The sequence below is a fragment of the Bartonella vaga genome (genome assembly GCF_037070895.1).
GTDB lineage: Bacteria > Pseudomonadota > Alphaproteobacteria > Rhizobiales > Rhizobiaceae > Bartonella.
On record NZ_JAYMZK010000001.1, the window covers coordinates 115,343 to 173,013 of the forward strand.

The 57,671-nt window shown below is 37.1% G+C and carries 36 protein-coding genes and 1 pseudogene (2 of these 37 running past the window's edge); 23 read left to right on the top strand and 14 right to left on the bottom strand.

Annotation, left to right across the window (positions count from 1 at the left end; all coding sequences use genetic code 11):
- Together WCP76_RS00475 and WCP76_RS00480 are read right to left on the bottom strand one after the other, a co-directional pair.
- Positions 1-104: pseudogene (locus tag WCP76_RS00475) on the bottom strand (M48 family metallopeptidase) (it extends 644 nt beyond the left edge of the window).
- A gap of 33 nt (positions 105-137) precedes the next feature.
- Complete coding sequence (locus tag WCP76_RS00480) at positions 138-917, bottom strand: alpha/beta hydrolase (protein WP_336293728.1); 780 nt, start codon at positions 915-917, stop codon at positions 138-140.
- A 195-nt stretch (positions 918-1,112) separates the two neighbouring features.
- On the opposite strand from WCP76_RS00480, the gene infC reads away from it, so the two are divergent.
- The gene (infC, locus tag WCP76_RS00485) at positions 1,113-1,631 is read left to right on the top strand and encodes a translation initiation factor IF-3 (RefSeq protein WP_336293729.1); all 519 of its coding nucleotides are present in this window, start codon (positions 1,113-1,115) and stop codon (positions 1,629-1,631) included.
- Positions 1,632-1,848: 217 nt separating this feature from the next.
- Positions 1,849-3,624 carry an ABC transporter ATP-binding protein gene (locus WCP76_RS00490; RefSeq protein ID WP_336293730.1) on the top strand — a complete coding sequence of 592 codons (1,776 nt, stop codon included), beginning with the start codon at positions 1,849-1,851 and terminating at the stop codon, positions 3,622-3,624.
- A 459-nt stretch (positions 3,625-4,083) separates the two neighbouring features.
- Here the strand turns inward: WCP76_RS00490 and WCP76_RS00495 are convergent, their stop codons facing one another.
- Together WCP76_RS00495 and WCP76_RS00500 are read right to left on the bottom strand one after the other, a co-directional pair.
- Positions 4,084-8,718, bottom strand: a complete 4,635-nt coding sequence (locus tag WCP76_RS00495; RefSeq protein ID WP_336293731.1) for a translocation/assembly module TamB domain-containing protein — start codon at positions 8,716-8,718, stop codon at positions 4,084-4,086.
- Positions 8,718-10,682 carry an autotransporter assembly complex protein TamA gene (locus WCP76_RS00500; RefSeq protein WP_336293732.1) on the bottom strand — a complete coding sequence of 655 codons (1,965 nt, stop codon included), beginning with the start codon at positions 10,680-10,682 and terminating at the stop codon, positions 8,718-8,720. Before WCP76_RS00500 ends, WCP76_RS00495 begins: the two co-directional genes overlap by 1 nt.
- 411 nt (positions 10,683-11,093) lie before the next feature.
- On the opposite strand from WCP76_RS00500, the gene WCP76_RS00505 reads away from it, so the two are divergent.
- Positions 11,094-12,626: a YifB family Mg chelatase-like AAA ATPase gene (locus WCP76_RS00505; RefSeq protein WP_336293733.1), complete on the top strand. Its 1,533-nt coding sequence runs from the start codon at positions 11,094-11,096 to the stop codon at positions 12,624-12,626.
- Between the two features lie 12 nt (positions 12,627-12,638).
- Here WCP76_RS00505 and WCP76_RS00510 read toward each other — a convergent pair whose 3' ends face one another.
- Entirely contained in the window at positions 12,639-13,508 is an 870-nt protein-coding gene (locus WCP76_RS00510; RefSeq protein ID WP_336293734.1) for a transporter substrate-binding domain-containing protein, read from the bottom strand.
- Positions 13,509-14,265: 757 nt separating this feature from the next.
- Between WCP76_RS00510 and gyrB the strand changes: the two genes are divergently transcribed.
- From gyrB to trxA, 13 genes are all read left to right on the top strand, one after another.
- Positions 14,266-16,698: a DNA topoisomerase (ATP-hydrolyzing) subunit B gene (gene gyrB / locus WCP76_RS00515; RefSeq protein WP_336293735.1), complete on the top strand. Its 2,433-nt coding sequence runs from the start codon at positions 14,266-14,268 to the stop codon at positions 16,696-16,698.
- A gap of 118 nt (positions 16,699-16,816) precedes the next feature.
- Positions 16,817-17,599: a bifunctional demethylmenaquinone methyltransferase/2-methoxy-6-polyprenyl-1,4-benzoquinol methylase UbiE gene (gene ubiE, locus WCP76_RS00520; protein ID WP_336293736.1), complete on the top strand. Its 783-nt coding sequence runs from the start codon at positions 16,817-16,819 to the stop codon at positions 17,597-17,599.
- Between the two features lie 2 nt (positions 17,600-17,601).
- Positions 17,602-19,188 carry a 2-polyprenylphenol 6-hydroxylase gene (gene ubiB / locus WCP76_RS00525; RefSeq protein ID WP_336293737.1) on the top strand — a complete coding sequence of 529 codons (1,587 nt, stop codon included), beginning with the start codon at positions 17,602-17,604 and terminating at the stop codon, positions 19,186-19,188.
- A gap of 68 nt (positions 19,189-19,256) precedes the next feature.
- Positions 19,257-20,654, top strand: coding sequence for a bifunctional phosphopantothenoylcysteine decarboxylase/phosphopantothenate--cysteine ligase CoaBC (gene coaBC, locus WCP76_RS00530; RefSeq protein WP_336293738.1), 1,398 nt, complete (start codon positions 19,257-19,259; stop codon positions 20,652-20,654).
- 1,375 nt (positions 20,655-22,029) lie between these two features.
- Positions 22,030-22,950: an acetyl-CoA carboxylase, carboxyltransferase subunit beta gene (gene accD / locus WCP76_RS00540; protein WP_336293739.1), complete on the top strand. Its 921-nt coding sequence runs from the start codon at positions 22,030-22,032 to the stop codon at positions 22,948-22,950.
- A 3-nt stretch (positions 22,951-22,953) separates the two neighbouring features.
- Complete coding sequence (locus tag WCP76_RS00545; protein WP_336293740.1) at positions 22,954-24,276, top strand: bifunctional folylpolyglutamate synthase/dihydrofolate synthase; 1,323 nt, start codon at positions 22,954-22,956, stop codon at positions 24,274-24,276.
- A gap of 43 nt (positions 24,277-24,319) precedes the next feature.
- On the top strand, positions 24,320-25,318 hold the full coding sequence (locus tag WCP76_RS00550; RefSeq protein ID WP_336293741.1) for a complex I NDUFA9 subunit family protein: 999 nt from the start codon (positions 24,320-24,322) through the stop codon (positions 25,316-25,318).
- Positions 25,319-25,590: 272 nt separating this feature from the next.
- Positions 25,591-26,988 (top strand): adenosylhomocysteinase, encoded by a 1,398-nt coding sequence (gene ahcY, locus WCP76_RS00555; protein WP_336293742.1) that lies wholly within the window; start codon positions 25,591-25,593, stop codon positions 26,986-26,988.
- Between the two features lie 38 nt (positions 26,989-27,026).
- Positions 27,027-29,489 carry a sensor histidine kinase gene (locus WCP76_RS00560; protein ID WP_336293743.1) on the top strand — a complete coding sequence of 821 codons (2,463 nt, stop codon included), beginning with the start codon at positions 27,027-27,029 and terminating at the stop codon, positions 29,487-29,489.
- A 54-nt stretch (positions 29,490-29,543) separates the two neighbouring features.
- Positions 29,544-30,026, top strand: a complete 483-nt coding sequence (gene tsaE / locus WCP76_RS00565; protein WP_336293744.1) for a tRNA (adenosine(37)-N6)-threonylcarbamoyltransferase complex ATPase subunit type 1 TsaE — start codon at positions 29,544-29,546, stop codon at positions 30,024-30,026.
- A gap of 1,011 nt (positions 30,027-31,037) precedes the next feature.
- Positions 31,038-34,160, top strand: coding sequence for a double-strand break repair protein AddB (gene addB / locus WCP76_RS00570; protein ID WP_336293745.1), 3,123 nt, complete (start codon positions 31,038-31,040; stop codon positions 34,158-34,160).
- Positions 34,157-37,642: a double-strand break repair helicase AddA gene (gene addA, locus WCP76_RS00575; RefSeq protein WP_336293746.1), complete on the top strand. Its 3,486-nt coding sequence runs from the start codon at positions 34,157-34,159 to the stop codon at positions 37,640-37,642. Before addB ends, addA begins: the two co-directional genes overlap by 4 nt.
- Positions 37,643-37,748: 106 nt before the next feature.
- Positions 37,749-38,072, top strand: coding sequence for a thioredoxin (gene trxA / locus WCP76_RS00580; RefSeq protein ID WP_336293747.1), 324 nt, complete (start codon positions 37,749-37,751; stop codon positions 38,070-38,072).
- Positions 38,073-38,158: 86 nt separating this feature from the next.
- On the opposite strand, the gene WCP76_RS00585 is transcribed toward trxA, so the two are convergent.
- The 8 genes from WCP76_RS00585 to WCP76_RS00620 form a co-directional block, all read right to left on the bottom strand.
- Entirely contained in the window at positions 38,159-39,736 is a 1,578-nt protein-coding gene (locus WCP76_RS00585; RefSeq protein WP_336293748.1) for a peptide chain release factor 3, read from the bottom strand.
- Positions 39,736-41,397, bottom strand: coding sequence for a lysine--tRNA ligase (locus WCP76_RS00590; RefSeq protein ID WP_336293749.1), 1,662 nt, complete (start codon positions 41,395-41,397; stop codon positions 39,736-39,738). Before WCP76_RS00590 ends, WCP76_RS00585 begins: the two co-directional genes overlap by 1 nt.
- A gap of 1,483 nt (positions 41,398-42,880) precedes the next feature.
- Complete coding sequence (gene rlmN / locus WCP76_RS00595; protein ID WP_336293750.1) at positions 42,881-44,110, bottom strand: dual-specificity RNA methyltransferase RlmN; 1,230 nt, start codon at positions 44,108-44,110, stop codon at positions 42,881-42,883.
- A 41-nt stretch (positions 44,111-44,151) separates the two neighbouring features.
- A complete protein-coding gene (locus WCP76_RS00600) occupies positions 44,152-44,652 on the bottom strand; it encodes an invasion associated locus B family protein (protein WP_336294003.1) in 501 nt (166 codons plus the stop codon).
- A 1,117-nt stretch (positions 44,653-45,769) separates the two neighbouring features.
- Positions 45,770-46,234: a PTS IIA-like nitrogen regulatory protein PtsN gene (ptsN, locus tag WCP76_RS00605; RefSeq protein ID WP_336293751.1), complete on the bottom strand. Its 465-nt coding sequence runs from the start codon at positions 46,232-46,234 to the stop codon at positions 45,770-45,772.
- Positions 46,235-47,358: 1,124 nt separating this feature from the next.
- Entirely contained in the window at positions 47,359-48,153 is a 795-nt protein-coding gene (gene lptB / locus WCP76_RS00610; RefSeq protein WP_336293752.1) for an LPS export ABC transporter ATP-binding protein, read from the bottom strand.
- 21 nt (positions 48,154-48,174) lie between these two features.
- Positions 48,175-48,768 carry an LptA/OstA family protein gene (locus WCP76_RS00615; protein ID WP_336293753.1) on the bottom strand — a complete coding sequence of 198 codons (594 nt, stop codon included), beginning with the start codon at positions 48,766-48,768 and terminating at the stop codon, positions 48,175-48,177.
- An 83-nt stretch (positions 48,769-48,851) separates the two neighbouring features.
- Entirely contained in the window at positions 48,852-49,496 is a 645-nt protein-coding gene (locus tag WCP76_RS00620) for an LPS export ABC transporter periplasmic protein LptC (protein ID WP_336293754.1), read from the bottom strand.
- A gap of 188 nt (positions 49,497-49,684) precedes the next feature.
- Here WCP76_RS00620 and ihfB point away from each other — a divergent pair, with 188 nt between their 5' ends.
- The 7 genes from ihfB (at position 49,685) to WCP76_RS00655 (ending at position 54,912) form a co-directional block, all read left to right on the top strand.
- The gene (gene ihfB / locus WCP76_RS00625; protein WP_142416588.1) at positions 49,685-49,963 is read left to right on the top strand and encodes an integration host factor subunit beta; all 279 of its coding nucleotides are present in this window, start codon (positions 49,685-49,687) and stop codon (positions 49,961-49,963) included.
- Between the two features lie 8 nt (positions 49,964-49,971).
- Positions 49,972-50,274: a lipopolysaccharide assembly protein LapA domain-containing protein gene (locus WCP76_RS00630; protein WP_336293755.1), complete on the top strand. Its 303-nt coding sequence runs from the start codon at positions 49,972-49,974 to the stop codon at positions 50,272-50,274.
- Positions 50,275-50,445: 171 nt separating this feature from the next.
- On the top strand, positions 50,446-51,378 hold the full coding sequence (locus WCP76_RS00635; RefSeq protein WP_336293756.1) for an RsmD family RNA methyltransferase: 933 nt from the start codon (positions 50,446-50,448) through the stop codon (positions 51,376-51,378).
- A gap of 2 nt (positions 51,379-51,380) precedes the next feature.
- Entirely contained in the window at positions 51,381-52,211 is an 831-nt protein-coding gene (locus WCP76_RS00640; RefSeq protein ID WP_336293757.1) for a TrmH family RNA methyltransferase, read from the top strand.
- A 7-nt stretch (positions 52,212-52,218) separates the two neighbouring features.
- Positions 52,219-52,722, top strand: coding sequence for a signal peptidase II (lspA, locus tag WCP76_RS00645; RefSeq protein ID WP_336293758.1), 504 nt, complete (start codon positions 52,219-52,221; stop codon positions 52,720-52,722).
- A gap of 428 nt (positions 52,723-53,150) precedes the next feature.
- Positions 53,151-53,924, top strand: coding sequence for a Bax inhibitor-1/YccA family protein (locus tag WCP76_RS00650; protein WP_336293759.1), 774 nt, complete (start codon positions 53,151-53,153; stop codon positions 53,922-53,924).
- A 109-nt stretch (positions 53,925-54,033) separates the two neighbouring features.
- Positions 54,034-54,912, top strand: a complete 879-nt coding sequence (locus WCP76_RS00655; RefSeq protein WP_336293760.1) for an endonuclease/exonuclease/phosphatase family protein — start codon at positions 54,034-54,036, stop codon at positions 54,910-54,912.
- On the opposite strand, the gene polA is transcribed toward WCP76_RS00655, so the two are convergent.
- Positions 54,909-57,671, bottom strand: partial view of a DNA polymerase I gene (gene polA / locus WCP76_RS00660; RefSeq protein ID WP_336293761.1) — the 3' portion only. Its footprint extends 144 nt past the window's final position; 2,763 of the gene's 2,907 nt are visible here — the last part of the coding sequence; its start codon lies off the right edge, out of view; its stop codon occupies positions 54,909-54,911. The two genes, WCP76_RS00655 and polA, sit on opposite strands and share 4 nt — an antisense overlap.

The following is a 57,671-nucleotide window of genomic DNA, read 5'->3' on the forward strand; positions in this document are numbered from 1 at the left end:
TCGCATCAATACGTAACGTAAGACGGCGTGCACGCTTATGTTTGCGTACCCGTAAAGGCACAACGCAATCAGATAAAATAAAAATGCTGTTCATAAACGGTCATACATTATGTTCTCATCATCAATGGACTTAACCCTTATCCTGCATTAACTCGGCTCACCAATGACCTCAAAATTGTTTCAAGACAATCTAAATCTTGTGGACGCGAAAACCGATGATCTGCATCCCGAACAAGGGTTAATGTTACATCATGTAAAGGCAAATGATTAAGTAAAGTCAATGTGTGCTGATAAGGTATTTCCTCATCTTTCATCCCTTGTAGAATATGAACCGGGCACCCAATGTCAATGCATCCCTTCATAACACAGTTATCTCGTCCATCTTCAATCAACATTTTTGTAAAGGGTATTGGCTTCTTATCACCAACTGCAGGTCGTTCAATATACCCCTCTTCATTCAAAATTTTCCATTCCTCTGAGCCTAAAGCTGGTTCCACCAATGTTTGTGTAAAATCAGGAGCTGGTGCAACCAACACCATACCTGCAAGCATTGTATTTTTTTGCGCCAGAATCATAGCAAGCTTTAGAGCAATCCATCCCCCCATAGAAGAACCAATCAAAATTTGTGGTCCTTTACAGTAGGTTTCAAAAATCGCTAAACTCTCCCTAACCCAACGTGAAATAGTTCCTTGAAAAAAATCACCCTCAGATTCTCCATGGCCAGAGTAATCAAAACGAACACAAGACAAATCATTCTTCTTGGCAAAATTATCAATCAACATCGCCTTATTCCCCAACATATCAGACTGATAGCCGGAAAGCCAAACTAAACCTGGAGAGGAACTGCCTTGACGGTGGCGTACTGCGAGAGCTATATCCTCAAACGAAAAAAATTGACAAGAAATATTCTGATCCATTATCTTTTTCCTCTATAAAATATTTTTATTAATATAAAGAACCATTTCTATCCTCAAAACGCCCCTTCTAAAAGCAGTAAATCAAATAATGCAAAAGGCACTAATTCTAGTTGTTTTTCTGTGTATAATTGTATATTGAATGACACTATAGATGAATCAAATTAAGGAGCATAAATCATTCGCAGACCGTTTAAAATGACACCTACCCAGAAAGATGGGCCACGTTCAAATCAGGATATTCGAGTACCTCGCGTTCAGCTTATCAATGATAAAGGACAACATCAGGGGATTGTTGCAATACAAGAAGCGCTTGCTATAGCCGCAGATGCGGGGCTTGATTTGGTTGAAATTGTACCAAATGCAGAACCACCTGTGTGTAAAATTATTGATTTAGGAAAATTGAAATATCAAACCCAAAAGAAAGCGGCTGAAACACGTAAAAAACAAAAAATCATTGAAATCAAAGAAATTAAGGTGCGTCCAAATGTTGATGTTCATGATTATGGAGTCAAGCTTAGGGCTATTCATCGCTTTATTGGTAACGGTGATAAAGTAAAGGTTACTTTGCGTTTTCGTGGTCGTGAAATGGCTCACCAAGATCTCGGATTGAAACTTCTTCAGCGGGTTAAAGAAGATACAAGTGAGATTGCTAAAATTGAAGCTGAACCCAAGCTAGAAGGCCGTCAAATGATGATGGTAATAGCACCTAAGTAATTTTATTGGGATCAATGTCAAGTGAACCCACCCAAAATTGAGTGTGGGGATATGATTTAAAAGCATTGCAAGTAATTGTTGTGATGCTTTTGAAAGATTAGTTGTTATGCGCTAACCTATTTACTAAGAGGATACTCTTTTTATTAAGAATGACTAAATGTCTTCAACAAGAGTGCTTCAATCTCGTATAAACAACGATAAAATATAAAAGCACTTCATGGTAAAAAAACAAATTTCTGCTTTTGATAAACATCTTATTATTCGCCTGTTACGAGAAAATTTTCGTAAACATGTGCATTGGTATAGTGCAGCTATTTTTTCAATGATCATTATTTCCTGCACCACTGCAGCAAGTGCATGGATTATACGTGACGTTGTTAATTATATTATTGATGCACAAAATTTTAGCATGATCTTCTTGATTTCTAGCATCATTGCTTTCATTTTTATTCTCAAAGGAATTGCAACTTTTGCTCAAACTTATTTTTTGAGCAAAGCAGGTAACAGTATTGTTGCTGAACAACAACGCAAAATTTACGCACGCCTTATGGAACAAGGCGTCTCTTTTTATCATAATAACACTTCATCTGATCTTCTTGTACGCGTAACCCATAACGCTACAGAAGCGCGTAATATCATTGATATAATTATCTCAACTTTTGTGCGTGATTTGCTTTCTATTAGTGGTCTGTTGTTTGTTATGTTCATTCAAAATTTTATGTTAATCGCCATTACTTTAATAGTAGGACCGCTGGCTTTTTTAGGAATTCGAACTGCTTTAAGGCGTGTTCGTAACCTTGCGGAAAAAGAACTTCTCTCACTTGGTGAAATTATAAAAATTATACAGGAAAGTACTATTGGTATTCGCGTCATCAAAGCTTTTTCATTAGAAGAGCTAATGAAAAAACGTATGAATAAAGCCATTCGCGATGTTGAAAAACAAGCAAACAACATTGCAAAACTTGAAGCCATCACAAGTCCGATTATGGAAACACTCACAGGTGTCGCCATTGCGGGTATTATCTGCTTTTCTGGCTACCTTGCAACCCAACGTGCAGGTGTTCAAGGTGAATTCATGTCTTTTATTGTAGCTCTGCTTTTAGCTTACGAACCTGCAAAAAGATTAGCAAATGTACGTGTAAAAATTGAAACTGGCTTGGTTAATATCCGCACAATGTACGAAATACTTGACCATCCCCTTACAGTCGTAGAACATGAAAAAGCCCGAGATCTGGATAAAGTACAAGGAACTATCCGCTTCGAACATGTTTCTTTTGCATATACAGATGACCAAATAGTGTTGAAAGATATCAACCTAGAAATAGAACCTGGAAAAATGACAGCATTGGTGGGGCCATCAGGTTCAGGAAAATCGACCTTTATCAACCTTATTATGCGCCTTTATGACCCCACAAAAGGACGTATATTGATTAACGATCAAGATATCCGCTATATAACATTTCGTTCTCTTAGAAATCTTATGGCCTATGTAGGACAAGATACTTTTCTTTTTCAAGGAACTGTTAAATATAATATCGGACTTGGAAAAGAAAGCGCCAGCGACAAAGAAATTATTCAAGCGGCAAAAACTGCCAATGCTCACGACTTTATTATGGACTTACCAAATGGCTATGATACACAGATAGGTGATAACGGTTGTAATCTTTCAGGTGGGCAAAAACAACGACTCGCTATCGCTAGAGCAATGCTTCATGATAGCGAAATATTGATTCTTGATGAAGCAACAAGTGCCTTAGACTCACATACTGAAGTACAAATTAATGAAGCTCTTTATCGCCTCACCAAAGGGCGTACGACTATCATCATTGCCCACCGACTTTCAACAATTTCTCGCGCTCATAAAATTGTTGTTATACAAAATGGTCAATTGATTGAACAAGGTACCCAAAAAGAATTGCTGGCAAAAGAAAATGGTCTTTACAAAAAACTTCATAATATTCAATTTAAAAATACACAATACCCTAGTTTCTAGGCATCTAAGTGAGATTTTAAGTAAGAAATGATTATATACTCACATTACTTTTGTAAAGGACGAAAATATTACCACACAGAACGATTACACTAATAGTAGCTACTAGTAGAGAATTTATTGTTTATTGAAGATATATCTCTAAAGATTCACATGAAAATTGAAACTCCTGCCCATTATTGTTTGAAGCGATTCATCTCATTCTAAAAGCGGTGACTCGATGGAGAAAAAATTTCTTTTTATACTTATTCAAATGATCTAGTATACATAAACATTCATCTAGAGAAGTATGATCCAATTAGAAAACAGAATGAACAATAAAATAAAACATTTCAGACACATCTTCCTACAACTCGAATGAAAATGTTTATTTTTGCGATTCTTAGCCTACATTGCAACCACCCTATAGCTTAGAGCGAAGTGTACAAAACCCCAATAATTGGGCATTAAATGCTTAAAGCTTTAATAGTTTCTTTCATAAAATAAACCAATACTAGAGTTATTTTCATTTCCTATTGCACCTTTAGCTTTGAGATGACGCGAAATATCTAAATTAATTGTTCCCTTTGTCATTCCATCTGCCCCTGCCTCAAAGCCTAGATAAATATTATTATGTATATAGCGTCCAATGCGCAAGCCCGTATTACCCTTTTCATCAACGATAAGATCAAGATCATCAAGACCAATTTTGTTTCGTAGAGCACTCAATAAGGATGTATTAGAAGCACCTACAAGATCAGCTGTCGCTGCCGCGAGTTGAGCAATCTGAAGCGGTGATAATTCACTAAGAGAGCGATTAAAAATCAAATGCGCCAAAATTTCATCTTGCGGCAAATTGGGTTGTGAAGAAAAATTAATATCAAGATTATCAATCGTTCCACTTACGGTTACAGTAACGCGAATATCACCGCTATTATTGTTAGTAACAAAATAAACTGTAGGATTAAGATTACCACTAAAACTCGCTTGTCCCTGATCAAAATTAAGACGCTGTGAAAGAATATCAAAACGTCCACGAATCATCCTAAACTCACCGACTGGGCGCACATCATGCAATGAACCTGATAAGCTAATACGCCCTCCTAATTCAGCATCTAACCCTCGCCCACGTACAAAAAATTTATTATGTGCCGTAATCTGCATATTTGACAGCACAACAGATGAAGATTTTTGATAGACAAGATGACTTTTATTGCTGTTCTTAACATCAGCACGTTCAAGTGTTTTTTTAACAAGTTTTGTTAAATTTTTATTTTTAATATCAATAAACTCTGTGTTTTGAAACCGATCTGGAACAAAAACTTCAGCTTTTTCCACGATGATATTACCACCAATAAAAAGATCACTCAAAAAATGGCCTGTCATTGTCATCTTTCCTGACAACGTTGCAAAAATCATAGAGCCATCATTATAATTGGCTTGGTCAAGATTAATAACCAAATTTGCCTCTAGATCATTAGAGATACGACCTGACGCGGTAATTGATCCTCCTTCAAATGAAGAAGCTAAAGCTTTCTCTATAAAAATATGATCGCCATTTAATTTGCCTTCAAGTGTTATATTATTTAATCCTAAATTCATTTTTGAATCAAAAAAACTACCATTGACTATAGCAAAATTTCCTATCAACTGTGGCTTAAATAATTCACCATTAAGAGTTGCATCAATTCTAGCTATTCCCGTTACATACGCACCCCGCTTAGCCAATAATAAATCAACAAAAACAAGAGGTATTGTTCCTTTAACATTCAATTTAACCTCTGAATCATTTAGAGAAATTGGCCCATTTATGGAGAGATCTAATCCTTTATTTCCAGTCGCGATTATATTCTCAATCTGAAAGTTCGATTTTTTATAAGAACCACGGGCATTCATATCTATCGATATAGGACCTTCATGTGTCATAGCGGTTAAACTTTGACTAGAAAGCTCAAAATAAGCAGATGGATCATCCATTGTTCCACCAATATCGACCTTGCCGACCATCGCTCCTCCAAGCGCTTGCCTTTCAATAAAACTATTAACAAAACGCGCAGACAAATCTTGCAGATTAACATGGAGATCAAGCTTGTTTTTATCTAAAGATATACGACCTTGTGCTTGTGCTTGTACTCCATCTCCCGTTAAATTGGCATTCAAAGTAAGATTTTTATCGACTACTTCACCTATCACAGAGAGCACAAAAGGCGTTATTTTTTTAGCTTGAAAAGCAACATTTGTAAGCCCCTCGCCTTTTATATCATAGGTTACATAAGGTTTTTTTAAATCACCACGAATCATAACCTTCCCTGTCAAAGTACCATCTGCTCCAAGATCAGGCTTCCATAGATTGACTAAAGCAGCAGGAAACTCATTTATTAAAAGCTGTAGATTAAGGGTATCTTGAATATTACCTACCAGGATAACTTTACCTCTGTTAATCGCAATTTCTGTTTCATTGATTGTTACTCCATCTTTATCAAAAACAATCGTAGCTGGCTTAGGCAATGTCGCATGAAGGTTTTGTTGCTTAATATTTACGGACTCAATCTGCACTTCACGCTTTATTCCTTCTGGAAGTCCCACCGTAATCATCCGGCCAGAAAGCTGTGCATTTGTATCATTATGCAGCATCGCCTGCACAGTAAAAACTGCTTGTCCATTACTGCCATTGGCATTAGCATTTAAATAATTAACCATCATAAAAGGTGTTTGGATACGCTCTGCATTGATAAAACCTTTAAACTGCGTCATTCCAAAAGGATCAAATACATCCGCTTCTATTGCTAATTTTTTAATTTTATTCTTTGCAAAACTTAAATGGTCAATATGCACCTTTAGATTAGCCTTTTGTCTGCTATTTTCTTCATCAAAAATAAAATCCCCTTTTACTTTTCCGCTGCCTTTCTGCAAAAGTAATGCGGAAAGCAATGAAATATCGTCAGCGTTGATATGCAAAACGCCCTTCACAAAACCTTCCCTTTGAAAAAGATCTCCGATTATTTTTGTACCATCTGCTCTAATATTGATATCTTCAAGTTTTCGGATCTGATCAGAATCCCTAAATGAAGCAGACACATGTAACGGCTTCTCAGCAAAAGTTCCTTCACCATTTATAAAACCCACTAAAGAAGTAACCGGTGATGTATTATTTACCAACGTTTTTATCGTGAGCGTTGTATTCTTTAGCTTTTTACCCACTAAAAATGCCTCAGAAACATGGGCTTGAGCAATAAACTTTATAAGGCTATTGTGCCCTCTAACATTACTTCGGATTGTAAACACACCGCTCATCCTCGAATCTAACTTGGCGAGATCAGATATTTGAGCATACAAGTCCATTTTAGCGCTCTCACTTGAAAAGTATCCATGAGCATTTATATGCGCATATTGACTTTTTAATTTAAAACGCTGCAAAATCAAACCTGCCGCATTATAAGCAACACCGCCTGAAAGGGTAATATTACCTTTGAATAAGCGATCAAAAGATTCTACACCTATTTTCAGATTATTGCCCATCCCTAATAATTTAAGATTAAAAGCGCCATTAACTAAACCGATAGTTCCTTTAACCTTAATATCAGCGGCACCAGAGAATGATTGTTCACTTAACAAACTAAAAGGCTCTAAAGTTTTAGCTTTTAAACCAAGGTCGCCTTTAAAAATAAAACGATCTATTTTTCCTTTTAACCAAGCAGAAAATTCCTGACCAGTAATACTAAAATCATGAATTAAAACTGGCTTTTTAGAAACAACATCCGCATCTAGATGTACACGAAGTGTTTGGTCTAGACTTCCTATCAATGCATCTTTATTTGTTTCAATCCCTCGAAATATTCCCTTAATCTGGATACCAACATGACGAGAAGCTGCATTATCAAGATTTTCGCTAACTCCTCCCATATCAAAAACTGCATCGCGAATATGCATATTTTTATTGCTAAAATTATGTGCAACAAATCGTCCATTCCAAGATTTTTGTCCTTCGCGACCATAATCAATGCTTAAAGCAAGATCATTCACACGCATCGGCGCTTCTAATATTGGCAAACGTGCAGTCTCATTTTCTTTATCAAGAGCCATTTTTCCATCAATGAAAAGCCGCCGCAAAAATCCATCTGCCGTTACTTCAGCATTGGCTATAATATTCATTACTTTGTTCTGAACCACCATACGATCAAGATGCTTTACACCTTTTTTTGTCACTCTTGCCTCTGCTTTCAGCGTTACATCAGATTCGAAGACACTACGATATTGAGAAGGTATTAAGGGACCAAGTGTACCAACCAGTTGAGTAGAAATACTGTGTCCTTCTGCAATACTTGCAAGAATAACACTACCATCTAAAACAGAGTGGTGATCGACTTCCAAATAAAGCCTGACAACTAAATCATCAAAAGTACCATCACCTTTAACGGAAAGATTTAATGCAGGACGCTTTTCAATGTTAAAAACATTTGCTAAAATACCATTTTGTGGTTCATTGGCAGAAATATCAATTTTAGCTGTAAGATCGCTATTGGATATCTTCGTTAAAACAGAAAAAGATCCCGGTGCGTCTAGGCGATGAGCGGTTATATCAACACCCAAATTACCATTAACCGAAGTTAAACTTCCTTGTAAAAACAAATCAGCAGGAAAGCCAAAAAGATCCCGTTCAAACGCTATATGTTGAGCTGTAAGCGTATTAATAGAAATGGAAGGTGACAATTTTGGTAAAGAAAATTTTCCAATCTTAAAAGAAGAGCTGCTCTGCGGTTTGCGTAAAACCGTAATCTGTTCTGCCGAAAGCTGGTTAATATCTATGCACCCTCTAAACAACGCTAAGCGGTTCCAGTCCATTTTAGCATTAGTAATTTTGAGCCAAACACCTTTTTTATCACTGACAGTAACGGAACCAATTGATACTTGAGAAGACAATGCCCCTTGCACATTATGTAAGCGAACTTGGCGATTAGGCACTGAAAGCCTACGCTCAATCAAAGAAATAAGCCACGAACGATCATCCACTATTGATTTACCAGAGGGTGGATTGCCTCTCTGCACAAAAATAAAAGCGCTCACAAAAAAGAATAAAATTCCAAAGAAGATAATCCATAAAAACACACTTTTTTTCATTAAAATGCTTGCCCTATACCCACATAAAAACCAATGCGAGGATCACCTTTCTCCCGCTTAAGAGGAAAGGCTAAATCTATTCGTAAAGGTCCAAGACCTGTCATATAGCGACCTCCAATACCGGCTCCCCATTTCATTTTCTGAGAAAAATCCAAATGCGCCTTCCCCCCTACGATACCTCCATCAAGAAAACTGACAAACCCTATCTTATCATTTAAAGCAAAGCGCAACTCTGCTGCACCCTCAAAAAGCGCACGCCCACCAACAACAGCATCACTTTCTGTTTTGATACCAATATTGCGATAAGCATAACCGCGAACAGATCCACCACCACCTGCAAAAAAGAGTATATCCGAAGGTAGCTGTGTTGCATCACTTCCAAAAATTGTACCAACCTTTGCCCGCGTCGCAAAAATAAAACGATCCCTTTCGTCCAGAGTCCAATAAAAACGGCCTTCCACAGCCATTTTTGCCACAAAACTGCTAAAACGCATTTCATAAAAAGGTTCAAAAAGCACTTCACCATACAGACCTTTTGTCGCATTAAACTTATTATTACGAGTATCGTAAACTAAACAACCCGGAAACCCAATCGTTGTAAAATTACGGCTCCCAAAATAGACATCCCGCGAAGAACCATTAGAAACTTCTACAGCAACATGTCCCGACAGATTACTATTAAATATATGCGTAATACCCAACTTTCCCCTGATAGCTTTTGTCGTGTAGTTTTCTAGGACATCTTGCTGTATTTTCAGTTCTGCCCTAAAGTCTGTATCAGGAGTGAATATACCCGGCTTTATGAATGTGCTGCCGAAAAGATAATCAAAATTTTTTAAATTATACGACTCCTCCTTTTTACTACCAACACCACTTATCTTTGTTTCAATTTTGAGACGCTCTGCATAACCTAAAAGATTATTATGCATCCAATATGCTTCAAAACCAGCACCATCTAATGTTGAATATCCACCCCCTGCACCAAAACGACGTGGCTTACGTTCTTGTACAACAAGTGTCAGCGGTAAACTATCATCTGAATTAATTGTATCAGCTTCGTGTATATTTACTGCGCGAAAAACATCAAGTCGTGCAAGTCGTTCACTTGCTTTGGCCAATGCATCAGAATCGTATTTCTGGCCTAGCTTCAATCCTGTCATCCAAGAAATATAGGCTGAATCTACACGTGGCTTTTTACTTATATTACGCACGCTTAAAGGACCGTAATACGCCTTTTGTCTAGGATCAACCGCAATTTGTGCATCAATGAGACGTGTAGCATGATCAGCGACTACCTCACTCTTCATAATTTTAGCTTTGGCATAACCTTGTTGACGCCATCCCTCTATCGCCCATTTTTCTGCTTTCAAAATGCTTTCTGATTTTGCAACAGCCCCAACTTTATAGCCTAATTCTTCTATCGTTGGCATTCTGTGAGATTTGTATTTTTTGGATGGAGCAACTTTATCAATAGCTGCAACATTAAAAACATATTGTGGTCCAGCATCAACGGTAATAACAATATTAGAGTGTGCTGAAAGTTGAGTTACAGGACTCAAATCGGCAGCTTCTAAGCCATTAATCTTAATACTAATAATACCACCATAGCGCCCATCAGCATAAAGAGCAGAAAGAATTGCCCGATAATCTGAACGAGCTTTTGCTAACAAACCAGCAGAACTGGATGACGCTTTATCTTTATCAGCGACCAAAGAAGATACAGCTTTGACTATTTTAATGCCTTCTTGTGGCGCACCTGGTGGTGCAACGACTGAAACTTTATAAAATTTCTCTGTACCACTGACATTATACAAAGAGGAGTTTGTTTTCTTTTGATTAAAAAGAGAGATGCCAAAAAGCTCAAACGCTGCAGATGACTGAGGAAAAGCACAGACAATGCATAAACCCATAAATACACCGCGCACAGCTCCTGATTTAAAAAAAACTCCCATCTGATATACCATTAATCAGATACCTTCAATATACTTTACATCTCTTACCTACAACGTTAAATAACATCGAACAAGTAAGATAAACACGCTTATTTTAAACACTTCACAGCTTTGATCACATCAAATAAGTTTTTTCTTGCGATACATAAATCTCCTCCTCTTATATTCAAAAAAAACCATACTGCTGTGCAATACAAACAGCCTCACTCATTTTTCCTATCATATTCACTTAACTCATTATAAATATTTTATTAACCGCATATAGTTACGGTTAAGTTTGTCTACATAGTCCCCAACGAGAATGCTATAAAGCTTGTACCCGTATATAGATCTCTCCATACAAAAAACCATATAGATACTTCTTGATTTTTATGTACGGATATGATTGTTTCCTCCAAATAAAAAGGGGAGAAAAATCAACTAATGATCGCGCGTATCACAACCGTTGCTTTTCGCGGTCTAGAAGCGGTACCTGTCGAGGTACAAGTTATGATTTCCTCTGGTAAAATAGGAATGGCTATTGTTGGATTGGCAGATAAAGCAATCGCTGAAAGCCGCGAGCGTGTGCAAGCAACTCTCCATGCTTGTGGGCTTTCTATGCCTAACAAACGAGTTACCATTAATCTTGCGCCAGCTGATTTACCTAAAGAGGGATCACACTATGACTTGCCAATTGCTGTAGGCTTGATGCTTACTATGGGGCTTCTTCCCCCTGAAGTAGCACAAGACTATGTCATTTTAGGCGAATTATCACTGGATGGTTTTATTACAGCTGTTAATGGTGTTTTACCAGCTGCAATGACAGCTCTATCACTCAATAAGGGACTCATTTGTCCCTATCCGTGCGGACCTGAAGCAGCATGGGCAAATGCGGAGATGAATATCCTTGCTCCAGAGACTCTTCTCTCGATAGTCAATCATTTTAGAGGAACCCAAATTCAAAAACGTCCACAACCGCGCCAATATACTATCCAAACTGAACTTCCAGATCTTTGCGAAATTAAAGGACAGAAAATTGCAAAACGCGCATTAGAAGTTTGCGCAGCTGGACGGCATAACCTCTTGTTTGTCGGTCCTCCCGGTGCTGGAAAATCTATGTTAGCTCAACGCTTACCTTCCATTTTGCCACCTCTTGATAGCCGTGAACTTTTAGATGTTTCTCTAATTGCTTCTATTACAGGAGAAACAGTCCATAACACTCTTTCACTTCATTGCCCCTTTCGCGCCCCGCATCATTCTGCTTCCATGGCAGCAATGATAGGTGGTGGACTTAAAGGACGACCAGGTGAAGTCTCACTTGCTCATAACGGCGTTTTATTTCTTGATGAACTGCCTGAGTTTTCTCCTCAAGTCCTCGATTCCCTTCGTCAACCTTTAGAGAGTGGAGAATGTGTTATCGCCCGTGCAAACTACCATATCAGCTACCCTGCCCGCATCCAACTCATTGCCGCAATGAACCCTTGTCGATGTGGTATGGCAGGCGAAAAAGACCATGTTTGCGCAAAAGGAATACGCTGTCAAATCGATTATCAGTCCCGCATTTCTGGTCCTCTGCTCGATCGAATAGACTTACGGATCGATGTTCCTGCTTTAACAGCTATAGATCTTATGAAACCAGAGCAATCAGAAAAAAGCTGCGATGTTGCAAAACGTGTTATACGGTGTCGAGCCATTCAAGCTAAACGTTTTAAAACATTGGGTCTTAACCATATTCGTACCAACGGTGAGTGTCCTGCTAAAATCATCGAAAAAATTGCAATTCCTGACAAAAACGCTGCTGCACTCTTACAGGATGTCAGTGAAAAAATGCACCTCTCTGCCCGCGCTTATCATCGCATTCTCAAAGTTGCACGCACCATTGCCGACCTCGAAGAAAGAGACCATCTTTCACGCCATCATCTCGCAGAAGCTATTTCTTATCGGTTGGGTACTGAAAGACTAACAGCTTTTTTCTAAGTGAGGTACTCATCAATAAAAACTGATCGGAAAATAACGCAAATAGAGCTCTTCAAGTTTTCCGTTAGCTTCTAGAGATTTCAAAGCATAATTGAGCATATCAACCAACTTTTCTTTCTCTTTTGCAACAGCAAGCCGCATTCCTTGCCCCAATAACTGGGGAGCCATATACGCCCCCCCAACAAAATGACAACAATCTAAGGATTTGGAATCATTAAGCCATAAAGATAAAGCAAATCCATCATCAAAAATAAGATCAATATTATGATTCTGTAGCGCTTTATAAAGCTCTTCTTTGTTTTTAAATCCTTGCCATTTGGCTTCGGGAAAATAACTGTGAAATAACTCTTCGTGAGCACTCTTAAGCAAAAGTCCACTTCTTAAATGTATAAGTCTATCGCTTATTGGCTCATCCAGGTTTATAAATCGAGAAGCAACAAACCTTGCCGGAAAACGCAGATAAGATCTCGTAAAAAGAAGATCTTGATACGTTTCAGTTGTTTCTTTTAAACCTGCAATAATTACTTCTGCTTCACCGTTCTTGACACGATCGACGAGCTCTTTCCAAGGAACAACTTCTACTTCACAGACCTTCTCCAAATTTAATTTTGAACAAATAGCACGCAATAAACTTATATTATAGCCTGCAAGACGCCCTGTTTGATCAAAAAAGTTAAAAGGAGGAAAATCAAAAGTTGTTACAAAACGTAAACGAACTATACCGGTTGTATCAGGTCGTACCAAATGTTTATGCGCATCAAAAAAAGAAGGCAATCTTCCTACTGTTTCAGCTTCTGAGAAAAAGGAAAACAAAAATCCCCACGTTACAAAAAAAACTCTAATAAGAACATTAAATTTAATTACGAGTTTTTTTATTTTCAAAATCTTTTCCTTCATTTCTCAAAGCTAACATGAGAGTATTATCAGTCAGAATATCTAACGCACTTAACTGAAATATCTGCTACTTTAGTGAACAAAAACTGCCATTATGCTCTAAAAACTGTTAAAAATTTTGACGCAAATTCCAAAAAATGCATAAAAAGCGGTGTGAGAAGAAAAAAATTCCTTAACGGATACATAAATAAAAAGCCTTTATGTCACCATCAACTTTGTTTGCTACGAAGAAACCACACTTTGATTTTTCTTCTATAAGCAATAAACGATACACACTTTTGATATCACCACACAATTTCATAAAAATCTGTCGCGTATCTTAAAATTATGATATTAAGTGGTATCGTTTTGTGAAATAATTTACTGTATATCGCACAGGGAGTGTTTGTTAAAATATAAAATTTACTTTTATTCCTTATCATGAAGCAATAACATCTTGTTTTTCATGTAATTAAAAAGCTTAAATAACCAAATATACCCTTCAAACATTAACTAAAACCCACGGAATAAATTTCATTAGCCTCATTTTCAGTGTTTTTGTAAATAAAATGCAACGTAACAGCGCTATATCTTTATGTATAAGAATCATTCTATCTATTGCGTGCTTACGCGTCTACAGATATTGAATATCGATTTAATATACGTTAGATATTTAATATTGTTATTCCATAAATAACTGGCCAAAATGTTAAGCTCAAAAAAAGCTAATGAAATGTCACAAATGAATACAGAAATGGATTAACTTATGAGTGATGAAATAACCTCATCGGAACACAATAACGACTATGGAGCTGCTTCTATCAAAGTTCTCAAAGGTCTTGATGCTGTACGCAAACGCCCTGGCATGTATATCGGCGATACAGATGACGGTTCAGGTTTGCACCATATGGTCTATGAGGTCGTAGATAACGCTATTGACGAAGCTTTGGCTGGTCACGCTACTCTTGTAAACGTTACACTCCATGCTGATGGATCTTGCTCTGTTCGTGATAATGGACGCGGAATTCCAACAGATATCCATCCTACAGAAGGTGTCTCAGCAGCTGAAGTAATTATGACACAGCTTCATGCAGGTGGAAAATTTGATCAAAACTCTTATAAGGTTTCAGGTGGATTACACGGTGTTGGTGTTTCTGTTGTTAATGCATTATCAGTTTGGTTAAAATTGCGAATCAAACGTAATGGTAAGATTTATGAAATGTCATTTACCCACGGAGTTGCTGATTTTCCGCTCAGAATTGTTGGCAACTGCGATACAGAAAGTGGAACAGAAATTAGATTTTTACCAAGCCCTGAAACCTTTACTATGGTTGAATTTGATTTTGAAATTCTGGAACGTCGTTTGCGAGAATTAGCTTTTTTGAATTCTGGTATACATATACTTCTTGTTGACGAACGTCATGCTGACATTAAATCTGTTGAATTACATTATGAAGGCGGATTAATAGAATTTGTAAAATACATTGATCAAACGAGAAAAGCACTGCTTGACGCTCCTATTTACATTACAAGTGAAAAGGATGGAATAAATGTCGATGTTGCACTATGGTGGAACGATTCCTACCATGAAAAAGTATTGTGTTTCACAAATAATATTCCTCAGCGTGATGGTGGAACTCACTTAGTAGGTTTTCGTAGTGCTTTAACACGCCAAATTAATGGTTATGCTGAATCTTCAGGTATTGCAAAAAAAGAAAAAGTTAATTTAACTGGTGATGACTGCCGTGAAGGGCTAACAGCTATTCTTTCAGTCAAAGTTCCCGATCCTAAATTTTCTTCACAGACAAAGGACAAGTTGGTTTCTTCTGAAGTGCGCCCCGTTGTTGAAAATTTAGTAAATGAAGGTCTTTCAACATGGCTAGAAGAACACCCTAATGAAGCAAAACTTCTCGTTGGTAAAGTAATAGAAGCTGCCACAGCACGTGAAGCGGCGCGCAAAGCACGCGAACTAACGCGGAGAAAAGGAGCTCTTGATATCACTTCTCTTCCGGGAAAGCTTGCCGATTGCCAAGAACGTGACCCAGCAAAATCAGAAATCTTTATCGTTGAGGGAGATTCTGCTGGCGGTTCAGCAAAAAGTGGACGTTCACGCAAAAATCAAGCAATTTTGCCCCTACGCGGTAAAATTCTTAATGTTGAACGGGCACGTTTCGACCGAATGCTCTCATCTGATATGATTGGAACACTCATCACTGCCCTTGGAACTTCCATTGGTAAAGATGAATTTTCGCCAGATAAATTACGTTATCATAAAATTATTATTATGACAGATGCGGACGTTGATGGTGCGCATATCCGCACTCTGCTTCTTACTTTCTTTTTTAGGCAAATGCCTGAATTGATTGAGCGTGGACATCTTTATATTGCTCAACCGCCCCTCTATAAAGTAGCACGTGGAAAATCTTTTCAATATATTAAAAATGAAGCAGCATTTGAAGAATTTTTGATCGATGCTGGTCTAGAAGAAACAAAATTAGAATTATCAACAGGAGAAATCCGTGCGGGTACTGATTTGCGTCAACTTACTGAAGACGCTCGTATGTTGCGCCAACTTTTAAATAGTCTTCATACCCGCTACAATCGCAATATTATTGAACAAGCTGCAATTGTTGGGGCTTTTAATCTTGAGGACTTTGCAACACCAGAAAAAGCGCAAAAAATAGCTGATACTGTCGCCCATCGTCTCGATTTAATTGCCGATGATACGGAGCGAGGCTGGAGCGGTCGATACACATCAGATGGAAGTTTATGTTTTGAGCGTATTCTACGCGGAGTTAAAGATGTTATTACTCTTGATGCAGGACTTATCAATTCAGCTGACGTGCGCCAAATTGATCGCGTTTCTAAGAGTTTCGTAGAAATATATAGCGTCCCTCCCATCCTACATCGAAAGGATAAATCAGAGCGCATTCTTGGGCCTATAGATTTATTGGAAAGCATTTTTGTAAATGGTAAAAAAGGAATTACTCTTCAACGTTATAAAGGTCTTGGCGAAATGAATGCTGAGCAACTTTGGGAAACAACCCTTAATCCTGATGCACGTGCTCTTTTACAAGTTAAAATCCATGACGCAACCGATGCAGATTCGCTCTTTTCTCGTTTAATGGGTGATGAGGTTGAGCCTCGGCGGATTTTTATTCAAGATAATGCCTTAAACGTTGCAAATCTTGATATTTAAAAGGTATCCTTTTGTTTTTTGCTGTGTAAGCATCACGATTTTATAGGTTGTTTTTTGTATTTGAACATTCCCGCTATGCTTCATTTGCGATAAAATAAAAATAAGGAAGGTCATGCATATGGCAGCTGAAACAAAACGCATAGGAGCCACGGGTGGCATGGAACACTCTTTTGGCTTTATGAGAGTTGATGAAGCACAAAAACAATTTATGGTTGATGATGTATTTCACTCTGTCGCTGAGAACTATGATAAGATGAATGATATCTTATCATTAGGATTACACCGTGTGTGGAAAGATTTTATGATTGCATGGCTTTCTCCACCAGCGCGTTCCAATTGGAAGGTTCTTGATGTAGCTGGCGGTACTGGTGATATTGCTTTCCGCATTCTTAAGGCTTCTCGCAAAAAAGCTCATGCTACAGTACTTGACATTAATAGCTCAATGCTTAGCATAGGAAAAAGACGCGCACAAAAAAATGGTCTAGCTCCTCTGATCGATTTTGTTGAAGCTAACGCAGAACATCTGCCTTTTAAAGATAATAGCTTTGACGCTTACACAATTGCCTTTGGAATCCGCAACATACCTCATATTGACAAAGCTCTTAGAGAAGCTTTCCGAGTCTTAAAACCAGGTGGACGCTTCTTATGTTTAGAATTTTCAAATGTTGAGATGCCCCTGCTTAACAAAATTTACGATATTTGGTCTTTCCATGCCATTCCAAAGCTTGGACAATTGATTGCAAATGATGGTAATTCTTATCGTTATCTAGTTGAATCTATTCGAAAATTTCCTAACCAAAGTGATTTTAGTCATATGATTAATCATGCCGGTTTTTCGCGAGTATCACACCGCAATCTCACAGGTGCGATTGCAGCGCTACATTCAGGTTGGAAAATTTAAAAATGGTGCAAATTTCCACTTACTTTCAATTGATGCGTGCAGGATGGATTTTAGCACGTGAAGGCGTTTTAAGTGCTCTTCCTAGCGATGACCTTCAAGGATTTCCAGCATTGTGTCACCGTATAGCAAGTATACTAGCACGACGCAAAACGAAAAAGAGGCGACGATCTGAAAACATTTCTAACAGCATCAATAAACTCGGTCCCTCTTACATAAAGCTTGGTCAATTTCTTGCTACTAGACCTGATATTGTTGGGCATGATATTGCAGAAGATTTAGCACAGCTACAAGACCAAGTGCAAACATTTTCTTGCACTGCTGCCATTGCACAAATTGAAAGTTCGCTTAGTCGGTCTATCAATGATTTATTCATAAATTTTTACCCTCCCATTGCAGCCGCTTCTATTGCTCAAGTTCATCCAGCTGAGTACTATGATAGAAACGGTCATAAAAAAAAATGCGCTGTTAAAGTCATCCGTCCCGATATTAGAACACGTTTTGCTAAAGACCTTAAAGGTTTCTATCTCATTGCTCATTTACAAGAACGTTATATACCAGCCTCTAGAAGGCTGCGCCCTGTTTCTGTTATTGACACTTTGGCACAAACAACACGTATTGAAATGGATTTGCGATTAGAGGCAGCTGCCATATCAGAAATGGCTGAAAATATTCAACATGATGCAGGATTTCGGGTTCCGCAAATTGATTGGGAGCGCACAGGACGCAATGTTTTAACAATGGAATGGATTGATGGTATAAGAATATCAGAAATTTCTACTCTCAAAGAAGCTGGTTTTGATTTGCAAGCGCTCGCAATTACGCTTATCCAGTCATTCCTCCGTCATACATTGCGCGATGGTTTTTTTCATGCCGATATGCATCCTGGTAATTTATTTGTCGACAAAACAGGTTGTATTGTTGCCGTCGATTTAGGAATTACTGGACGGCTTGGTAAAAAAGAAAAGCATTTCCTTGCTGAAATTCTTTACGGCTTTATTATTCGCGATTACCATAGAGTGGCACGTGCTCACTTTGAAGCCGGATATGTGCCCCCATATCACAATATTGAGAGCTTTGCTCAAGCCAATCGCGCCATTGGTGAACCAATACACGGACAATCAGCACAAAGCATTTCTATGGCTAAGTTGCTCACACTGTTGTTTGAAGTCACTGAATTATTTGACATGCAAACACGACCTGAGCTTTTATTGCTACAAAAAACTATGGTTGTCGTGGAAGGTGTAGCTCGCACATTGGATCCTAATTTTAATATGTGGAAAGCTTCTGAACCCATTGTCAAAGAATGGATTAGCAAAAATTTAGGACCCGCAGAACTGGCAAAAGACTTTAGTGAAGGAGCCAAAGCACTTCTTACGTTGGTACGCAAAACACCACAATTAGTACAAAATTTCCAACGTATGGAAGAAGATTTTAACAAAATGAGAGAAACAGGATTGAATCTTTCTCCCTCCACCCTTAAGCAACTTTCTGTTGAACAAAATCATAGCAACCGTTATTACCGCTATAGCCTGCTTATCATTACACTTTGTTATATTTGTCTAACTTTTTACTTTTTTTATCTTTTTTAATCTGCTCAATGTGCTAAAAATATCAATAATGAAATCGTTGCAATCAATTCATCTCCTGGATCTATTTTATGGCTAGTATTACCATTCGTAATCTTGCACCTGAAGTCAAAGAATCTTTACGCATACGCGCTGCGCAAAATGGTATTTCTATGGAAGAGGAAGTCCGCCGCCTTTTAAGCAATCCTGCTACTCTAGCCACACCTCTCTCCCAAGAGAAAGCTATTGAATTGAAATCATTGCAATCAAAATCTATCCTTCTAATTATTGGTGGTAGTATTGCAGCCTATAAAGCGCTTGACTTAATACGACGTTTGCAAGAACGTGGAGCACGCTTAAACATTATTATGACAAAAGCAGCACAAAAATTTATTACTCCTTTAGCAGCTGAATCTTTGAGTGGTCGTACTGTATATAGTGATTTATTTTCACACAAAGAAGAATATGATATCGGACATATTCGGTTAGCACGCAATGCGGATCTCATTATTTTGGCTCCCGCCACAGCTAATCGCATTGCAAAAATGGCCAATGGTATAGGCGATGACCTTGCTGATTGTCTGTTTTTAGCAGCACGTTGTCCAGTTTTGATTGCACCCGCAATGAATCCAGCTATGTGGGAACACCCAGCAACTGTTCGCAATATTGCACAACTTCGTACAGATGGTATTCATATAGTAGGACCAGAAATTGGCAAAATGGCTGAACACAATGAAATAGGTTGTGGACGCATGAGTGAGCCTTTAACAATTGTAGACTCAGCAGAAATTCTTTTGGGCGTGCAAGAGAAACCACTTTCTGGCCGCCATTTCATTGTTACATCTGGCCCTACTCATGAACCAATTGATCCTGTGCGTTACCTTGCTAATCGCTCTTCAGGTAAACAAGGTCATGCCATTGCGACAGCTCTCACGCATTTGGGTGCCAAAGTGACGCTTATTTGCGGACCTGTTGATATTGCCGATCCACAAGAAGTAAAAACTATTCATATTGAAACAGCGCATCAAATGTTACAAGCCGTTCAAGCTGCATTACCTGCAGATGGAGCTATCTTCGTTGCTGCAGTTTGTGACTGGCGCAGCAAAACACAATCTTTACATAAGATAAAAAAGAAAAATCATAAAACACAACCATTCTTGCATGTAGTTGAAAATCCTGACATCTTGGCAACAATTGGACATGCACCAAACCGCCCCCCACTAGTGATTGGATTTGCCGCTGAAACGTGTGATATCATTGCAAATGCGCAAAAAAAATGTTTTGAAAAAAGAGCAAATTTCATCCTTGCTAATGATGTTACTCCTCACACTAATGGTACAAGCGTCATGGGTGCTGATACAAATCAGGTTTTTCTCGTCAATACAGAAAGTGCTGAAAAGTGGCCGCACATGACCAAACAACAAATAGCACAAAAATTAGTAAAGATTATTGTGTCATTTTTCGACTCTCATACCTCTGTTCATAAATAAGAATCCCTATATGTTTCAATCTATTTGTAAAGTAAACTAGCATTGATAGTCTTTATTGCCACTTGCACATGCTATTTACTTCATTAGCTTTTTGCAGAAAAACACTATCATAATTTCTAAAACGCAAAAAACACCTTCTACTTAACTGCCTGCACTCCATAAAAAACTTATACGATCTGTGAAATAGGCGCATATGTAAAGTACTTTCCGATCTACTTCTTGCTTTCCTATTTTTTATTACTTTACTTGGCTGTTATGGTTTTTATTGCCGCTTATCATGCACTACAACGTCTTCTAACTCAACAATATCGCACTATGGATATTGAAGTCTTTGAGATCACCTTTTTTGCATTCTATTTTTGACCTTGGTTTATACAGTTTTTTTGCAGCTAAAATTATTGAGCGAGAAGATTATCCGAATAATCCGACTAGAAACACTTTACCGTTTAGGTATTCTCTAATTTTCTCTCTAAAGTTTTTGATTTTAAGCATTCTCGGTAACAGAATCGCTTTTATTTTTTGTTCCAGGTATAAATTTGATAGCCTTTTATATTATTAATGGTTACTTGCTTGGCCATGAACACTTTGTATTTGTCGCTTATCGCTTTCAATCTGAACAAAAAGTTCATTCTTTTTTACAAATCCATTACACAACAGTTTTTTGTGCAGAACTGTTGATAGCGTTTTTGCTTCAATTCCTATTTTTAATTGGCAACACCGTTTTCTGCAGCTGCCTTTATGACACACTTACACAAGATGCTTTCCCAAAAGACTACCGTACATGTCATACAAAAGTGGTAACACTTATTTACTTAAAATCTATAAAATGCATTAATAAAAAAGAACTTAAATAAAACTGACTCCTTATAAATAACCGCTTTCATTTCTCTTATAAAAGAAACTCTTGACAAAATCTTACTCTGGTGTTTGCATTTTTTTAATACAGCCTGATCACACCTGTTTTCGTGTGCCATTCAGTTTTATTGATATTTTATAATTATAATGTTTCTTTATCTCAAGGCTATGAAACATTAATAGTTAAGTAGATATTTTACTTTATCATATGCAACAAATGAGGAATTTTTCTAACCAGTTTATAAAATAAGTTTGAATATTAAAGCAAAAGGAAAAATAATTTAAGTTATGAAAAATTTTGAAAGATTTATTTCAAAGTTTATTCTTAACATATATAAATTTTAAAGCTTTAGAAAAATAAAAAAAATTAAAGAACAGCAGAGTTAGAACTATACGTACACTAGTAAAAGTATTAAATAGATTCGTTTATTCAGCTTGCAAAGCGAATTTGACCACTTGAGTCCACTATGTTTCGAATCGTACAACAAGTGTATAATATTTAAAAAGAGAGGCTATAAAGGTGAACTGGATTACAAATTATGTTCGTCCTAAAATTAACTCTATATTGGGACGCCGTGAAATTCCAGAAAATCTATGGATAAAAGATCCTACCAGTGGTGAAATGGTTTTTCACAAAGATCTGGAAATTAATCAATACGTATTCCCCAGTTCTGGTTATCACATGCGCATCAGCGCCAAAAATCGCCTCATGCATTTTTTTGATGGTGGTGTTTATACACCTATTCAAAACCCAAAAGTTGTAGCGGATCCTTTGAAATTTCGCGATGAAAAACGCTATATTGACCGATTAAAAGATTATCGTTCTAAACTTGGTGTTGATGACAACATTTTAAGTGCGCACGGTACTATTGATGACTTACCAATTATAGCCGTTGTTCAAGATTTTGCCTTTATGGGGGGATCACTTGGTATGGCTTCAGGAGAAGCTATCATAAAAGCTTTTGATACTGCTATTGCTAAGAAATGCCCTTTGGTTCTTTTTTCCGCGTCTGGCGGTGCACGCATGCAAGAAGGAACACTCTCATTGATGCAAATGCCTCGTACAACAGTGGCAATTGAAATGCTTAAAGAAGCAAAACTACCCTATATTGTTGTTCTTACTAATCCGACCACTGGGGGTGTTACTGCTTCCTATGCCATGCTCGGCGATATTCACATTGCAGAACCTGGCGCTATGATTGGTTTTGCAGGGCCACGTGTGATTCAACAAACTATACGCGAAACCTTACCGGAAGGTTTTCAAAGCAGTGAATATCTGCTCGAACATGGCATGATTGATATGGTTGTATCACGTTTAGAAATGAAAGCTACCATTGCACGGCTTCTACGCTTAATGATGAAATATCCTGTAGCGGTTAGTCCTTCAAATTCATCCACGACAGATTCTCAAACATTGCTTTCTAAAACAGAAACCGCTTAGACTATGAAAAAAGGTCAAGTGCAAAGGATGGTAGATAATTTACTGAAGAGCTATCCAAAGAAATTTGATCTTTCTTTAAGGCGTATTCTTAACCTTTTAGGGCGTCTTGGTAATCCACATTTAAAGCTTGCACCTGTCATTCACATTGCTGGCACAAATGGCAAAGGATCTGCCTCAGCGATTTGTCGTGCTCTTTTGGAAAGTGCAGGCTATTGCGTTCATGTATATAGCTCGCCTCATCTAGTTAACTGGCATGAGCGCTGTCGGATGGGTCAAAAAGGAGGGGGTAGTAAATTTATTACAGAAAACCAATTGGCTGAGACAATTCGTGAAATTATAAGAATAAATCATCAAGAACCAATTACTATTTTTGAAATTTTCACAGCAGCCGCCTTTATGTTGTTTAGTACACATCCAGCTGATGTTGTAATTTTGGAAGTTGGATTAGGAGGACGTTTTGATGCTACAAACGTAATTAAAAAACCAGCTGTATCACTTATTATGCCCATTGACTATGATCATGAGAGTTTTCTTGGGAATACAATTGCCCAAATTGCTTTTCAAAAAGGGGGAATTATCAAACAGGCAGTTCCTGTGGTTATAGGTAAGCAAAACCATGAAGAAACCCTTTCTATTTTAACAACCCTTGCGGATAAAAATAAAGCACCCTATTCTCTGTTTAACCAAGATTATCAAAGCTATACCGAACATGGGCGTATGGTATTTCAAAACAATCAAGGCTTAATGGATCTTCCTCTTCCTAACTTGACTGGAGTACACCAAATTACCAATGCTGGAGCTACTATTGAAGCAATTTATCAAGCTGGTTTTCGACTTTCAGAACAAGCAATAAGCCATGCTCTACAAAATATTTATTGGCCAGCACGGATGCAACATCTCACCCATGGATATTTAGTTGATCAATTATCTCCTAATATTGATTTATGGTTAGATGGTGGACACAATCCCGCTGCAGGGAAAATTGTTGCAGCAGAACTTATACGATGGAGGAAAAAATCAAACCGACCTATTATTATGATTGCTGGAATGCTTAATACCAAGGATACTATTGGTTATTTTCTTCCTTTAGTTAACCTTGTATATAAAGTGTATACAGTTCCATTGACAGATAACGATGCAGGTCTTCCTCCAGAAAATTTAGCTGAATCAGCCAGAAAAGTAGGTCTTTCTGCCACTCCTCAAGCCAATTTAGAAGATGCCTTACATAAAATTAACTCAGAGCATAGAGAGGCTCTTGTCCTTATTGGTGGTTCCCTTTACCTTGCTGGCAAAATTTTACGTGACAATAAAACACCACCATGCTAGAAATTAATGCTTCATAAGGCTTTGAAAGATAGATTTTTTGATCATGCAACTTGATAGTGCACTTTATCAACATCCTAAACTTATTACTGTTTTTGGCGGCTCCGGTTTTGTGGGGCGGCATGTCGTTGAAATTTTAACCAAGCGGGGTTATCGCGTTCGCGTCGCTGTTCGTTGTCCACAAAAAGCTTATTATATGCTACAAATAGGAGAAGTGGGGCAAACTCAAATGCTTCAAACTGATATCAAGCATCGCGCCTCCGTTGCGCGTGCATTGATTGGAGCAGATGGAGCAGTTTTTCTTCCTGGCAGCTTAACACAAGCAAGCCAATCAAACTTTAAAAAAACACAAATTGATGGCGCACAAAACGTTTCTGAATTAACAGCTGAATCTGGTATTCCACTCGTTTATATGTCAGCACTTGTATCCGATCTAAACGCCTCATTTCTTTATGCACGCGTCAAATCGATGAGTGAGAAAATCGTTCATAACAAGCATCCTCAAGCAATTATTATGCGACCATCAGTTATCTTCGGGCCAGAGGATTGTTTTTTTAACACCTTAGCAAATTGGTCACGTTTTTTACCGATAATGCCCCTTTTTGGAGGTGGACAAAGCAAATTGCAACCCGTGTATGTTGGTGACATAGCCAAATTTATTGTGCATGCCTTAGAAAAACGGGTCATCTCTGGAAAAACATATGATCTTGGTGGTCCCCAAATTCTCACATTTCAAGACGCCCTTGAGAATGTATTAAAAATCATTCAGAGGAAAAAACCAATTCTATCCGTTCCTCTTTCTGCCGGATTATTGGTTGGCAATTTTTTGGGAATGATAGGTCGATTGCCTTTTTTGCCAATGTTCATAACGGCTGATCAAATACGCTTTCTGCAAGCAGATAATGTTGTCTCTCAAGAAGCTATCAAAAATGGATACACGTTAGAAGGTGTGGGAATTACTCCCAGAGCGATGTCTGCTGTCTTACCAAGTTATCTATGGCGGTTTCGTCCACAAGGACAGTTTTCTAGAAATTTATCAGTCTAGTGCATATTTTTGTGTGATAAAATGAAAATTTATATTCTTGCTTTTTTGCAAAAACAATAAATGTTTGTAGGCTTTTTCACTCAATACAATTTTTATAAGTCTCTTTACATCATACTAGTAATCTAATTACTTAGATACATAAGTGTGTGCTTGTTGCACAAACTTATTAAGACTTGAAAAAGATTTTTCGTATAAAGAAACCTTTCTACTACTTGCATTTTTTTTTAACTTCTCCTACCGTCTTGAAAAAATTAATTTTAAAGGAATAAAAAATGGCAGTGCAAGATTATGTTGTCAAAGATATCCGGCTTGCTGCTTATGGCCGCAAAGAACTTGATATCGCCGAAACAGAAATGCCTGGTTTAATAGCATGTAGGAAAGAGTTTTCTGCCAACCAACCTTTACGCGGAGCACGCATTTCTGGTTCGCTGCATATGACCGTTCAAACTGCTGTTTTGATTGAAACCTTAAAAACAATTGGCGCCGATGTACGGTGGAGTTCTAGCAATATTTTTTCTACCCAAGACCACGCGGCAGCAGCTATTGCAGCCACAGGGACTCCTGTCTTCGCAGTTAAAGGTGAAACACTTGAAGAATATTGGACTTATATAGATGCAATTTTTCAATGGCCTGATGGCAACCCCTCCAATCTTATATTGGATGATGGTGCGGATGCAACAAACTACATTTTAATCGGTTCTCGTGCAGAAACAAATAAAGATATTTTGTTATATCCCAAAACAGAAGAAGAAGGATTTTTTTTCAAACAAATCCAAAAGCGTCTAGATGCAACACCAGGATTTTTCACCCGTCAGCGAGCAGCAATCAAAGGCATAAGTGAAGAAACAACAACGGGCGTAAATCGCCTTTATCAATTACAAAAGGAAGGACTTCTGCCTTTTCCCGCTATTAATGTCAACGATAGCGTTACAAAATCAAAATTTGATAATAAATATGGATGTAGAGAATCGTTAGTAGACGGTATCCGGCGCGGAACAGATATCATGATAGCTGGCAAAACAGCTATTGTCTGCGGTTATGGTGATGTAGGTAAAGGTTCAGCCGCTTCTCTTTCAAGCGCCGGAGCACGCGTTAAAATAACAGAAATTGACCCAATCTGTGCCCTTCAAGCCGCTATGGATGGTTATGAAGTTGTCACTTTAGAAAATGCAGCTTCCAGTGCTGACATCATCATAACTACAACCGGCAATAAAGACGTAGTCTGCTTAGATCATATGCGACAAGCAAAAGATATGTGTATCCTTGGAAATATTGGTCATTTTGATAATGAAATTCAAGTATCAGCTCTTAGAAATTTTCCATGGACAAACATTAAACCACAAGTGGATATGATCACTTTTCCCGATGGAAAACGTATAATTTTATTATCTGAGGGACGTTTGCTAAATCTTGGCAATGCTACGGGTCATCCTTCTTTTGTCATGTCAGCATCATTCACCAATCAAGTTTTAGCACAAATTGAACTTTTTACCCATGCAGAAAATTACAAAAATGAAGTCACTGTTTTACCGAAACATCTTGATGAAAAAGTTGCACGCCTTCATCTTGATCGGCTAGGAATACAATTAAGCGTTTTATCAGAAGAACAAGCCGCTTATATTGGCGTCTCACCACAAGGCCCTTATAAACCAAATCATTACCGTTATTAAAACGTTTTCTTGGGTCAAAAGAAAAAGGAAAGCGCGTCGTGCTCAGCTTTGGTGATTATAACTCCAAAGAAAAAGCTCAAAGAATGATCCGAATTTGTATCGGTGTTTTTTGTTTTCTTTTCCTTTTTTCTTCAACACAAGCTGTAGCTCAATTGCCTGAAATGCAGCCATTTTATTTCGCTTTTTTAGATGGGCCATGGCTTATTTTAGCACTCTGTGGAGGTATTTTTTGCGTTTCACTCTTCATATGCATGAGAGTTACTATGAGTGCAAAAAAATCTTCGTTGAAGCGTTTAAAGATAATTCAAGCAGATCTTTCTGAAAAACTCACATATTATGAACGGCTTATGGAAGAAACTTCGCAATGCCTTCTTATTTGGGAAAATCCAACATCCTTACCACGTATAGTTGGAAACATTCCTGCATTGCAAAAAATAGGCATTCATAAGAACGATTTTCAACGTTTTGAGCTCTGGCTTGAAGAAATATCTCTGCGAGAACTTGATTACGCATTGACTCAATTGCGTTGTAACTGTCATCCTTTCGAACTTTCTATTACCACCACAAGCAATATATTGTTACAAGCTACAGGCATCATCGCAGGAACAGTAGCCATTGCACGTTTTCAAGATATTTCAAAACAGCAAAACGAAAATGCACACTTACAGAAAGATATCGCTAAAATTCTTACCGAATTAAGAATACAACGCAATCTTCTTGATTGTATTCAAGAACCAGTGTGGATACGAGATTGTGAAGGAAAAGTCCGCTTTATTAATCGTTCCTTTAAAGAAATGACAGACTTTAAAGAAAAATGCAATAAAATCGATGATCTTTTCAATGAAGAAACACAATGCAAAAAAAATGAAGCAGAAACCATTTTTCAAGAACATGTTTATACGGTCATTAATGGAGAGAGGCGTCGTTTTCATCTCACACGGATTACAACAGCAGAAGGAATGGCAGCTTTTGCCCGTGATGATAGTGCATATGAAAATCTTTCCCATGAAATGGGACGTGTTCTCCAAGGGCATTGTGAAACACTTGACAAAATATCAACAGCTGTAGCAATTTTTGATAAAAACCAAAAATTAAAATTCTGCAACCATGCTTTCAAAATTTTATGGTCATTGGAAAGTTCTTTTCTCGAAAGTGAACCAAGTCATGCGTTGCTTCTTGAACATTTGCGTGAAAAAGGACTCATTGGTGAACATCCTGATTGGCGCGCATGGAAAGAAAAACTTTTTAAAGCCTATCAACAATCAGAATCAAGCCAACAAATTTGGGATCTTCCAGACGGACGTACAGTGCGTGTCATTTCTAGTCCTCATCCACAAGGAGGTGTCACTTGGCTTTACGAAAATCTCACAGAAAAAGTCGATCTCGAACGACGCTATAATACATTAATCAAAATACAAGGTGAAACACTTGATAAGCTTTCAGAAGGTGTCGTGGTTTTTGGTACTGATGGGCGTCTACGTTTATCAAACCCAGCCTTATCAAAATTGTTATCTTTACCTTATAATTTGCTGGTAGAGGGCACCCACATCACAAAATTACAAAGCCATTGTTTAACTTTAAGTGTGGGAGAAGAATGGAGGAAATTTACCAAATTCATTACAGGTTTTGCTGAAAATCGTGATACATCTTCAGGTCGGATGGATCTAAAAAATGGAATGATTATTGACTATACATTGGTACCTCTTCCTGATGGACAGACAATGCTCACTTTTGCTAATGTTACCGACACTGTTCATGTCGCACGTGCCCTTCAAGAAAAAAATGAAGCCTTGGAAAGTGCTGATCGTTTGCGCAATGAATTTGTTCAACATGTTTCCTATGAATTACGTACACCCCTCACTAATATTATCGGATTTTCAGACATTTTACGCGATCAAATTTTTGGTTCTGTGAATGAACGTCAACAGGAATATCTTGGACACATTCATTCGGAATCTGGCACTCTTTTAAATATTGTTAATGATATCCTTGACCTAGCGACCCTTGATGCAGGCATCATGGAATTGGATATACAGTCAATTAATATTGCCGATGCTATGGTGCAAGCAGTGGCGCGAGTAGAAGAGCGCCTTAACGGACGTTATATTACGCTTTTACAACAAATTTCTCCTTCCCTTAATTTCATATCTGCTGATGCAACACGCCTGCACCAAATCTTTATTAATATCCTTAGTAATGCCATTAATTTTGCAACAGAAGCAAGCACGATTGAATTTTGTGCGGAGGAACAAAATAATAATATTGTTTTTAGTGTTCATAATGAAGGGTCTGATATTCCAAAAGATATTCTTGATCGAATTTTCAAACGTTTTTCTTCTCATTCCCATCATGGAGGGCGTGCAGGAGCGGGTCTTGGCCTTTCTCTTGTTAAAAGCTTTGTTGAACTCCACGGTGGACATGTTGAAATTTTGACTGGAACTGGACAAGGAACAACCGTTAAATGCTTTTTCCCAATCTTAAAAGAAGACAAAGTTTTTTAGTCTTGCTTTTTAATTCTCACAAAACTTTCTTTCAGCTATTTTTTGGAAATCTTAATGAATTTTAGTTTTTTTCTTGAAAATGAAGAAGCAACTAAGCTTTTTGCGCAAAACCTAGCTCTTGCTTTAAAGCAAGGTGATCTTGTGACGCTTCAAGGTGATCTTGGAACAGGAAAATCAACCATTGCACGAACAATCATCCGCACACTTTCCAATGATAATACATTGGATGTGCCAAGTCCAACTTTCACTCTTGCGCAAAGTTATCAACTTTCGCAATTTGAAATTATTCATGCTGATCTTTATCGTCTTTCTATGGAAGAAGAAATCGATGAATTAGGACTTTATGAAGCGCGTGAACAAAGTATTTTACTCGTTGAATGGCCTGAAAAAGGTGCAGATCTTTTGGGTTTTGTTACCTTTGCAATCACGCTACAATATGAAGATTTTGGACGTCGCGTGAATCTTAAGTCAGAAGAACATTCTATTGAGTATCTGCAGAAATATTTTGCAACTTGCACATTTTTTAATAACTCATAAACAGAGTCATGTTCACCATTGCCTTTTAGGTTGCGATGCCTCAGGACATACTTATAAATTTAGATGATAAGCATTATCAAAAAGTCCTTATGGGTGGGAAAATCATGAATAATGACATGGAATACAGATTCTTCTTACGCAACAATAAACACATCTTGTAAAAGATATTCGTCAATTTGTAGGAATAACAAACTCATTTTAGATAAAACTGGCAATCCCCTAAAAGAGCGCATCACATTTCTTCTAGCGAATTTCTAAATTACTATCTTCTATTCAAACGCAACGGGCCTTAGATAAATAGCAACGTAGGGCTTTATTTATTCGCAGGCAGCTCTATCTCGATAGTCTCATCCAAGAAAATAAGACTTTTATCATGCGTGATTACCACTCTCTTAATATTCTTTGCTATATTCATAAGGAGGAATTTCCTACATTGCTCTCATTGATTTTTAAGATGCTTTAAAAGCCTAACACCCTACGATCTCTTCTAACATAAGATGCATGGCCTGTTTATCCACAAACTCTCAAAGCAAAAATTTTATATTTTTGCGAGCACGCAACGGATTTTCGAAATTTTAGGAACTTTATGTGCGTCTTCACAAGCGATATGAAAAATTTTCTTATCTTAAATTTCTACCCTATATGCGGGATTATTTTTCCTGTAATCTTTCTTCGTCTAACTTTTTCACTTCTACAAAACTTTTATCAAAAACTATGGCTTCTCCTAAAAGCATAGTAGATGCTTTACTATTAATTTTTGTAAGATCATCTTCACAAAGCAATAAATTTTTTGCTGTAAAATGTAGAAATATAAAGATATCTATTTCCGTTTTATTTTTAAACTTTTAATTTCAACTCATAGATATCATTTGCTAAAAATTGCCTATTTAATCCAAATCGGAAATTCCTGCATCAACGCAGCTTTTCAGTTTTTTTCTATATGAAAATCATATACAGTAAAAAAATAATGAAAAAACGAGAATATATTCCATGCATCCAAAATGAAATCTCATGACCCATAATCCCCGCGTCTTTTCCATTTCTCTTGGCACTCCTTTTTTACCGCATTTTGTTGATACTCTGCTTTCAGGCACTCTTATTGATGACTTCGCACCTAGCGGGGATATTCAAACAGCTCTTGCTGACACCCTCATTTACGTTCCGACACGTCGTGCTGCCCGCGCTTTGCGCACAGCTTTTGTTGAAAGAAGTGGCAAGAAATCAACCTTTTTGCCAACTATTCGCCCCTTAGGAGATTCGAACGAGGATAGCTTTCTTTTTGCTGAAAACTATACCTATACCCTAAATCCTCCTATTGGAGAAAGTGAACGCCTTCTGCTTTTAGCGCGCCTCATTCGTCCTTGGCGTGAAAATTTACCTGCCCATATGCGTGCTATGTTTGGTACAGAAGATGTTATTATTCCTGCTCATACTGCGGATGCAATTTGGCTTGCTCAAGATTTAGCACAGTTAATGGATGAGATTGAAACAGAAGAAGCAGATTGGTCAAAGCTTAAAGAAATTGCCCCTGATACGGTCGCAGAATGGTGGCAAATAACGCTTAATTTTCTCAATATTGTTACACAAAGCTGGCCGCAAATTTTAAAAGAAAAACAACGAAGTAACCCGACTTTATGGCGCAATACAATCCTCAAAATGCACGCAGAGACTCTACACCGTACAAATCCTAATAAACCTATCATTGCCGCTGGTGCAACGGGTTCTATTCCAGCAGTAGCACAACTTTTAAAGGTTATTTCCTATCTACCCAAAGGAGCCGTTGTTCTCCCTGGCCTTGATTTTCATATGGATGAAGCACAATGGAATGCATTAGGCACGATCAATGAAGAAATAACAACTTCTGATTTTTTAAATCATACAACCAGAGCTTCTAGCCATCCTCAATATCACTTTAAAAAACTTTTATCTCTTATGAAATGTAATCGCGCTCATGTTCGCGAAATTGGGCAACAAAGCTCAATTAACAAAAAACGTGCAGCTCTTTTATCAGAAGCACTCCGACCAGCTTCAACAACAGACACATGGGCACAAATTGTACGCGACGATTACGAAAGCCTTTGTGAAAATTTGTCATTAATTGAAGCCATAAATGAGCGTGAGGAAGCCCTCGCCATTTCTGTTGCTTTACGCAATGCCATTGAAGACCCTCAAAAAACCGCAGCCCTTATTACCAATGACCGTAATTTAGCACGCCGTGTTGTGGTTGAATTGCAACGATTTGGCATTGAAGCAAATGATTCGGGAGGAATCCCACTTTCACAAACACTTCCGTCAACTTTGTTACGGCTTATTTTGGAAAATATGTTTCAGCCAAATGATCCTGTTGCTTTTCTTTCCCTTCTTAAACATCCACTCACAACACTTGGACAAAACCGTCATCGCTTACGCGAAATGGTAGAAAATTTTGAACTTTTTGTTCTTCGCGGAAGTACTGGCCGTATCAATCTTTGCGCATGTGATCAATTTTTTGAAACATGGATGAAAACACATCTCCACAATAATTCTGACAACAACACTTTTGATCAACGCAAGAGCGAAGAAACACGCTTGCTTTGTCATCTTTTGGCCGAAGCTGTTGAACCTTTAACATCTCTTATAAAACAAAAGAAAGAATGCACAATCAATGAAGCAGCAATAGCAACTGTTGAGGTTTTTGAAAATTTTGGATGTAATGAAAACAATTCTCTCGCAAACCTTTACCAGGATGAAGCTGGACAAGCTCTATCGACTTTTTTGTGTGAATTAATAAGTGATCAATCAGGATTAAAATTTCATCTGCATGAATGGCCGGCTATGTTTTCGGCTCTTATAGCAACCCGTTCCGTAACACCTCCTCCTGGAGGGCATCCACGCTTATTTATCTGGGGTGCCTTAGAATCACGTCTACAAACGGTTGATACAATGATTATTGGCGGCCTTAATGAAGGATCATGGCCAATAACAACTCGCAACAATGCCTTTTTATCACGACCAATGAAAATAATGTTAACTCTTGAACCACCGGAACATCGTATTGGCCTTTCTGCGCATGATTTTCAATGGGCTATGGGAATGAATAAAATCGTGATGAGCCGAGCTAAACGAGTCAATCATGCCCCTTCTATCCCTTCACGCTGGCTACAACGCTTAGAAACGGTTGTAGGAAAACAAGTCTGGAAGCAAATCCGCGCACGAGGTGAAATTTTTCTTCATTGGGCAAAAACGCTTGATAGTACAAATCTCACTGCTCACGCGCAGCGCCCTTGTCCTGTTCCTCCCCTTAATATGCGTCCACAGCATTTTTCTGTTACTGAAATAGCAACATTGCGGTATGATCCTTACGCTATTTATGCGAAAAAAATTTTACGTCTCAAACCACTTAAACCTCTTATTTATAATCCTTCTGCTGCCGAGCGCGGAACGCTTTATCATGCTATTCTTGCTACTTTTTGCACACAAATAAAAGATCCCAATTCTACAAATGCATTAGATGCCCTCCTAACTATTGGACGTAAAGAGTTTAATAAATTAAATTTGTCGCGCGATATTCAAACAATTTGGTGGATCATTTTTGAAAATTTTGCCCCATTTTTCATCCAATGGGAAAAAAGTCTTGGACCCAGAGAACGACATGCTGAAGTGTCATCTAAAAAAATACCAATAGGTACAACAGGTATAACTCTTTCAGGACGTGCTGACCGTATTGATGTTTTTCCAGGAAAAATGGTTGAAATTCTTGATTTTAAAACCAATCTTCCTCCCTCATCAAAACAAGTTCGTGACTTACTTTTTCCACAATTAGCATTAGAAACAGCTTTGTTAATGCAAGGAGCCTTTACAGATTTTCAAGGTTTTACCCCATCAAATTTATTTTACATCCCTCTTAATAAAAAAGGAGAAATAAAATCTCAATCTGTTTTTTCAAGCAAAGAAGCAATGGATCAAAAAAATGTAATCAGCCTTGGTAAAAAAGCATGGGAGCATCTTATTTCATTAATGGAATATTACCAAAATCCACAACAAGGCTATCTTTCACACGCAGTGCCCTTACAAAAACCATATGAAAGCGACTATGACCATTTGGCACGATTATGGGAATGGTCAAACAGTTCTCATAAGGCAGATCAATCATGACTTTTTTTTCCATTCCTGAAGCAGCTCTTAATGCACAAGCAACAGCAACTCATCCGAAAACAAATGTATGGGTTTCTGCAAATGCAGGATCTGGAAAAACACACGTTTTAAGTGAGCGCGTCATCCGTTTACTTTTAAATGGTACACCTCCAGCACGCATCTTATGCCTTACTTATACAAAGGCAGCTGCTGCTGTTATGCAGGCACGGATTTTTCGCACACTTTCCAGTTGGAACGAACTTGATGATGAAGAACTCAAAATCGTTTTGTCACGCCTTGAGAACAAACCCGCTAACGCACAAAAACTAACTTCAGCGCGCCAACTCTTTGCACATGCCCTCGAAACACCTGGTGGCTTAAAAATTCAAACGATTCACGCATTTTGTGAATCTTTATTGCATCAATTTATGTTGGAAGCTAATATCGCTGGGCATTTTGAACTTCTTGATGATATTAATCAAAAAAAATTACTACAAGAAGCTCGCCACCAACTTATAATGCGCAGCGATGCACAAGCAGCTTTAAAGCAACTTTTTAAAGTTATCAATGAAAGTGCTTTTGCTCAACTGTTAGATGAAGCGACCCAAAAGCAACATAGTCTATCTCATTTTTTAGCTTTTATTTTGTCTGAAAATGGAGAAAAAGAATTACGTGCGCTTTTTAATTTAGCACCTGATGAAACACGTCAACTGCTGTTGAAAAAAATTCAAAAAACAGCTTTATTGTCTTCTCATGCTCTTAAGCACTATCAAACCTATGGCAACAAAAATTCCGAGGCTATAATTGCGCAATTTTCTCAATTATCTGCTGCTTCTGATGAAGCAACAATTATCGATATTATTTCAAATATTTATTTTACAACTACAGGAAAACCACGTAACTTTGTACGTTTATCTTCTAAAAAATCAGATGAAATTTGGCCTTTTATTGAAAAAGAAATTGAAGAAAAACAAAGTCAACTTTCTATTCTTTTAGAAAAATATCAATGTGAAAAAGTCGTTACACTTAATATGGCGGCTTTTCAACTTTGCTCCATTTATCTTAAAATCTATGCGAACTTAAAAAAGATCAACGGTCTGTTAGATTTCGATGACCTTATTGAACGCACACTTCACTTGTTACAGCGTAAAGGTGCAAGCCAATGGGTGCAATATAAGCTTGATCGTGGTCTTGACCATATTCTGCTCGATGAAGCACAAGATACAAACCCTGAGCAATGGCAAATTATTCAACTTTTAGCCGAAGAATTTTTTACAGGTTACAGTCAGCGTACAAATATACGCACTCTTTTCGCTGTTGGAGATGAAAAGCAATCTATTTATTCTTTCCAAGGTGCTGCACCAGAAAATTTTGCTTTAAATGGACGAATAATTCAAAAAAAAGCGCAGCAAGTAAAACAGAAATTTGAAAAAGTCCAACTGAATTATTCTTTTCGCTCTACAGCTGATATTCTGAAAAGTGTCGACCTTGTATTTGAAACACCAGAAAACTACAAAGGGCTTTCAGCAGAAAACGCAAAAACTGTGCACGAAGCCATTCGTGCCCATAGTCCTGGTGATGTTATTTTATGGGATGCTATTTCCAAAGAAACAAAAGAATTTCCTGATGATTGGCATTTAACTGTTGATCATTTAGATACACCTGAAGTCCGCTTAGCAGAAAAAATCGCCGAAACCATTGCTGATTGGCTACAAAAAGGAGAAATGCTTCCAGCAAAGGGACGTTTATTACGCGCTAGTGATATTATGATCTTAGTGCGTAAACGTGATCATTTTGTCTCTGCCCTTTCTCGTGCACTTAAGCTACGCGATATTCCCGTAGCAGGGGCTGATCGTTTACAGCTCACAAACCATATTAGTATACGTGATTTAATGGCACTTGCACGCTTTGTTTTACAACCACAAGATGATCTCTCTCTTGCCTGTGTTTTAAAAAGTCCACTTTTTTCGTTTACAGAAGATGAATTGTACCAGCTTGCAGCTCAACGCACAGGGTCACTTTGGAAAAGTCTTGGTACACACACACCATCGTATAAGCCATTTAAAGAAGCCTTTAAGCGTTTAAGCGATTACCGTGCTTTAGTTGATAAAATACCAGTTTTTGAATTTTATAGCCATATTCTTAATAACGATAAGGGGAGACAAAAAATTTTGTCTCGCCTAGGATCTGAAGCAAACGACGTGCTTGATGCTTTTATGGATTACACCCTCACTATTCAAAAAACTGGCTTACCAGGGCTACAAGCTTTTTTGGAAATATTAAGTGCAAGTGAACCAGAAATTAAACGTGAGCTTGATCAAAATCACGAAGAAATTCGGATTATGACTGTCCATGCTGCTAAAGGATTGGAAGCTGCAATTGTTTTTTTAATAGATTCTGGTAGTGCAATTTGGCATCCTCAACACGCACCCCATTTGCTTAACATTCCTTTGCGCAACACAAAATTGAGTGATCAACGAGGATTTATTTGGTGTCCCAACGCAGAATTTAACACAAAACTTTCTGAAAAAGCGCTTTTGCATTTAAAAGAACGTGCAGAAGAAGAATATAGACGTCTTCTTTATGTAGGAATGACACGTGCAGAAGATCGGTTGTTTATTTGCGGATATAGCGGTGCGCGAATCTTCCCTCATACATGGCTACAGTTGGTAAAAAAAGCTCTTACACCACACGCAGTTCTTATAGAAAATTCTGCAGAAGATATTGCAGCTTGGCGCTATTGCATCACCCCTTCTTCTAATATCCCAATAAACAAAGAGGAAACCTGTGCCTGTGTAGACAGAAACCAAACATTTCCACCTTTACCGGATTTTTTCTCTCATAAAGTCCCGACAGAATCCTCTTTACCAAAACCGTTAAAGCCTTCCGTTGCTAGTCTTTCTATTGAATCTGATATGGAACTCTTCCCTAATCAAAAACAACTTAATCTTTCACCTGTTTTAGGAGAAAAAAATACCAACAGAGCTTTTTCTATCGAATATGGAAATATTGTGCACCGTCTGCTGCAATATCTGCCTGATTGTGCTCCAGAAAACCGCCAAGATTATGCTCGACATTATCTCAATACTAAAGCCTCTCACTGGCATGAAAGCCAAAGAGAAGAGGCTTTGTGTCATGTTTGGCAAGTTTTGGACAACCCGTATCTCCAGCATCTATTCTCTAACCTTTCACGCGCCGAGGTTTCTTTGATGGGTATTGTCAAAATTCGTGGGAAAGAACAGGTAGTTTCTGGTCAAATCGATCGTCTATATGTCACACAAAATAGTATTGTTTTTGCTGATTTTAAAACTGGAACACCACCTGAAAATGAAGCTGCTATTGCACCATGTTATTTGCTGCAAATGGCTCTTTATCAAAAATTATTGCAAACTATTCATCCCGAAAAAGACATTCAAGCCATCCTTATTTACAGCAAAGAAGCAAAAATTTTTAAACTTAACCCCGAAAAGCTCAATGAACTTCTTGGTGAACTTGCCTTATAAATCACGAAAATTCCTTCCCAAAAGGCTTTCTATAATTTATCTTTGCAATAACTTGATATAAGTCATCATCGTACCGATGTATAAAATGGACATAAAGGATAACTCAATGGCATGTATAAAAGTTGATAATAGTAATTTTGAAAGTGAAGTTCTCGCTTCTCATACCCCTGTTGTGGTTGATTTTTGGGCAGAATGGTGTGGTCCTTGCAAAATGGTCGCTCCAATTTTAGATGAAATTTCGACAGAAATGCATACCCAAGTCAAAATTGCAAAAATAAATATTGATGAGAATCCAGAACTCGCTACTAAATACGGGGTACGCTCAATTCCAACTTTACTGATGTTTAAAAATGGAACTGTCTCATCAAATATGGTTGGAGCCGCTCCTAAAGGACGCATTTCTGAGTGGATTAAAAACGGCCTTCTTTAAATCTGTTCATAAAGATTTCTTTTATAAATGAAGAGAGATTCTTTTTTTTCTCTCTTTCATTTGAATTTTTTAAGAAAAATATCTCTTTATTTAGAGTGTATTTGATAATCTTTAAAAGTTGCAAATTTTATTTTTGGTACCCGTTCTGCTTCATAATTCAATGAAAAATGGTTTTCTGCTAAAAAAACTGGATCACCTTCTAGATCATGAGCAATAGAAGACCGATGATTGGCCAGAAATTTTTGCAACTCCTCTTTACTCTCTGCAAAAATCCAACGGCATATATTAAAACGTGCTGATTCAAAGCTTACTGGCAAACCATATTCTGCTTTAAGCCGTTCCTTTAAAACATCAATTTGCAAAGCTCCAATAACACCAATAAGAGCAGGAGATCCATCATCGGGGATAAATAATTGTACCACCCCTTCTTCAGCCATTTGTTGCAAAGCTTCTTTAAGTTTTTTTGCTTTCATCGGATCACCTAAACAAACACGACGCAAAATTTCTGGCGCAAAATTAGGCATGCCCTTAAAGAAAATATCCTCACTCTCAGTTAATGCATCTCCAATACGCAAAGTTCCATGATTTGGAATACCTACTATATCGCCAGCATAGGCTTGATCAGCAATTTGTCGTGAACGAGCAAAGAAAAATTGTGGTGTTGAAAGTGTCATCGATTTTCCTGTTCGTACCAACTTTATCTTCATACCACGCTCAAGTGTTCCAGAACACACCCGAAAGAATGCTATACGATCACGATGATTGGGATCCATATTGGCTTGAATTTTAAAAACAAATCCCGTCATTTTAGGTTCAGTAGCCACAACATTGCGTTGATCTGCTACCTGATCACGGGGACTTGGACCAAAATCGACTAAAGCGTTTATCAAATCACGAACACCAAAATTTCGTAAAGCTGAACCGAAGTAAACTGGTGTCATATGCCCTTCACGAAAAGACTGAAGATCAAAATTTTTACAAGCCGTGCGTGCAAGGGTTACGCCTTCAATAAAAGAAGCGCGCTGGTTTTCAGGAAGCAAATTCGAAACTTCATCAGGACCAGAAACCGTTTTTTGTGTTACCTCATCATCTCGTTGACGAAAACGATCATGGTGAATATCAAAGGTTCCAACAAAGTTTTTCCCCACACCAATAGGCCACGTAATTGGTGCGGTATCAAGCGCAAGCTTTTCTTCAATTTCGTCTAAAATTTCTAAAGGATCACATGCTTCACGATCCATTTTGTTCACAAAAGTCACAATAGGGATATCCCGCATTCGACACACTTCAAACAGTTTTAGTGTCCGAGGCTCAATTCCGCGGGCACCATCCAATACCATAATAGCACTGTCAACAGCCGTAAGGGTGCGATACGTATCATCTGCAAAATCCTCGTGACCTGGAGTATCTAATAAATTAAAGATGTGATTTTCATATTCAAATGTCATTACCGACGTTACAACAGAAATACCGCGATCACGTTCAATGTTCATCCAATCAGAGCGGGTTTGAATACGGTCTTTCTTTGCCTTCACCTCACCAGCAAGTTGAATGGCACCACCAAACAACAAAAGTTTTTCTGTTAGCGTTGTTTTCCCCGCATCAGGGTGAGCAATGATGGCAAATGTGCGACGCCGCTTCACTTCTTGCACTCTCTTTTCCATTATTCCCCCACAGGACGCGCAAGCGTCTCAGCAATGAGTGCACGCATTTCACTAATCCCATAAAGTGCAATAAATGATCCTAACCGTGGTCCGCGCTCTTGCCCTAAAAGAACCTCATATAACATTTGGAAAAAAACATTTGAAACACCTGGACCTCCAGCAGGACTTTTTTTGCTATGATCTTGATAACGTTCTATTAAACGGGCAACATCAAGAAGCGCATTTTGAAGAGTATTTTCATCAGCATTTTCAGGCAAATTTGCTAATTTTGCATCAATATTCATCAGCGTTGAGCGCTCAACTTCATCAGGGGTTCGAAATTTTTTGTTTGGTTTTACAAAAACATCAAAATATTTAATGGCAAATTTTACCAATTGGTCGAGCTCTGGATGAGTTTTGGCATTTACATCTTTAGCATAGCGAGAAATAAAGCCCCAAAGAACTTGCTCATTCTCTGCATTTGAGGCGCTTACCAAATTTAATAGCATAGCAAAGGATACTGGCAAATCAATCTGTGGAGGACAGCCATTATGGATATGCCAAACAGGATTATTAAGTCGCTCTTGCCATTTCTGACGATCATAGGCTGAAAGATGTGCATAATATTCGTCAACAGCTTTTGGAATAACATCAAAATAAAGCCGCTTTGCTGTTTTTGGCTTTAAAAACATATAAAGCCCCAAACTTTCAGTTGGTGCATAAGTTAACCATTCATCAATGGTTAAGCCATTTCCTTTAGATTTGGAAATTTTCTGCCCTTTATCATCCAAAAAGAGCTCATAATTAAATCCTTCTGGCGGATTTCCACCAAGAGCTCTACAAATTTTAGAAGAAAGATTTGTGGAATCAATTAGATCTTTTCCTGCCATTTCATAATCGATCCCTAGTGCCTTCCAGCGCATTGCCCAATCCACCTTCCACTGGCACTTAACTTTTCCTCCTGTAATCTCGGTTTCAATAGTTTCTCCTGTTTCAGGTTCAATGTAGGTGATTGTACCTTTTGGAGCATTATAAGAAATCATTGGTACTTGTAATACCTTCCCAGAAAAAGGAGAAATAGGTAAAAAAGGTGAATAGGTGGCTCTCCGTTCTTCACCTAATGTTGGTAGAACAATTGCCATTACCTTATCATAACAGGAAAGTATTTTCATAAGTGCTTCATCAAAACGACCAGAATTATAGTAGTCTGTGGAACTTACAAATTCGTAATCGAAACCAAAACGATCTAAAAAAGCACATAAGCGTGCATTATTTGCAGCCCCAAAAGAGGGATAAGCATCTCCAAAAGGATCTGGTACACGGCTTAGTGGTTGACCAATATATCTTGCCATTTTTTCACGATCAGGCACATTCTCAGGAACTTTGCGCAAACCGTCTACATCATCAGAAAAGCAAATAAGCTTTGTTTTTACTGTGTTATTAGTTAAAATGTGAAATGCATGACGCACCATGGTTGTACGAGCTACTTCCCCAAAAGTCCCAATATGCGGCAAACCAGAAGGTCCGTAACCTGTTTCAAATATTATAATTTCTGGATAACCTGTTTTTTCATATCTTTTGATAATCTTACGTGCTTCTTCAAATGGCCAAGCTTTTGATTGAACAGCCGCATCTCTTAATTCTGGCGTAAGGCTAAAAGCATCACATTGGTCACGCATCATTATCTTCATCCTAAAAAATTAAACTCTTTAATGGTATGGTGTATGGCTCTTGAATTTATTCGTCAATAATAGCAAGCAAAAAGATGGCAAAATCTTCTTCTAACCCTCTTGTTATGATCAATATCTGCTCTATTCTTTCCGTTGTATTTTCTTTTATTTTTATATCTATGAAGTATAAGTACAATGAACCATAATTTGCTCATTTTCATTATTTGCGTTTTAATTGCCATTATTCTGGGCTTTTCTTATTACACTTATCAGCAAGAAAAAAAATCCTCTGTCATCGAACTAAAAATAGGACAAACAATTTCTTTGGTAGCACCAATAAGTTAAAAAAACACACAATTAAACGTTTTATACAAAAAACTTTTTATTATATTGTTAAGAGTACTTTATATGATTTTGATAAACGCACCGCTATTAATGTGTAAAAATGCGTGACGTTTAAATTAACAAAGTCGGAAATTTTTTTGTGCTCATAAATAGCTTTATCATCCCCCCACACATTACCAATATATTAGAACAAAACGACTTTTTTCTTTAATACCTTTCAATATCTTTTCGAGATAAATCCATAGAAGCTTAAATATTTTGCATCCAATAAAAACAAAAATCTGTAATGAATAAACTTTGCATAACGCAGCATTAATTTATCTTTAAAATGAACAATGGCTAAGTAAATATTAAAAATTCTGTCGTGCAACTAGAAATATAAGAGTATAGTTATTCTTACTGTTTCCTAAACGTAACGTGATTTCATAGCGATAAAAAATTTTTTACCAAATCTGCGCCGTTGATATCTCTGTTGCATTCATAACCATTCAATCCAGTAAGTAGATTTGTCAGAAATAAACTTCTACAGTTAATTAAAATTGGCACAAGATTTTTAGAAGACAATAGTGATTTTGCTTGCCTGAACAGCAACTTTCGGCGAAAGAGCACAATGCATGTCTTTAGAAAAACAAATATAAACTTGCATTAACCTAAAAAGCAGAGTTTATATGCACATTCACAAGTGCAACAGGCTTTTTCATTTGGATTACCACTATGTAGTACTCAGTTTATCAATGCTTCTTTTATTATCAAGATTGTAGAATCTTTTTATATTTCATAACTTTCCTTGCAAATATTGAGTAAACACACGTCATTTTTCTAAACTAAACACTAAGAAGTACAAAAGCCTTAAATGTAATTAGTTTACCGATATTGGAATTAACTTTTTAAATCTTATTATTCTTTTCAAAGTAACTTTCTTACCATAAGCCATTCATGCCTATGACCCCTATAGCTCCATAGAAATTGCTTATTTTAGGACTCTTTTATATTGCTATTTCTTTGTCAATTACAATTTCCACGGTTTCTATAGCCCATAGACTTACTTAAAACCTTAAGAAAAAAACTTATTCTTACACTTTTGCGACTGGTTTATGGAAAGTATTTCTAAGAAATTTTCTTGACGTTTTCGTATCGCTAAAGTTTTAAATTATTTTTTACAAGCCCCATACTCAAGTAGAAAACGTTCAGATTTTCGTAAACGCTCTGAAGCCGACTTAAGTTGACCACACGCAGCCAAAATATCACGCCCACGCGGTATCCTAATAGGCGAAGCATAACCTGCTTGATTAATTACATCAGCAAAAAGCTCAATTTGCTCCCAATCAGAACATTGATAATTACTCCCTGGCCATGGATTAAAAGGGATCAAATTTATCTTGGAAGGAATCCCTTTTAGCAATTTAATCAATCGCTTAGCATCATCCAAACTATCATTTATACCTTTCAGCATCACATATTCAAATGTAATCCGCTTAGCATTTGAAAGACCAGGATAATTACGGCAAGCATCCATTAACAAAGCAAGCGGATATTTTTTATTAATTGGAACAAGCACGTCCCGCAGTGTATCGTGCACTGCATGGAGTGAAATCGCTAACATAACACCAATTTCTTTTCCGGTTCGGATAATTTCAGGAACAACCCCACTAGTTGAAAGTGTAATCCGACGCTTTGATAAGGAAAGCCCATCTCCATCAGAAGCAATCAATAAAGCTTTTTTAACTGCTTCAAAATTATAAAGTGGTTCCCCCATCCCCATCATAACGATATTGGTAACTTTGCGCCCTGTAACTGGAACAATGGCTCCATCAGGAGTATTCCTATCAGGAAAATCCCCCAAACAATCGCGTGCAACCAATAACTGTGCTAAAATTTCTTCCGCTGTCAGATTACGAACCAGCACCTGCGTTCCCGTATGGCAAAAAGAACAAGTTAACGTACATCCTACCTGAGATGAAAGACACAAGGTACCACGCCCTTCTTCAGGAATATAAACCGTTTCAATTTCAACAGGCTTTCCAGCCCCACATGCAGGAAAACGCAAAAGCCATTTACGCGTACCATCTTTTGATATTTGTTCTCCAACGATTTTCGGACGCGCAATAGAAAAATGGCTTTTAAGCATCTCTTGCATTGGTCTAGAAATATTCAGCATCTCATCAAAATCTGAAACACCACGTACATAAAGCCAATGCCAAAGCTGACATACACGCATCCGTACTTGACGCTCTGGTACACCAACGGTCTTTAAAGCTTGCATCATCTCATTCTGTGATAAGCCAATCAAAGATAGCTTAGCTCTCTCCTTCACGATAACATTATCTGTTTCCCGTGCTGGATACGAACTAATTGGTCTAAAATCACATGAAATGGCCATTATTTTCCAATTTATATCATTATTTTAAAGTTATAGAGACCTTAATGGCAGCTCTGAACTGCATTCAATGCAGCAGTAATTCCTTTTAAGGAATAAGTATATGTAGTATGAGTCCCTCGTTTTGAGATGGCTTTTACTGTCATATTCGTCCCCGCACGCATAGCAGCAACAAGCTTTTCTTCTAGTGCTGATGACGCCAACCAAGCTGAAGAATCTTGTGTGAAAAAATCATAATCCTTATCCCCAATGGTAACAACAACTTTTGATCCTTCTTTAAATTTGTATCCCGCCATAAACTGTGGTTCAAACGAAATAGGTGAATGAGAACGCTTGGTAACCAAAAAGAAATTATCACCATGATTAACCGTTGTTGGAAGGGACTTTAAAGGTACCGACAACACGTAACAAATTGTATTTTTGGGCGATTCATAAGAATAGGCTCCCCATGCCTCAAATTGATTTAAACGGCTTGGTGTTTGCGCACATACTACTCCGACAGTAGCCAGAACAACAGATGCAGCGATAACAGTCTTTTCAAACATTTTCATTTAGCTCACTTCTTTAGTCTCTAACAAGATTCTCTGCATTGGAAAAGCTCAACAAAAGTTTGTCAATGCGTTAGTATAATCATCTTAATATCTTCAACAAACGAAATATTTTTACGCTAATCAGAACAAATTTTTATACCCAATTAATGTGACCTTTTAGATGTTACTAAAAGATGAATTTTTTATTCAATAATCATAATTAAAGATAAAAAAACAATATCTTGATTTTATTCAACAAATTTCGTTTTTTGTATACAAATCTATTTCTTTAAGCAATCAGGTTTCAAAACAAAGTGCGAATGTACCACAACCCTATTAAGAAATAAACTACACTCTTTTATTATAGGCAATTTGCCATAAAATTTTGGAAATGCATTCCATAAAGAAACATTCTAAATTTCATAGCTTTTCTAATATCATTCATAAACTTAACACCCTCAATTCATTTGCTCTAATAAAAATCGCAAAATAATCCACCTTCACCAATTCCAATTATAATATAGCCATATTTTATGCTTAGTATTCTCTAGGCATTGCCTTTTACAACTTTCAAACTATTTTGCAAAAATTATTGAGTATTATCAACATATTGGTTAAAAAGTATAGGGCATATAGATCTTGCTTCAACCACGGTATACATCTTTTCCTGAATTTTTATGCCATTTATTCCCATCGTATACTTTATCACAGCAAGTTACCAGCTTCTAAAGTAGTTCAAGCAAACGGAGAACCAACATTTACATATCTGTCCTTAAATAGCTGATCTTTCTCAACATCTTATAAAAAGGACACAGCACCCTTCTTTGAAGCTTTAAACACCAATATCATAAGAAATATTAAAACCACCGTGATTTACTAAAAAATTCGATTCACAAATAAACTCTTTAAGTTAAAGAGATCCAAGCGCATATTAATGAATGCCTTGTAAATGAAAATAACAAAAATCGAAGAGACTCCTCTTTCATATGTTCTTTTAAGTAAGAGTTAATTTGAAGATAATTTTTTCAAAGTAACATTATATGATTAAAGATCATAAGATCTTTAAATGCAAATTATGCTATTTTCAAATCTGCTCTGTGACACACTATCACACCATTACACAAAACCTTTTTTAAGCTGCATTTGATTCTGAGTTCTGAATCAATAAAGCATAAAGCGCATTGGCATCATGGGTGTTACGTAGTTTTTGAACAACATCAGCATGACGCAAAACACGTGCAATCTGTGACAAAGCCTTTAAGTGATCTGCACCAGCATTTTCAGGCGCTAAAAGAAGAAAAACAAGATCAATAGGCTCATCATCAAGAGCTTCAAAATCAACTGAACTCTTAAGACGCGCAAATACACCAATGATTCGGTTAATATTAGGCAGTTTTCCATGAGGAATCGCAATACCACCACCCAAACCCGTTGAACCTAGTTTTTCACGCTGCAAAACAATATCAAAAATTACACGTTCACTAAGACCTGTCAGTTCAGCAGCTTTTTCAGCTAAAATTTGCAGAACTTGTTTCTTCGAATTTGCCTTAAGAACCGGAATAATTGCTTCCGGTGCAATTAACTCACTCAAATTCATACTTTAATTTTCCTTCTGCATAATCAAATGCTAACAAAAAAACTAGTAATAAAGGACGTAGATGCTTAAAGTTTTATCACTTTCTTACACAACCGCATGTATCTTTGTTTTTTATCTATAATTAGGGTAATATTTTAATTTAGCTCATATCACTATCCACCTAACAATAAATAGCATCCAGATTCTAATTAACAGCATGAGAAAAAAGGAAATAAAGTGATCTATAAATTTAATTTTCTACAACAGTAGCAAAAGCCACCCTTCATAATTCTCTAAGCTTTTAGTCTAAAGAATTTGTGTAAATTCTTCATCAGGTCTTATTTTCCTTTTCCTTGTTTAGAACTAGCTTTATAAAATAATAAGGATATAAAGCCAAAATAGTACTTTACTTTGACAACGATTACACAGCCTGAATACTAGCTGGCGAAAGCAATCTAAAAGCTTTAATATATCCACGATTATAAAAAAATCACAGATTTATCCAGATATCTTTCATTGTATACTCACTTTTAATACGCAATGTATACCAATAAAATAATATTACGAACCCTATTTATAATTATATATAAACTCAGAGAACTATCATAAAAATATCTGAAATAGTACCACAATTATGCCGTTTGATTCGATAGATAAAAGCATTATTAATATTTATATACCATCCAAAAATGCACATATTTATTATGGTCTCATTTATCATTCATGACCAGGTTAATCTAGTGATATCTTTTCAATGATACAATCAAAAGTGATTTAAACTTACAAAACAATAAAACCACCTCATATTAATAAGTTTTTTTCATTACTTAATAACAAGTTAGGCAAAGTTTACAGTCACAAAAGAAGTTTTAGCTAATTAAAAACACTTATTCTTTTTTTTGCTCTCAAACAAATGCATCTTTTTATATTTCTAGTTCTTAACAGAATCATCATAATCTCCAAAATGGGACAACAATTATTCTTAATTGTACGATGAAAATGCGTATTAGATAATTATGAGATTCAAAATGAATATTCATTCCCCCTAGCACTATCTTTATAACCTGAACATGCGAAAGTAATGCTTGCACTCATTATGTTAATCTCCGTTTGAGCTTAAATTAAAAACTCATGAAAGCTGAAAATTATAGAGAAAATTGATTTCCTAGATAAATTCTGCGGACATCAACATTGTTTATAATATCGTTTGGAGTACCATGATCTAATACTTGTCCCGCATGAATAATATAAGCACGATCAACAAGCCCCAATGTTTCCCGCACATTGTGATCCGTTATCAAAACACCAATTCCACGTTGAGTTAAATGACGAATAAGCTGCTGAATGTCAAAAATGGCGATAGGATCAATTCCTGCAAATGGTTCATCAAGTAACATAAAATTAGGGCGAGCAGCTAAAGCCCGTGCAATCTCAAGTCGTCGACGTTCACCCCCTGATAATGAAAGTGCCGACATTTTACGTAAATGATAAATTTTAAATTCATGTAAAAGGCTATCTAACTCTTCATGTCGTTTACGTCGATCTTTTTCAACTATCTCCAAAACAGCTTTAATATTATTTTCCACTGAAAGACCACGAAAAATAGAAGCTTCCTGCGGAAGATACCCAATACCTAAACGAGCACGTCGATACATTGGAAGATGGGTGATATCAAATCCGTCAATCTTAATGGAGCCGCCATCAGATTTAATGAGACCCGTAATCATATAAAAACAAGTTGTTTTCCCCGCACCATTTGGCCCTAAAATGCCAACAGCCTCTCCAGTACGAATACTAAAAGAAACACCATTAACAGCTTTTCTTCCACGGTAAACTTTTATCAAATTGCTGGCAACTAACCCCTCCTTTAAGGGTGTTGTTAAAACTCCACTTTCAAGATTATATTTATCAATCTGTTGTTTTCTTTTGATTCCAAACATGAAATCCTAATAGCCACCCTTTTAACTTTGTTTTAAAGTGATAGAAACACGGCTTTTTTTCTTAGATGTCTCACAACCTTCTAGAAAAGCCTTTCCACTTTTCATATCTGCCGTTAGTTTGCATCCTGTGGCCACATTATTGCCATCGGTTAATACAACATTACTCCCTGTCAAGCTCATCATTTTTGACTCGCCGTCAAAAACACCTTTATCTCCCGTAGCAATTTTTGTAGCAATTTTTACATAAACTTTTCCTAAAGCTTCCATTTTTTTTATACCAAAACCGAACAAGCCAGATGATGATCCCTTATCCTTAGTATCCACCTGGTTATCCATTAATTTATGCGTCTTATCATAGTAAACAACTAATTTCATTGTTCGGAGAAGATGTTCACCTTGAATCACAGAAACATCACCATTAAAGAGTGCCATCCCCTCGTTATTCCGTACTTCTAAAGAATTTGCATAGAATTCTATTGGTTCTTTATCATTTGATAAATTAATCCCCAATTGGGTTACTTTAGCATACCCAAAAACTGTTCCAGACCCCAATATCCCTATGCTCAAAGCCAAACACATACTCCCCCACTTTTTGTATGGCCTCTTCGGATTCATCTTATTACTCGCAGTCCTTCTGTTCACGCATACAGATCTTTTTCTTCTACAAAAATTGCCTTAAGATTCGTATTGGTACTTCTTCATTGCTTGCCAAGCACTAAATGCACACCGCCATGAAAATACATGTTTGTCCCTTTTTCACGAATTTGCAGAGCGTTTGCTGCAAGACGCAAACCTGCCTGTTGAATATTGACACGCTGATTTGTGTTTAACTGCCCCTCAGATAAATTAATATCCGCTGCCATGAATTGTGCAATCACTCCGTCATTTGTTGTAATAGTAAATGGTTTATTCAATTGCAAACAACCATTAATATCATTGTAAAATCCCCCTTGCGCATCGAGAAAAATCCGCCTTTTCTTACCCAAAAGCGTTTCAGCTGTAATTTTTTGCAGCCCAATTATTCTAGAATGTGTATGATTTTGAAACACTTTTTCTGCCTTAAGCCAATAAGGTTCATAAGAACGCGTATAACCTTCTAATTTTGGGTTGAGCATCATCAGCCCCATTATTCCCTTTTCTTCATTATTAAAAGCTACAGGATCACGAGAAACAGGAATTAAAAAAAACGTATACCAGCAAAAAATGAGTGCTATAGCCAATGCAAATAGAGGCAAAAAAAATTTTAATATGTTAATGCGACGCGAATGACGATATGCTTTTTGAAAAACATCACTAAAAGATGATTCTTTTGAAACGGTTTCATAGCGATCATATACGGACATATTACCCTAATCTCTAAAATTTTCCGCGTTTTTCGATTTGTATAACCCCTACAAGATGCATTTTCAATTTTGTTTCTTGCAATTTGTTTTTTCTTGGTTTTATTTTGTCTTCATCCGTTTATATATGTAGTGTACATACATGAAATACACAACTGTAGAAATCTTTTTTATATGAAAGCGAGGCTATTTTGGTTAAATCAGAGCTTGTACAAATTATTGCCCGTCATAATCCGCATCTTTTTCAGCGTGATGTGGAAAACATTGTGAATGCTATTTTTGAAGAAATTTCAACAGCGCTCGCTAATGGCAATCGTGTTGAACTTCGTGGGTTTGGCGCTTTTTCTGTTAAAAGCCGTTCGGCTCGTAATGGTCGTAATCCGAGGACAGGTGAAGCCGTTGCAGTTGAAGAAAAATGGATTCCTTTTTTTAAAACTGGTAAGGATTTACGTGATCGCCTCAATCAATGAGTAAGCTTATGACAATTAAACATTTTCTTTTAACAATTATTTTAGCGATTCCCACGTTTTTTTTGGTTGCTTTTATAGTAGCTAATCGTCAAATGGTTACATTAACGCTTGATCCTTTTCAGATTAGCTCTGAAAATTTTACTTATCAAGCTCCTTTATTTATATGGCTCTTTATTTTTTTCGGTCTCGGTATTTTCTTTGGAGGTTTAATCTATTGGCCTGCATATTATAAATGTAAAAAAGCGCTCAAAAAAAGCAAAGCTGAATTCGAAAAGTTAAAAACGTCGATCACAGATATAAATGTCATGTAATAATATTTTAGTGAAAGCTTTTCCTTTTTGTATTCAATAAAAGGTTAAAAGTGCCCTTTTTCTTTTTTTCCATATATGTTTTAATTAACTTTAACCTCTCCATACTCTTATAAAAATTTAAGAGCTTTGTAATATAAATCCTTTAAAACACTCTCACCGGTGATACCGAACATGCCCGCACAATGCTTTCAAACTCACCAGAACAATTTATACCCTCAGGAAAAATTGCCTCTTATTTTAGAAACAGGTACGAATGCAGATTATGCTCTCATTGACTCTGGTAATGGAAAAAAATTAGAACGTTACGGAGCTTACCGCATTATTCGACCAGAAGGTCAAGCACTGTGGAAACCTGTTTTATCACAAAAGCAATGGGCTGATGTTGATGCTATTTTCACGGGCAACAGAGATGAAGAAGGCGTTGGTCGTTGGTATTTTCCCAAAAAACCACTTGATGAAACGTGGCCACTTTCCTGGAATGGATTATCTTTCCTGGGTCGCTTTACTTCCTTTCGTCACGTGGGTGTCTTTCCTGAACAAGATGCCCATTGGCGCTTAATAGAAGAACAAATTGTTAAAGCTACACGTCCAATAAAATTATTAAATCTTTTTGGTTACACAGGTATTGCCTCTCTTATTGCTGCACGTGCGGGTGCAAATGTTACACATGTTGATGCTTCTAAAAAAGCCATCGCTTGGGCAAAAGCTAATCAAGAAAGAGCAAGATTATCAGACCGTCCTATTCGCTGGATCTGCGATGATGCTGTAAAATTTGTTGAACGTGAACTACGTCGTAAGAAAAGCTATGATGTTATTTTTCTTGATCCCCCCGCATATGGACGTGGGCCTCATGGTGAAATATGGCAATTATTCGATCACCTACCGGCTATGATCACAAGCTGTCGTAAACTTCTATCTGATAACCCCCTTGCTATCGTACTCACAGCTTACTCTATTCGCGCTTCCTTCTATGCACTTCATACCTTAATGCGGGATGAATTTATAAATCTTGGCGGCATAATTGAATCAGGAGAACTGATCTTGCGTGAAGAAGCCTCTGGGCGTGCTCTTTCTACTTCTCTTTTTAGCCGTTGGATTGCTTGAATATGTGTATACAAAAAATCGGCAAGGTCAAAGAAATCACCTCTCTCAGCAATCCTATCATAAAAGACCTACGTGGACTCTTTCAGAAGAAAAACCGTAATAGAGAAGGTCTTTTCATGGCAGAAGGGCTTAAATTAGTGATTGATGCTATCAATCTCGGCTGGACAATACAAACACTTATTTTTTCTAAAAGCAAAACTGGCAATGCAACTGTCGAAAATACTGCTGCACATGCTATAGCCAATGGCGGTTTTGTCATTAAAGCCTCACAAAAGGTTATGGAATCCATTACTCGCCGTGATAACCCACAAACACTTATTGGTATCTTTAAACAACAATGGCAACCAATTGAAATGATAAAAGGAGGGATAAAAGATGTTTATGTCGCACTCGATCGAGTGCGTGATCCTGGAAATCTTGGCACCATTATTCGGACTGCAGATGCCGTAGGAGCCAAAGGTGTTCTTTTGATTGGCGAAACAACCGATCCTTTTTCACCTGAAACAGTACGGGCAACAATGGGATCAATTTTTTCCATACCACTTTATCGTTTTGATGAAAGTGCCTTTTTAAACTGGTCTGCTCACTTTAAAGGTTTGATTGTTGGGACTCATCTCAAAGGATCTAAAGATTATCGTACAATTAATTTCAAAAAAGGCCCTATTATACTTTTAATGGGAAATGAAAAACAGGGATTACAAGATATTCTTGCGAGTCGTTGTGACCAACTCGCACGTATTCCACAAAGTGGGCGTGCCGACTCGCTTAATCTGGCAATAGCGACAGCTATTATGCTTTATGAAATCCGCCGTCCTTATCTAACCCTGGAATAATAAAAATATGACACGTAAATCATCACTTTTTTTTCTCATTGGCTTAATACTTACAGTTGGGCTTGATCAAACGGTCAAATACTGGGTTATGCGTAATATCCCTCTAGGAACAGAAAATACGTTTCTTCCTTTTATTTCTCTCTATCATGTACATAATTCTGGTGTTGCATTTTCGTTTTTTTCTTCCTTTTCTCACTGGGGATTCATTGTTATTACACTTATCATTATAGTTTTTCTGTTATGGTTATGGAAAAATACTGGATATAATAAACCGTTAACGTGTTGCGGCCTTATTCTTATCATTGGAGGAGCAATCGGTAATCTTATTGATCGTATCCGGTTTCATTACGTCATTGATTATATATTCTTTCATATTGATGAAATTTTTTATTTTGCTATTTTCAATCTTGCAGATACTTTTATCACATTGGGTGTTATCATTATTCTTATTGAAGAGTTGCATATCTGGATGAAAACAAAGCGTCGTTCTAACTCTACAATTTCTAAATAAAAACCTGTTAATTTTTCTGAGATCACTGCGTATCAGACGAAATATTTATAAGACATATGGTATTCTTGTGATCTATATTTTCGAGATAATTTTTTACTATTCTTGGCTTTATTCAAAACTCTATTTTTTTATTTTTATATTTATGCTTTCAAAGCATAAAATACAAAATATTACGTAGAATATTTAATGTTATTTTCCGAAAAATAAGACTTTTCCTTACTAATTTGTAAGGTTTCTTTCCTACGAAAATCTCTTGTAATTTTTAAATAAATCTCCATAATAAGTGAAGGTATGCTGGAACTCCGCCAGCAGCGCCCGGAGTTGTTGGTATCTGTTAAATAACAGGTTATACAAGGTTTATGCCCTAATAACAGAGATTCTTTTTAACTCCAACATCTGGCGGAACATATGCTAAAGGACTTTATATTATGGCTGATTTCAAAAATTTACGTTCGGCGTCTGTTTCCCATGCCGATGCATCAATTGACCAAGGATTGCGCAGTTATATGCTGGGCGTCTATAATACAATGGCCATTGGTTTGCTTCTTACAGCCGCTGCTGCTTACGCAGTCGCATTACTAGCAACGACAACAGATATGAGCCAAGCAGCTGCTCAAATCAATAGCAGTGTTTATTTAACCCCATTTGGAGTAACATTTTATACATCACCACTTTCTTATATTGTTATGTTTGCACCACTTGTGGCAGTATTATTCCTTAGTTTCAAAATTAACACATTGAGTACAACTGCAGCTCGGAGCCTCTTTTTTGGTTATGCTGCGCTCGTTGGACTCTCTCTTTCCTCTATCATTTTGCGTTATACGACAGAAAGTATTGTGCAAACGTTTGTCATTACTTCTGCAGCTTTTGGTGCTCTTTCACTTTATGGTTACACAACGAAGCGTGATCTTACAGCAATGAGATCATTCCTTTTTATGGGTTTAGTTGGCTTGGTACTTTCCATGATCGTGAATATTTTTCTTAAATCAAATGCCTTGCAATTTACTATCTCCGTGATTGGCGTGTTTCTCTTTGCAGGTTTGACAGCTTACGATACACAAAGCATCAAAGTGATGTATTATGAAGGAGATGCAGATGACACAAGAGGGCGTAAAATTATTATGGGTGCATTAAACCTTTATCTTGACTTCATCAATATGTTTGTCTTTTTGCTGCAGTTTCTTGGCTCAAACCGTAACTGATTGCAAAAGCTATAACTCAAATTAGAGAGCCTTGTTTCTTTTAAGAAACAGGGTTCTTTTATTTTTTATACAAGCGTTTCCCCTCAACCTCTTAAATCCTATTCACAAAATGACAAAGATCCCTTACAAACGAAAATTTCCTGGGTTAACAACATTAATCCCCAAAAATCTATATAACTCTCTTTTTAATACAATCCATAATTTCTCTAGTCATCAATCAAACACCGTAGACAAGAATGATAATTATGATCTTACTGTAGCTTCCTATAATGTACATAAATGTGTAGGTGTTGATAAAATTTTTAATCCGACTCGTATTGTACGTGTTATTACTGAGCTACAAGTTGATATTCTTGCCCTTCAAGAAGCAGATAAACGTTTTGGTAAACGCATTGGCTTGATTGATCTTCAATTGTTAAAAGCCGAAACAGGTCTGATTCCAGTGCCCCTAAATACCACGTCACCTCAAAGTCACGGCTGGCATGGTAATGCTCTTTTTCTGAGAAAAGGATACATACGTGATATATTACAAGTCACTCTTCCTGGCATTGAACCACGTGGTGCTGTGATTGTAGAATTAGAAATGGAAACGGGCCTTATTCGTATTATTGCTACTCATTTTGGTTTACTGCGCCATTCTCGCAATCAACAAACAAAAATGCTCCTTGCACTTATACAAAAACGCCCCCTGATGCCTACACTTCTCATTGGGGATTTTAATGAATGGCGGATTGGAAAAGGTTCATCTTTGAACAATTTTTCTCCCTATTTTGATAGCGCACTTGGATCTGTACCAAGCTTTCCCTCCCGCTTTCCTTTTTTAGCTCTCGATAGAGTTTTTGCTTTTCCCCATCAATTAGTGACAAATATAAAAAATCATCATTCACCACTTGCACGCATTGCATCGGATCATTTGCCTATCAAAGCTTATATTAATCTTGCAAATGCAATGGCTGTTCTTAAAAATAAAACAAATGAAAAAAATTAATGTGCCTCACCCCAATTTTTAGCAACCATTACTTTTACTTCAATAGGCACAGACAAAGAGAAAGCCGGCATTGTAGCATTTTCCATAACCTTTTTAACAAGAACCATAGTTTTTTCACTTTCGTCTTCCGGTACCTCGAAAATTAATTCATCATGCACTTGCAGTAGCATTTTTGCTGACAATTTTTCTTTTTCTAAAGCATATTCCATTTGAATCATAGCACGACGAATAATATCTGCTGCTGATCCTTGAATTCGTGCATTAATAGCAGCCCGCTCATTAAAAGAACGAACCTGTATATTCGCTGCTTTTATTTCTGGATAATGAATACGACGTCCAAAAATTGTCTCTACATAACCATTTTTACGTGCAAATATCTTGGTCTTTTCCATGTAGTCTTTAATTCCAGGAAATCTTTCAAAATAAAGTTGAATATAACGCCCCGCCTCTTGTCTTGAAAGACCTAATTGGTTGGCTAATCCAAAAGCAGAAATGCCATAAATAATACCAAAATTAATCGCTTTCGCGCGTCTTCGTATATCCGAATGCATCTCCTCTATCGGAACCCCAAATATTTGTGATGCAGTTATAGCATGAATATCTTGTCCTTGAGCAAAAGCTTCTTTTAACGCCGTAATGTCAGCAATATGTGCAAGAATACGCAATTCAATCTGACTATAATCAGCTGAAAGTAGTACATACCCTTTTTGAGCAATAAAAGCTGTTCGAATTTTACGCCCTTCAGCAGTCCGTACAGGAATATTTTGTAAGTTTGGCTCTGATGATGACAACCGCCCTGTTGATGTTGTTGCCAAAGAGTAATTTGTATGAACACGCCCTGTTTTTGGTAAAATATAAGAAGGTAAAGCGTCTGCATAAGTAGATTTTAGCTTTGTAAGTTGACGCCAATCAATAATTTTACGCGGCAAAACATACCCTTCAGCAGCTAAATCCTCCAAGGTTTGTGCAGAGGTTGACCATTGTCCACCCTTGGTTTTACCACCTCCAGGTAATCCTATTTTACAAAAAAGAATATCACCTAATTGTTTTGGCGAAGCAAGATTAAATTTTTCACCAGCAAGCTTATAAATCTCCTCTTCTAGAATAAAAGCAGTTTGCGCTAATTCTTCTGAAAGACGCAATAAAATCTGCTGATCAACGAGAATCCCACGTTCTTCCATTCTTGCAAGCACTTCTATCAGAGGTCGATCAAGGCGCTCATAAATTTTTGTCAGGCCCTGTGCTACAAGTTGTGGTTTTAAAACTTTCCATAAACGGAGCGTCACATCAGCATCCTCCGCAGCATAAAAAGTTGCCTGTTTTAAATCTACCTGTGCAAAAGAAACAATCTTTTTCCCATTATGCGTCAAATCTTTGTATAAAATTGGTTTATGTCCAAGCCAGCGTTCGGATAAATCATCGATATTATGTCTTAGAGTTCCAGCATCTAAGACATATGACAAAAGCATAGTGTCATCAAAAGAGCATATAACAATGCCGTATTGCTTCATAACCAACCAGTCATATTTTATATTCTGACCAATTTTTAATACTGCTTTGTTTTCTAATACTGGTTTTAAAAGTGCCAAAGCCTTTTGTCTTTCAATCTGCCCAACAATTCGCTTGTTACCTAAAAGATCATCTTCCCCTTCAACATGTTCAAGAGGTACATAGGCTGCTTTTCCAGGCCGTAATGCTAATGAGAAACCAACAAGCTTTGCTTGCATAGGATCAAGCGAAGTCGTTTCAGTATCAAAAGAGAAAAATCCTTGTTCTTCTGCTTCCAACAACCATTTTTTCAAAATTTCTTCATCAAGAATAGTTGTGTAGGAATCTCTTATAACTTTTTGAACAAGAGCTTGATCTTTACGTTTTTGTGCTAAAAATTGTGTAGAATCTTCAGAAAAATAATAAGGGGATTCTTTGTCAGCCTTCTTGTCGTTAAAACCAAATCCATAGCTAGACTTCTCCCACTCAACATCTATGTCAAGTGCATCAATGGCTGCTGCGTTACATTCTGTTGCCTCTGCCACACGACGCGTTAATGTTGAAAATTCCATCGCTTTAAGAAAAGCTATCAATCGTGGACCATCTTGTGCTTCTAAAACGAAATCATCTAAATCACTATCTATAGGTACATCTGTTTTAAGCCGAACAAGTTCACGGGAAATTTTTGCTTGTTCACTATAAGTTTGAATATTTTCACGCCGTTTTGTTTGTTTAACTTCTGTCACACGCTGTAACAAAAGATCTAGCGAATCAAATTGATCTAGCAATTGAGCTGCAATTTTGGGGCCAATTCCTGGAATTCCCGGCACATTATCTGTCGGATCCCCGGTCAAAGCTTGTAAATCAACCATTTTTTCAGGTACAACACCCCATTTTTCTATAACTTCAGAAACACCTATATGTTTGTCTTTCATTCCATCATACAAAGACACATGTGCATTTACCAATTGCATAAGATCTTTATCAGAAGAAATAATTGTTGTTTTTGCTCCAACCTTTGTTGCTAACTGTGCATAAGTAGCAATTAAATCATCGGCTTCAAATCCCTTCTTTTCTATACACGGCAAATTAAAGGCTTTTGTTGCTTGACGTATTAGAGAAAACTGAGGAATAAGGTCTTCAGGGGGAGTTTCTCTATTAGCTTTGTATTGTGGATAAATTTTTTTCCGAAATGTATCGGATGAATAGTCAAAAATAACAGCAAAATGCGTTGGAACAATACCGGTAGCTGTGTTACGTGCATCACAGAG

Coding starts and splice junctions, on each gene's coding strand:
- WCP76_RS00615 (WP_336293753.1), bottom strand. CDS start 48,768: ATGAATCCGAAGAGGCCATACAAAAAGTGGGGGAGTATGTGTTTGGCT.
- ahcY (WP_336293742.1), top strand. CDS start 25,591: ATGGCAGTGCAAGATTATGTTGTCAAAGATATCCGGCTTGCTGCTTAT.
- WCP76_RS00490 (WP_336293730.1), top strand. CDS start 1,849: ATGGTAAAAAAACAAATTTCTGCTTTTGATAAACATCTTATTATTCGC.
- ubiE (WP_336293736.1), top strand. CDS start 16,817: ATGGCAGCTGAAACAAAACGCATAGGAGCCACGGGTGGCATGGAACAC.
- WCP76_RS00585 (WP_336293748.1), bottom strand. CDS start 39,736: ATGGAAAAGAGAGTGCAAGAAGTGAAGCGGCGTCGCACATTTGCCATC.
- WCP76_RS00640 (WP_336293757.1), top strand. CDS start 51,381: ATGTGTATACAAAAAATCGGCAAGGTCAAAGAAATCACCTCTCTCAGC.
- WCP76_RS00500 (WP_336293732.1), bottom strand. CDS start 10,682: ATGGTATATCAGATGGGAGTTTTTTTTAAATCAGGAGCTGTGCGCGGT.
- WCP76_RS00590 (WP_336293749.1), bottom strand. CDS start 41,397: ATGATGCGTGACCAATGTGATGCTTTTAGCCTTACGCCAGAATTAAGA.
- addA (WP_336293746.1), top strand. CDS start 34,157: ATGACTTTTTTTTCCATTCCTGAAGCAGCTCTTAATGCACAAGCAACA.
- infC (WP_336293729.1), top strand. CDS start 1,113: ATGACACCTACCCAGAAAGATGGGCCACGTTCAAATCAGGATATTCGA.
- WCP76_RS00505 (WP_336293733.1), top strand. CDS start 11,094: ATGATCGCGCGTATCACAACCGTTGCTTTTCGCGGTCTAGAAGCGGTA.
- WCP76_RS00480 (WP_336293728.1), bottom strand. CDS start 917: ATGGATCAGAATATTTCTTGTCAATTTTTTTCGTTTGAGGATATAGCT.
- lptB (WP_336293752.1), bottom strand. CDS start 48,153: ATGTTTGGAATCAAAAGAAAACAACAGATTGATAAATATAATCTTGAA.
- gyrB (WP_336293735.1), top strand. CDS start 14,266: ATGAGTGATGAAATAACCTCATCGGAACACAATAACGACTATGGAGCT.
- ubiB (WP_336293737.1), top strand. CDS start 17,602: ATGGTGCAAATTTCCACTTACTTTCAATTGATGCGTGCAGGATGGATT.
- WCP76_RS00495 (WP_336293731.1), bottom strand. CDS start 8,718: ATGAAAAAAAGTGTGTTTTTATGGATTATCTTCTTTGGAATTTTATTC.
- WCP76_RS00545 (WP_336293740.1), top strand. CDS start 22,954: ATGAAAAAAGGTCAAGTGCAAAGGATGGTAGATAATTTACTGAAGAGC.
- WCP76_RS00650 (WP_336293759.1), top strand. CDS start 53,151: ATGGCTGATTTCAAAAATTTACGTTCGGCGTCTGTTTCCCATGCCGAT.
- ptsN (WP_336293751.1), bottom strand. CDS start 46,234: ATGAATTTGAGTGAGTTAATTGCACCGGAAGCAATTATTCCGGTTCTT.
- WCP76_RS00630 (WP_336293755.1), top strand. CDS start 49,972: ATGACAATTAAACATTTTCTTTTAACAATTATTTTAGCGATTCCCACG.
- WCP76_RS00635 (WP_336293756.1), top strand. CDS start 50,446: ATGCCCGCACAATGCTTTCAAACTCACCAGAACAATTTATACCCTCAG.
- WCP76_RS00655 (WP_336293760.1), top strand. CDS start 54,034: ATGACAAAGATCCCTTACAAACGAAAATTTCCTGGGTTAACAACATTA.
- WCP76_RS00550 (WP_336293741.1), top strand. CDS start 24,320: ATGCAACTTGATAGTGCACTTTATCAACATCCTAAACTTATTACTGTT.
- lspA (WP_336293758.1), top strand. CDS start 52,219: ATGACACGTAAATCATCACTTTTTTTTCTCATTGGCTTAATACTTACA.
- tsaE (WP_336293744.1), top strand. CDS start 29,544: ATGAATTTTAGTTTTTTTCTTGAAAATGAAGAAGCAACTAAGCTTTTT.
- coaBC (WP_336293738.1), top strand. CDS start 19,257: ATGGCTAGTATTACCATTCGTAATCTTGCACCTGAAGTCAAAGAATCT.
- addB (WP_336293745.1), top strand. CDS start 31,038: ATGACCCATAATCCCCGCGTCTTTTCCATTTCTCTTGGCACTCCTTTT.
- trxA (WP_336293747.1), top strand. CDS start 37,749: ATGGCATGTATAAAAGTTGATAATAGTAATTTTGAAAGTGAAGTTCTC.
- rlmN (WP_336293750.1), bottom strand. CDS start 44,110: ATGGCCATTTCATGTGATTTTAGACCAATTAGTTCGTATCCAGCACGG.
- WCP76_RS00600 (WP_336294003.1), bottom strand. CDS start 44,652: ATGTTTGAAAAGACTGTTATCGCTGCATCTGTTGTTCTGGCTACTGTC.
- WCP76_RS00620 (WP_336293754.1), bottom strand. CDS start 49,496: ATGTCCGTATATGATCGCTATGAAACCGTTTCAAAAGAATCATCTTTT.